This is a genomic window from Rhizobium sp. YTU87027 (assembly GCF_050644135.1).
Taxonomy (GTDB): domain Bacteria; phylum Pseudomonadota; class Alphaproteobacteria; order Rhizobiales; family Rhizobiaceae; genus Rhizobium.
This window is the reverse complement of the sequence record NZ_CP098441.1, coordinates 1,197,315-1,254,985: the sequence shown is the minus strand read 5'-3', so window position 1 is coordinate 1,254,985 and position 57,671 is coordinate 1,197,315. Positions and strand designations below refer to the sequence as shown.

Genomic DNA, 57,671 nt, shown 5'->3' with positions numbered 1-57,671 from the left:
TAAGGCGACAATTGCGCCAAATAGCTCGACGCATTGGCGAGATAACTAAATTCTGTCAATGCGATGACGGTGATTGCTTAGATACCGGTGCAACTGACCAGCAGGTCCATGGCGTCGATCCGACAGCTTGCCTTGACGAGGGCCTGTGTGATCGCACCATCTGTCTCGACATGGGTTACCGCTAAAGCGCGGTCGCGCAGGATCGTCAGGACGGTCAACAGATGTGCCGGCCGCCGTAACGCCGGTATAAACTCTTAGAATTCTCCAATATTATCTACCAACGGTAGGTGCGACTACCACCATTGACGTCCGTGCGATCGATGGTCGGTTGTGCTTTTATGTGCGCGGCCAGACATGAGGGTGGCCAACTTCCCTGCAGTGCTCCGAGGTCCGCGTACACCCCTGCCGGCCTCACCTTTGCAGACCCCCACCGAATGGCTAAGCCCTCCTCTTCTAACGAAGGCATCCTGTCCTTTGCCCAAGTAGGCTATTTTGGAAATGGCTCGCAGATCCTCTGTGAGCAGGGTTAGCTCAAGGCCCGTCCGGAACCCCATCGAGCCTTGTTGAGCCTCTGTCTACGGCCAGACCGCCGCAATGGCGGCGGTCTCGGCACATTTTCCTGCTCAACGCTGTTCCAAGCAATTGGAGTGACCACGCCAAAGCGCACCCGATAGATCACGACTGAGAACCGGCGCCAGCCTGAGGACTCTTCAACATGAAGGCTTCGCAAGGCCAGACGTTCTTGGGCAGTTCGTGAAGCCTGCGCGAAAACTGACGCCCGAAGACGGCTTGCGAGGCCTTCCGCCGTGCTCTCGTGCCAAGGCGAGCTCCGCCTCTGCCGCGCAAACACCGCTGGCGGGACATGCACGAAGGTGTATTTTAGCCATCGAGAATACACTTAATTAATCATACCTCTTTAGCTTGCCTTGCGCTGATCTTGGAGCCGGACCCCAGCCCCTCCTTGATCAACGGGCGTGCGGTTGGGGCTTAAGGCGAATTTGCTTCGACCGTACGCTCCTAGTGCTCTCTCTCCGAGACATCATCGAAGTCGATGATGACCCCACGGCGCAATGCCTCTTCCTTGGCCACCTGCAGGGCCCTTTGGATAAGAAGTAGAACGACGTCGAAGTCTGGACTTTCCCGCGACGCAATCTCTTGCGCGACACTCAAAGTGAAGATCAGTTGTTCTGCAGATGTTTCGGTCACCGCACTGTCCCCGGGAAGCCGGGGCATTCTAGACGCCGGAAGGGAGTGCAACTATGGCAACGGTCCGGTGGATCAGTACGAAAAACCACTACGGTCTTGGTGGAAGCGTACTATCGCTCCTCCATGACTCCCCCCAGAGTGCGCAACCTCATCATCGAGAAGACGTCTCCCCAACCCCGCCTCGGCCACCATGCTGTCGCGCCAGCCTGCAAGATGGGGTGTTCGGCTGGCGCCCTCATCTTTAGCGATGACGCAAAAGGCACAACGAACCGAGCTGATGTTTGAGCCTGGTCTGCGTGAAGCTGCCCCGAAAGGAAGGTGCGACATGACGCATTATGCAGGATTGGATATCTCGGCAAGAGAAACGGCGGTGTGTATCTTGGACGAAACGGGCAGGGTTTCTCGACGCGCGCAGCAAGCTGCGTCAGCACTGCGCCGCCCTTCACCGCAAGCTTCTGACGATCGTCCGAGATGATGAGATTTGCCGCCGGCTGATGACAATTCCGGGCGCGGGCCCGGTCGTAGCGCTGGCCTATACCGCGACCATCGACATTCCGGCCCGCTTAGCGCAACTCCAAAGCGGTGGGGCCGGCACTGGGCCTGACGCCGATGCTCCATCAATCGGGCGAGACTAACCGAGTCGGCCGGATCTCGCCAAACGGTGACGATATGATGCGAACGCTGCTTTATGAGGCCGCGCACGTCCTGCTGACGCGCGTGACGACGGTCGTGGCTGAAAGCCTGCCACGAGACTTTCTGCCGCTGAACACTAGGATCGCGGTGATCCTGCGGAGTGATTGCGCATGGTCCTTGTCGTTGATGAACTGAAGAAAAAGCAGGCAGAGATCGGTCTTCGCCAACATCGCTTCAATTGGTACGCAGCTATTGTGCCTTGCGTGTCTCCCGCGTCTAATTAGTGTGTTGCAAATGCAGTAAATTAGTGTGATGTTAATACACCTAATTAGTGTCGACACAAAGCATTGGATTAGTGCCGTCGTCGCACCTGTAGGATTTATGAAATGTCAGGACGCCCGCCAAATGAACTACTTGCCTCATCGCTTCGGGAGCTTCGGGGTGCAACCGAACAAGGGACTCGATCAGTTCTGAAGAGCGACCGATTGAGCAGGGTTCATCGCGAGCGTCTCGCCAATGCGGGATTTGTGGAAGAGATAATGCGCGGGTGGCTCGCGGTTAATTCCCGACCTTCCGATAGGCGTCGGATCGACTCCGAGTGGAGCACCGTCTACTGGGAATTCGTACGGAGCTATCTGGACGATCGCTTCGGAACCGACTGGTGCTTCTCGCCGGAAACGTCGGTGACTTTATGGGCCGAAAACTGGTCCGTTGCGCCGCAGATTGTCGTTCGCAGTCCTGCAGCCAATAATCAGGTTCTTCCAATGCCGGGCGGCACGTCCCTTTTCTTGTTGCGGGTTCGACAAGTCGACCAATCTGTCGTCCATAACGGCGTCCGAGTGCTCACCAAGGAAGAGGCAATCATCAACAGTGCAAGGAATAGCTGGACCGCCAGACCGACGGACATGATCGCCGTCATGGGTTCTACTCGCGGTTCTGCGTCGCTTCTTCGCGTTCTCCTTTCCGGCGCAAGAAGCACCATAGCCGGAAGGATAGCGGGTGCCTTACGCCATCTTGGAAGGAGCCGCGATGCCGATAGCATCCTGTCGACGATGAGCGCGGCCGGATATGTCGTGCATGAAGACGACCCATTTGACGACAGTGGCCACGCTCTGCTTGACGAACGAAGAGCAGCGACACCTGCGGCGACCCGCATCAAGAATCTGTGGGCGAAAATGAACCGGGATGCTCTGGACAGCATCGACATAGAAGGCACGCGTTTCAACGACATCGACGCCTACATGGAGGAGATCGAAGAGCGATATGTAGCGGATGCGCTGAACTCGCTTTCAATCGAAGGTTATCAGGTGTCGGAAGAACTCATTGAGAGGGCTCAGTCCGGTGACTGGAACCCCGAGGAGCATGCGGGAGATGCCGATGCCCGGAACGCCCTAGCTGCGAAGGGCTACCGCCTCGCGTTCGAAGAAGTAAGAAAGGATATCCGGTCGATCCTTGAGGGAGAACCGTCGGGGCCTCTTCTATCTCATCGTCATCAGGACTGGTTCAGAGCGATGTTCCAGCCGTCAGTGCAGGCTGGCATCATAGAACCCTACAAGCTCGCGGGTTACAGGACTCACAACGTATATCTGCGGGGTTCTTTTCATGTGCCCCTCCCACCGCATGCAATAGCCGATGCCATGGACGCTCTGTTCGAATGCATCGAGGATGAACCCGATCCACGGGCCAAGGCTATTGTTGCCCCTTTCCTCTTCACCTACATTCACCCTTTTCCCGATGGAAATGGACGCTCCGGTCGCTTCCTCATGAATGCGCTGCTGGCTGAAGCCGGACTACCTTGGACGGTAGTGCCTGTCGATCAACGCGACAGGTACATGTCATGTCTTGAGGAGGCCAGCCAGAACGAGAATATCCGGCCGCTTGCACTCTTTATCGAGGAACTGGCCAAGGCACCACCGCCGCCACGCCCCCAAACGACAGCATGGGCAGGCAAAAAATAGGCGCTCAGAACTCAGGGCGCGGATTTCTCGTTCTGGCGCGGTATCAGGTGGGAACGGCGACCAACGCTTCCAGCTCGAGCCGCCGATGGGCTTCCGCGATAGCCCACTTTCACTGAAACAGAGACTGGTGGCAGTTACCGAACTACTCAAGATTGTTCCACCTCGTTCTGCGGATTCCCATACTGGGAGGGCCGAGGCGCCGATCCCGAAGAGAAGCAAGACCCCACGAAGGATGTGAGAGGCCGGTGAAGTAGAAAGCTCGACGACGCTTGACCTCCACGTGCCGAATAGACAAGCAGCTTACATCGTGTTGGTCCCCGGGATTTCGGCAGGGCGCTACGCCTTCGCCGAGATGGCACTCAGTTCCTCCAGATCAAGGTCCCGTTCCAGTTCCCGCAAGGTTTCGTCGTCGATCTCGCCTGCTCGATGGAGGCGGATGAGCTCCCGGCGACCCGTCGCAACCGCGCTCAGCACGACGTCGAAGTGAGCATGGAGGGTCGGTATGTATTCCTCCGTCCGTGCTGCGTAATCGACGATCGCCGTGGCACGGCGCTCGTACCTCGCAAGGAGCTGCGGATGAATGAGGGTGCCGGCTCGATCGTACGCAAGTTCTTTGATCGTGACGAGTTGCGCCTGCGCCATCGCAGCCTCGGCCTGGCTCATCGTCAAAGGCGCTTTCTCGGATTCCTGCTCGGTCAGCTTCGCCCATTCGATGACGCGCCCCAGCGTCGTGCCCTGCAAGAGCACCGTTCCGAGGATCACCGCGAACGACGTCACGAGGATGAAGTCGCGGGCGGGAAAGCCCTCCGGCAAACTGAGTGCAAGAGCGAGTGTGACGACGCCGCGAATGCCTGCCCAGCTCAATACTGTCGAACCACCGACGCCAAGCGGCCGCGTTCGAGCAAGCCCTAGGGAGTTGAACAGCTTGACCACCGCTTCGGAGCCGAACACCCAGGCCAGGCGCGCGATCGCAAGCGTGGCGAGGACAATGGCGGCGGGCAGGCCCATCGTTGCGACGACCGTTCCAAAACCCCCGCCGCGTTCGACGACGTCACGGAGCGAAAGACCAATCAATATGAACACCGCTGCTTCCATCAGGAATATGACGACGGTCCAGAACGACGTCCCCCGCATGCGCGTGGCCGCCGACAGAACCGTGTGCTGATGCCAGGTCGCGATCAGTCCCGTGGTGACGGTGGCGATCACTCCGGACACGTGTAGGGCTTCTCCCAAGAGATAGGAAACCCAGGCGAGCAATGTCGTCGAGGCGATGATTAGGTACTCGTCACCCAGACGCCGCACGAATTTCACCCAAGCATAGCCGACAAAGGCCCCCACTGCAGCGCCCCCGATCGCAAGAACCAGAAAGCCGCCGACGGCTGCCGTAGCGCTGAAGGTCCCAGTTGTCGCTGCTGCGATCGCTAACCGGAACAGGACGAGACTGCTCGCGTCGTTCAAGAGGCTTTCTCCTTCGAGCAAGATCTGAAGCCTGCGTGGCAGCTTCACCCTGTCCAGGACGGCTCGCGCCGACACAGCGTCAGGTGGCGACACGATCGCTCCCAATGCTGCGCAAGCTGCCCAGGGTAGCGACGGAAACATCATGTGAGTGACCACGGCCACGACCGCGCATGTGAAGAAGACCGCGCCGAGCGCGAGCGACGCTATTCCGAACATGTGACGTCGAAGCCGGCCCACCGCGATGGACCATGCACCGTCGAGCAGGAGTGGCGGCAGGAAGATCACCAGCACGAGCTCCGGATCCATGGTGATCGCTGGAAGGCCAGGCACGAACGCCAGCATCGCTCCACCGGCGAGCAGCGCGACGGAGGGTGGAAGGCCCAGCCTATGGGCCAGGTAGTGAAGCGCAATGATGGCGAGGAACATTGCAATAACAAGTTCGAAAAGGTGGGTGCCGTCCATGTATCTCCCCGACATGGGCTGAGTTGACCGGTATGAAAGAACGGCTTGCAGCGAAAGGCAACCAGCCAAACGCGACCCTAGCCATTTTACAAAGCGAGGGCTGCGAGGCCCTTTAGGGGATGCAACTGGACTTCGCTCTTCCTTGGCACGTAATCTTGTGCCCCACCGCCCTTGAGGGCCACGTCGGCGCCTTATGAAGAGATTGCCGAACGGCTCCAATTCCAAGCTCGGCGGCTTATTGGGTCATGAACAGGGCCACCAAGAAAACCGTCCGAGTATTGGCCAGCGCAGCTTGAAAAGCGTCGCCCAAGAAGATCCGCACGTTGAAGTTGCTACAATTGTCTTTCGGTTAACTGTTTGTATTTCCACTGATGTAACTGGAGTTACGCTATGAATGGCGCTCTGTACTTGATGAGCAATGCAATGAAAAAGTTAAGCGCCAGACAGAAATTGCAGCATTTCATGTCCGTTCAGTCCGATAATCCGGACCTCCTGAAGGCGCAGTACCGCGCTTTTACACGTCAGATGCCGATGATGTACTTCATCCTGCTTTCAAGTACATGGGCGCTTGCGATCACGCACATGCAACTTGCGCCGCTCTGGCTTACCGTCGGAATTCCTGCTCTTTTCACAGCCGGCTGCATGCTTCGGGTCATGTTCTGGTGGAGGACGCGCGGTACCGATCCCAAGCCAGATGTGGCCCACGCAGCGCTGGTGCGCGCCAATCGCCTTGCCATCGGCATTGCCAGTGTATTCACGGTCTGGTCTTTTTTGTTGGTGCCTTACGGGAATGCTTATACTCAATCTCATGTCGCCTTCTATATGGCGATCACCGTCATCTCCTGCATCTTCTGTCTGATGTATGTTCGTTCGGCAGCATTTCTCGTCGCGTTGATCGTCAATGGAGCATTCGTGGTCTTCTTCGTGGCGTCGAAGCAACCAACCTTTATTGCCATCGCCATCAACGTGCTGCTCGTCTGTGCCGGCATGATGTCCATCCTCCTGACCAACTACCGCAATTTCGAGCGCATGGTTGTTTCACAACAGCGTACGGAAGCACTCAGCAATGAGAACCTGCAGCTTGCCAATATCGACAGTCTGACCGAACTGCCCAACCGGCGCGCGTTTTTCGCGCATTTGGAAGCCGAACTTGAAAAGGCCAAGGTCGACGGTACACGGCTGGCCCTGGGCGTCATTGATCTCGATGGCTTTAAGCCGGTCAACGACCTTTACGGCCATTCCGTGGGGGACAGATTGCTGATCAAGGTCAGCAGACGCCTGACGAGTGCTTTGAAGGCCAGCCGGGCGTTTCGATTGGGCGGTGACGAGTTTGCGATCGTCGCTCCGATTGTGCCGGAAGATGACCAGCTTGTCGCAAACGCGAATGCGATTTCCGAGCAGCTCAGGGCGCCTTACCAAATGCCGGAAGGGACGGTGCACGTCTCTGCGTCCATGGGCATTGCAGTCTTTCCAAACCTTGCGTCGACGCTCGAACAGCTATTCGACAGAGCGGACTATGCCCTATACCATGCCAAAAAAACCCGGCGTGGCGGCGCCGTATTGTTTGATGCGGAGCACGAGAAGCAGATCAACATTGAAGCCCACATCGAGCATCTGCTGAAGCAAGCCGATCTGGAAAACGAACTTTCGGTCGTTTTTCAACCGATTGTCGATGTCTGCAATCAAAAGACGGTTGGCTTCGAGGCGCTGGCCCGCTGGTCAAACCCGACCCTCGGATGCGTCTCACCTGCACAGTTCTTCTCCATTGCGGAACGGGCCGGTATCGTCAGTTCGCTGACACGACCTCTTCTCAAGAAGGCACTTGCCACCGCATCGACATGGGAAGAGCACCTACGTTTGTCGTTCAACCTCTCGGCGCACGACCTCAACTCCTGCGAAGGGGTACTGTCATTGATCGGTATCATCGAAAGCAGCGGCTTTGATGCACGACGTCTTGACCTTGAAATCACCGAAACCGCCTTTACGCTCGATTTCGAGCAGGTCAAGCAGTCGGTCGAAGTGCTGCGACGCCTCGGCTGCGGCATCTCATTGGACGATTTCGGCACCGGTTATTCCAGCCTGACGCGGCTGCACGCGCTTCCGCTCACCAAGATCAAGATCGACCGCAGCTTCGTCACGGACCTGCACGAAAAGCCTGCAAGCTACAAAATCGTGAAATCCCTTCTGACGCTCAGCCGCGACATGGGCCTGGAATGCGTGGTTGAAGGGGTTGAGACGCCAGAAGAGCTTGCAGCCCTTAGGGGGCTGGGAGGCACATTGGTGCAAGGCTACGTCTATTCGCCCCCTCTTCGCGAAGAAAATGTCAGTGAGTTTCTGTCAAGGAAATCGATCGATATCGCCGTAGCTGGGCAAAAATAATAGGATCTGCAATGACGCTTGGTTTTTGAACCGACCCGCACGCGACCGATGGCGGCCCTGATCCGGGATATGCGATTGTACATCGGAGGGCGAACCCGCGTTCGCCAGAGCGCCTTACCTTCGAGATGATGCGTCAGCCCCACCGATGAGAAGGGATACGCTCGAATGCGCCATTGATACCGTCTCCAGTCCTTGCTTGCGCGCCCAATCTTGTGCCAACGCTTCGTCTTTTGGCAATCCTAAATTGGCGTCGCCTTATAAGAGGTGCCTCCCTGTCGCAGCTGGGCGAGTGTTCGCGGAAATCGGGCATCTGCCTGGTGCTGATATTGCCGAAATCGAGGCGAGGACCGTCGCCAAGATTCCCCTGAGCATCGAGCCGCCAGCATGTAGTCCCGAAGTCATTCATCCGCACAAGAGCGGTACTTTGCCCTGAGGAGATCGAGCCCAGGGCTCCTCCCCAAACCTAGGATAACGTGTGGAACCGCCGCCGGAGGAAGCAATACATTATACGTATCTAAAACAACCTCGCGTTTCACCTCTTTTCCCGTTGTAATTGCGCTTGCGGTTGGTAGTATCATGGTTGCACACGCTGTGCGTCGCTTCACGTAAGACGGCGCAACATGGGAGAGGATACCGCCATGTCTCAAGCACTTGTGAAATCCAGAAAAGCCCCAGCGAAGTCGGCAAAAACCGCTACGAAAACAAAGACCACAAACAAAAATGCGCCTTTAACCATGCCCGCCGCAACGGTGGAATCGTGGGAGGACGATCCTGACTCGGGCGTGGCCGTGATCGGGCCAACTCCGGATCTCGCCAAGCCTCCCCTCGCCTTTGTCTTTCCAGCGTCGGGCCCTGCGCCTGCCATCTACCCGCACGGCACGCCCCAGTTCCGCTACTGGGCCACCGCGGCCGCATTGAGACGCGGCGCCGATTATTGGGCGACGCGCGTTCCTTTGACACAGTGGCACGGCGGACCAAGCCTCAAGGTCGTACTCGACAAGGGCTTTGACCTCGACGCAAACTACGACCGGACTGCGTTGAACTTCTTCCATGGTCCTGGTGTGACGGGAACGGTGTTTACCTGCGAGAGCCCTGACGTGAGCTGTCATGAACTGGGACACGCGGTGCTTGACGCATTCAAGCCGGGGCTGTGGGGCGCCGCCAGCCAGGAGATCGCCGCCTTTCACGAGTCTTTCGGAGACATCAGCGCCTTGATGTCGGCAATCCAGATCCCATCGCTGCGGACCGCGATCCTGAATGCCACGGGGGGCAACCTCTACACCAAGTCGCGGCTCTCGACACTCGCTGAGCAGCTCGGTAGTGCCCTTCGCGCCCAGGATCCGGCTCTGGCGGAGGCGGACTGCTTGCGCAGCGCCCTCAACTCGTTCAACTACCAGGATCCGGCCCTGCTCCCGAGTACGGCCCCCATGGCGTCCCTGTCATCGGAGCCGCACTCCTTCTCGCGCGTTTTCACGGGCGCCTTTTTCGAGATCCTCGGGGCCTCGCTCGCTGCGAAGGCGGCACAACCGGGGGCCCCGACCGAGGCGGAGTTGCTTGCCGTGGCCGATGACCTCGCTGGATTTCTGGTTCAAGGCATCACATGGTCGTCCCCGATCGTCGCCAACTGGTACGCCAGCGTCGCTGCAAACATGGTGATCGCAGCGCAGGCGGACGCGGTCTATTTGTCCATCGTCAAGGGCGTGTTCGTCGGGAGAAGCATCCTTTCCCTGCAATCGGCGTCCTCGCTCCCGATGATAGCTCAACTAAAATCGCTCGCTGCGGAGGCGAAATCGGCCGGGGCCGCCGAGGAACCGCTGCCGACAATCGCGCTGCCAGCGTCGCATTACGGCATTGATGGTGTGCTCTTGGTGCAGGCACCGACCCAACCCAGCGAGCTTCTCGTGACGAGCGCCGGCTGCAACGGTGAGCCGCTCGCCCCGCAGAGCGGAATTGCGGCCGCCAAGGCCTTTGTGGACGACCTCTTCATGCGTGGTTGTGTCGACTATGGCACGGTCGTCGATCCGAAACGCCGGCTGGTGCGTGGCCGCAAGGTGAAGACCCACGCGCTGATCAAGGCCGCAGGAGGCGCGCGTCTTGAACGCCGACTTTTCAACTGCGGCCTGTGTGCACGCGGCGTCAGCCACCAGATAAGATAGGAAACAACGAGCGTGATGCAAAAGGAAATTCCGCCGGTCCCCGACATCGTCGTGCCCAACGATGAACCATCCGGGGCCTTCGTCAGGGACTCGGCGCGCGTTGAGAAGCAGTGGCGCCGACGACCGACGGCAAGCTTCCGTCTGGGCTTTTCGTCACCAGCCTCAGACAGCATCAAAGCGAGCGTTCGCCGGCGGCACCATGACCACGTAGCAAGGTCGCATATCCTTCACTTCTGGGACTGATCGGCCAAAAGCAAGTCAAGCGACTGCTTGGCTCTTGCCTCCCAGGTTGTTGCCTTTTGATCGCGTGCGAAAGAGATCGCCTCCTCGAACGACGCTTTGGCGTCAGCGAGCCGGTTTGTCTGCCTGAAAAGTTCACCCCTCAGACGAAGCAGCTCAGGCATGTAGTAGTGCTCACCGGTCCGCAGTGCAAGCTTGATCCCCTGGTCGAGGACCACCTCTGCCTCGTCGGTCCGTCCCATTCGAAGGTAACCATCGGTGAGTATGCCCAGGTAGCAGCTCTTGTCGACCTCCTGCTCGCCCATGTTGTCGCAAATATGCTTCATCTGCGCGAGGCCGGTGGCGTCCTGGCTGCTTGCAGCCTTGGCCCACCCGGAGAAGAACGACGCGAGGTTGAGCCAAAGCTGGAATCCGTTGCGTGTCGCAAGCGGAACGAGTTCGTCCAATAGGCTCTGGAGCATCGTTACATCCTGACGAAGCGCCATCAGTATGCAGCCATTACCCAGACACGCGGCGAGGCGGTAGTCCGTCAGTCCGCGGCTCTCCATTCCAGCCGCGTGGAACAACTCCATGGCCGCGCCCGCCTCCCCAATTATTTGCAGCGTCCACGAGAGATAAAGCATCGACATGCTGGGAAAGTCGCTTCCGATCTCATCGGCATGCTCGCGATACTCGAGCGCCTCCAGCAGCACGTCTCGCGCCTCAGCAAACCTGCCGCGGGCGAAGGCGCACATGCCTCCAAACTGCAATCCGAGCACCAGGGCTTTCATATTGCCATCTCTGCGGCCAATCGCCTTGAGCTGGTTGCTCGCCCATTCCGCGTCGGAGAATCTGGCCGAGTTGAAGGAAGTTCCAAACAGACCATCCAAGGCCCGGATTGCTGCCTGCGGATCTCCGATTGCCCCACTGAGGCGCATGACGTTTTGGTATGCGTCGCTACCGTCGCCGGTCATATAACCGTATGCTGCGTAGAGGACGTCGCCCCTTTCAAGTTCGAGGGTCAGCTCTCTCTTGTCGCGCATCGTCGATGGCGGCATTCGGCGGACGCATTCGATCCCTTTTGCGAACATGTTCGCAGCCTCCACCTTCGCCCACGTCGCCCCAAGTTTTCTGCCTGCCTTGAGCCAATAGTCGGCGGCGCGCTCAAACAGCGTCGCCTCGTCGTAGTGCTGGGCGAGGACCTCGGGATGCTCTACGGCCGTCCCGGGCTGCACCACCTCGATCGCCTTGGCAACGAGCGCATGAAGCTCCCGCCGCCGGTCGCGAAGCAACGCGCCCCTGGCGGCCTCCTGCAGCAGACTGTGAGCGAAGGAGTAGCGGGGCCAGTTGGAAAAAGGCTGCGGCGCGACGAGCCCGACGGCGACAAGGCGATCTATCTGCGGCCGCAGCGCCTCGCTCGAGAGACCGACGACATGGGCGAGCGTCTTCAGGTCGAACTCCCGACCGATCACAGCGGCGGTCTGCGCGACCGTCTTTACGGCGCCGAGCTTGTCGAGACGGGACATGAGCGCGGACTGAAGGGAGACCGGGACGTCGACGTCGCTCCTTGCCTGCACCCCGGACTGACCAGTCGCATCGGGAGCAAGCATGAGGGCCGATCGGGCGAGTTCCTCAAGATAGAGGGGAACGCCCTCGGCCTTGCTCAGAAGCGTCGAGACGAGGCCTGGAGACAGATGCCCCCCTTCGACGACGTTCTGGAGGAACTCGCCAGCCTCCTCGCTTGAGAAGCGTTCGAGGGCGATATGCACCGCGAGGGCATCGTCGAACGCAGCCTTCGTCTGCTTTTCGCGGGAGGTCACCAGCAGGAGCACAGGAAACTGCGACACCTCGTGCGCGAGCGTCTGGAGGAGCTTGCCGGAAGACGGGTCGATCCATTGCTCGTCCTCCACGAACAGCATCAGGGGGCCGACGCTTGCCAATTGCCGGAGCCAGTCCGAAAACACGTGTGTGATTGCGGCCTCCTGCTGGGACGACGCGAGACTGGACGGCTCGCAGTCCGGTTCGAAAGACAGGAGCCGCGAGAAGATCGGGTATGAGACTGACAAGGGGACAGCACTGGCCGACAGAGCAGCCCGCAGCCGTTCGGACGGCAATAGCGTGTCCTCGGTGATGCCAGCCTGCTGCTTGAACAGTCTCAGGAACGGGTAGAGTGCGCTGTTGGTGTAGGCGGGGGCGCATTGCGCCACCAACGTCTTCGCCTCCGGAAAACTCCTTCCGATCTCGAAGAGCAGCCGTGACTTCCCAATCCCGGGTTCCCCACTTATCAATGCGATGCGTCCATGGCGATTGGCTCGCACGGTGTCCCAGAGAGTTTCGATGGCCTGCAACTCGTTCCTTCTGCCCACGAGCCGCGTCGATCTGGTTTCGCCGGCAAAGCGGTATTGTCTTGCAATCGGCTTGAGGGCACGCCGGATGTGTATCGGATTGCTGAAACCCTTTAACGCCTTCGCGCCGATATCGGCATACTCGAAGGCGCTCAATGTCGCCTGGTAGGTGTTCTCGTCGACGTAGATACTGTTCGGGTCCGCGATTGCCTGAAGTCGGTGGGCGAGATTTGGGACATGGCCGAACGCCACCGTCGAAATCCCGGCAGGCGCCCCCTCGATGTCCCCGACGACGACCAGCCCGCTCGCCACGCCCATTCTCACTCCCAGGCGCGAACCGTCCGGCGTCACTATCTGTGGGACCGCTGCCAGAATGTCGACCGCCAAGTGCACCGCGCGTTCGGCATCGTTTTCCTCCGCCGCCGGAAAGCCGAACAGGACCTGCAGTGCGTCGCCCACATAGTTGGCGACGAAGCCCCCGTGCGACCTTGCAAGTGCGCTGCATCGCGACAGGAATGTCTGCGTCAGCTGGCTGAAGTCCTCGGGGTCGAGCCTAGAAGCATACTCGGTCGAACCGACCATGTCGCCGACCAGAATCGTTAGCTGCCGGCGTTCGACCGGTGTGCGATCACCTGTGTGGGGCGGCGCCGGCCTGCCAAGCGCAGCAATCGCGGCCAGCAGCTTGCGGCGGGGCCCCAAAGGCACGCCGAGCTCGCGCAGATCATGATCGGATAGCAGCGCGAGCGTATCGAAATCGATCTGCGCGTCGGCGAATTTGTTCGCCAAGTGCTGTAGGCCGATCTCGGCAAGCCATGTCGTCACGTCGCTCATCGCCGGATCCGCCCACTTGATATCGAGCCGCACCTCAACTTGCGCATTTCTTCAGTTCAGGCTACTCTACTACTAGAGGTCATTCAATAACTTCAGTCTATTCTTGGCGCGGCGGCATGGTGTGGCCGCGTATATTTGCAGTGCTGCGAGAGCGTCTGGTGCGGTCCGTTGGTAATGCATGACGTGAATGGCGTAGAAGGCGGACCGCATCCTCGGTGGGCAGCACGGAGGGGTCGACATGAAAGCATTCAGGACGTTCGGGGCAGTAGCCCTTTTTTCGTGGCTTGCCGCCTCGCCCGCATTCGCCGCCGGCGAATGCCCCGGGGCAAACGACATGGGCTGGAGGGACTTCCGCGGCGGGCCATTGGTGGCGCCCACGCCGGAGGAACGGGGCGCCGTGATTGACTTGCTCGCCCAATATGCATGGAGGATGGACAACCGGGACTTCAACGGGCTGCCCGCTCTATTCGTGGACGACGGTCACTACTACCACTGCGATCCGGGCAACGCGAATGCCGTGCTAGCCATTTCGGCAGGATCGTTGGCCCAACAGTTCCAGACGATGTTTGCGAACCTCGCTGCAACGAACTCCAGCGCCACGCGGCTGCTGAGCAACATCCTGATCGGCAAGACGAAAGACGGCAACTTCGAGGTTGCTTTCTCGGTCCAGGTGAACATTCAGACGATCGGCGTCAGCGCGGCCCATCTCGACTATACGGCCAAGATATATGCCACGATCACGAAGGACGGCGACTTGCTGAAGTTCATTGTCCTTAAGGTCGCCCCTGCCCAATCCGGGATCCAAGCGAGTGCGCGCTGATTGCACGCGGGCCGGAACTGGGGGACGGAAACGTGGGACGGCTTGTCAATCTCGCCGCAGCGATCGGGGCTGCTTTTTCGCTGTTCGTTGGATCGGAGGCGCCGCCCATTCCACGGGAACCGGCAGGCGGGCTCGAGGGAGCGGGCTCCATCCCAATCGCTCGATCAAGCGCCGCAACGGCGGGTACCCGAACCGAGCCACCATACGACCTTCTTCTTGAGTTGAACGGTGACGTGTTGTGGGCTCCGGCCACGGCAAGTACCGATCCTGTGACGAAATTCGGCGACGAGGCCAGGTCCGTGTTCGGCCCTATGCCGGACGGTGTCTGCACGGGGGTGAACTCGCAGCAGGTCGGCCTCGAGGTCGACGGAAACGTCGTAACGCTGGAACCAAACCGCTCCAAGACCGACGCTCCACTCGAATTTGCCCACCGTGACATTGAGGGTCGGCTGGTGAAGTGGACGAACGCCGTCGATCGCTGCGACAAGCCTTCGCTCGCGGGGGGCGTAACCTTTTGCGGGATGAACTCGCGAATCGGTCGGGTCACACGCAACCATGTCGAGTGGCTGTTTCTCTGCCGGAAGTCGTCCGAGAGCCTGGAACTGGAGACCGAACCCTATTGGACGGCGGCGGATCCACGGTTCTCCCGCTACAGCGCGATCGGATTCAACGACGTGACGGGCGAAATCGCCTTCCTCGACGGCCGGAAGGACCGCTTTGTCTTCGACTGGACGGAACCCTTCCCGCCCCCTGGCGGAGCGTCTTACGGCGATGCCGCCGGGCGGCGCGCTGCCGCAGAGCTTTACGACGGCGGCTCCAAGGTCGATTGCGTATTGTGTCACGACAACAAGAAGCCCACCGTCATTGATCCCCACATGCAGCAGGCAAGGGTCGGCTATTTCGCGGGGCGGCATGATCCGCGCGCCGCGCTCGGGATGGGCAACTTCCTTCCGGGCCGCATAGCAAGGCCGGACGCGCCGTTTCGCGTCATCGGTTCGGGATATGCGGCCGCCCATGCCAGCACGCTGCTCGAGGCCAGGTCCATCTTGATCGAAGGTCACCCATGCTCGGGCTGCCATAGCCTGACGACGCTGGAATCGGGACGCCGCTTTTCCGCCGATGCCACCGGCAAGACGCCGGTCCTTCCGAACGCGACGGTAATGCAGAACGCCGCCCTCTTCGCGCAAAAGGGAGCCCTCGCGCTCGTCCAGAACCATAGGACCGAATGGGCCTCCGCATCAGGAGCAGGCAAGATCAGTCCGTGGATGACACCCGAGCACGGCGGTAGTTTATGGAAGGGCGTGCGAAACCTTAACAACGACGAATGGCTGCGCCTTAGTCGATGCGCATGGGGCCTCGGCGCAAGCGAGTGTGGATACAGACCGTTGTTTACGCAGTGCCCACCCCCTGGTGGCGGCGGTGACACCTTCATTCCGACGGATTTTTCGGCTGATGTGCACGTCTACCCGGGCATTGCGGCCGGCACGCAAAGGATCCTGCGCCTGTCCTGGAAGTACCTGAACGGCTACGGCGACGTGCCGACCCGAGACGACGTGCGCTTTAACGTGGCCTTTAAGACGGTGGATGTGCCGCTGGCGGTAGGAGCGCCAACGCGGCCGGAATATCCAACGGCTGACGAGGCAAAGGGAACCTCCTTTGTAGCAGTGGCCGGCGGCGTCGGCCGCGCGGGATCGGCGACGCTCCTGAAGGACGTTTCCTTCGCCGGGCACGAAAAATGGACAGATCCCGTGCCGTCCAACATGCCTCGGTTGTATCAGGTAGACGTTCCGGCGGCATGCGGAAAGCGTTACCTTTTCAGGATCGTCCCAGCGCGCTTCTGCTTCGATAATTCTGGGATCCGGTTCGCCGAAGCCGAATACCTGCTCTACAGGGATGTCGATTGCGGCAGATAGGCCAGGCGTGGATAAGCTGCGTCGGTCCATATTAGGGAACCGACGCCCCGCCAGCGGCGAACACCCCAAGCCTTTGCGGTCCTGGGTCCGACTTCACTGCTGTTTTGTTGGCCCTTGGCATCAACCAACATCCTTGGGCGTTCGAACAAGGCGACCAACCGAAGCAAGGTGAACTCCACTGAAAACGTAGGGAATGTCACGTTGACGGCGACTATTCGGGCATGGGCGGAATTTGAGACGACAGCACAGCAGGGACCGGAATGGCAGGCATTCGCAGGTGAGAACCGCTCCGGTCTCGTGGCCTCTCCAAGCGGCCCTCACACGGCGACTATTGCCATTTTGCAACGCATCGTCTTTTAGCGCTTTATATCAGCGCTTTATCATATTAACGGTGTTGCCTACCCGACGTCGCTCCCCATAAGCTCCGGCTCCGAAGGGAGATGGGCCGATGCAATGGATTTCGTGGCAACGACCGGTGCTAGCATCCAAGATCACGGAGTTGATCGATCGCATTCTTAGGAATTGGTGCGATGAGAGCGGGCATCAAAAGGGAAGCGCGGAGGCAATCCAAAAGGCCAAGAGCCTACTTCAATGGATTGAACTTGGCGTCACGGATGAACGCGAGCTTACGGATCTGATCCGCAACGACATCGTGATCAACGCAAACTAAGTTCACGACATGACGGCAGCATTCTTTCCGCTTTGACAAGCCCGCTGGGCGGAAGGAGAAGAGGTCCTCTAGCCAGCGGCCTTTCATGCCTCCTTCTCAGGCGAAGGCAGGATCCAAGGAGCGCGACTGGCGTGATCTCCAGCTAAAGCGTTATCCGAACTCTCATGCAAAGCCTACTGATCTCTTTGGCCACGTTCTGGATACTCATTCACGTTTCGTGTTAGCCAAAGTCTCTCACAAGAGCGCCTTGCGCTCGAAGCGGGACTGGAGCGCGTCTCAGTTTCTCAACTCGAGCGAAAACAAGTGAACCGAATCGACTCCTTAGGAAAGATCGCCTCGGTCCTGCTTTGAACCGTTGGTCGAACCACCCGATGGCGAGCCTGAGAATTTATGTCGTCGCCGCCCTGCAAGCTAACCGCCGCCATCCGCGAAGGCCGCCGTCCTGCTAATTCATTTGGGTGACTTTTCGCGGCTCGTCCACACGTTCTACTATCTCGGCGCGAAATGCGGAGAGGGGCATGCACTATCGCCAAAGGTCGGCGCTGTTCGCTTTATCTGGACTAGTCATCGGAGCCATCCCAGTGGGTGCTGCCGGCGGTATCACCGTTACCGACTTGGAGAAGCCAGAACTGCTGATCGCGGCCTTGTTTGTCGGCCTCGTCATCGGCATGGCCGTTGAGCAGCTCCTATCCACGATAAGAAAACAGGCGTGGCAGGCGAGAAATAGGTCACGCTTTGAGGAACGGCGCAGCAATAAGCGCATCGTACTGGGACCCTTGCTTCAGATGCCAGCTGTGAAGCCATTGAGGCGAGTCGACGCCACCGATCAACTGCGCATCGTCATGCACTCGCATTTCACTATTCAACCGTTGCTGAACAAGAGCGAAGCCCGGCTGTTTCGGGAACTCGACCGAGTCGTGTTCGGTCGCAATCCTTCTTGGCAGGTAATGGCACAGGTTTCGTTAGGCGAGATCCTCCGAAGTCCCGATGCAGACGCCTACGGTTGCATTAACTCCAAGCGTGTCGACTTGCTGCTCGTGGACAGCAATTGCCAACCGCGACACGCCATCGAATACCAAGGCCGCGCGCATCACCGCGGCGCCGCGGCCGCGCGCGATGCGGTAAAGAAAGAGGCGTTACGCCGCGCCGGGATCGGCTACTACGAGGTGGTGGCTGGCCAAACCACCCCTTCGGAACTCAGGCGATTGGTCGAAAAGCTGGTGGATAAGCCGAGTGTCACCTAACGCGCCGTCGCCGCGAATCCGTGCACGAGCCGGCCGCGTCCGTTGGAAGAATGTGTTTCGTCGGGCTTGCTGGACTTGGAGCATCCCCGATGCCGATCTCCGATCTCGAGGCAGTTCGACAGAAGCTGTTTCCAGCCAGCCACTACATGATCGAAGATAGGTGCGCATTCCCTGGCATCGTGACCGAACCGGTGAAATTTCTGGCTCACAAACCTCACAAGGCGCATTCGTCACAAGCAATCGACATGTCTGCCGTTCGCGGCAACCAACCATCGGCCCCTGAAGATCGGACTTTCAAGAGGTGTGAAATGGATAATGACATCTGGCAGCGAGCCTTCTATGACGATGGCGAATGGGTTTCCTGGTCCGACGTGGAAGAACAGCTCCGATACCAGGAGTGGCGAGCAAAGTATCCGAATGCGATAAGATCTTTGATTCCGTATTTTCAGGATCTCTTATCGCTGGCAGAAAGCTATCACATTGAAACGGGCCGCCATCTCAATGTGTACGGAGACATTGGCGAACTCTTCGGCGCCATCACCTACGGAATAAAGCTGAACAAGAACTACGCGCAGGGTTCTGATGGTAGGCTTGGCAAGGACCACGTCGAGATCAAAACCATCGCCCCGTTCAAGTCCAAGGACGAGGTTTTCGTGAAGGTATCAGGCAACTTCAGCAAGCTGCTCGTCGTGAAGATCAACGCGGATTTTGAAGTCTCATCGCGGATGGTCGATCGCTCGAAGCTTCCCAAAACAAGAAAACCTTTTCTCAGGATAAGGTGGGATGATCTGCTCCTGTCCGAATGACGGCTACGTCCGCGATCAAGCCCTTCCTCTGTCGTGCTTGTGCGGCGTGATCCTATACCGTCTCAATCTTCGAACAGATAATCCAGACGCTCGAAGAGACAACCGGCCTCCATCAAGCCGGCCCATAGCGGAAGGCTTAACATCGAACGCGCTAAAGAGCGCAGGAACATCACCACCCTCCCCTCATCCGTTTGCGCCTGCGCGGACATCAAGGATAGAGCGTAAGACGTATCTCGAGCCATCGAGCAGTGCGAAGATGTCTTTCCCTAACGGCCACACAGGCCGCTGTTGAACTTCTTCAGACACACTGCTGCGGAACCACTGTTAAATTTCAGCGATGCCAGGTTACGCCAGTTGAGGCTGCTATTTGAACACGGCCAGGGTGATAAGAGCGGCGAAGACCATGACGACCCCATAAGGCACCTTGCGGCTTGCCCGGATTTCCTCGATGCGCATGAAAAAGGCGAGATGTGCGACGGGCAGCGGCACCGGTAGTCGCAGTATCAGCAGTGTCACAATGCCGAGGACGAGGAGCAAGAACGAAAACGGCAGCATTCCGTGCCATCCGACAAAAAGCCCGATTGGCAGGAAAAGTTTGGCGTCTCCTGCTCCGAACAGCCGGAAGGCCCAGAGAACGACGCCAAGCATAAACATCAGCAGACCGGCGCCAACGTCGCCGCCAATTCCGGTAGAGGCAAAAAGTGCCGCGCCGACATCGTCGGAGCCAAGCATCACGGCCACCGCGCGCAGCGCGTAAAGTGTTACGAGCGCGAGCACGAGCGTGTTGGGGATTTTCCACGTGCGGAAATCGGTCCATGCAGCATAAAGGAAGAGCAATATTGAGATCCAACTAGTGAACGCAACTATCTGCATCATGAGACTCAACCTTTTGGTGGATATAACCTACCGGAATTTCTGTTTCGAAACACAATACGTCCCGCCGCAGAACGGTTTTAACAAAAATGGATCGAAACGCACTTTAACCATAAAGTATACTTCCCGATTGGAGTACGTATCAGTAATTGACTATATTAGAATTAACATATTATTAATATTCGCAGTCGGAGAGGCGGTCTCGACGACAAGGCGAGGCCGGGGGAAAAGACGGCGCGCGAGATAATCTGGAGGTAGTTCTCGATGAAAGCACTAGTAAACTGCGTACGCGCTTTCGCGCGGGAAGAAGATGGCGTAGCGCTCACTGAATATCTTATTCTGCTTGCCTTGCTGGTCGGCGGTGTCATCACCGCGGTGACCCTGGCCGGAACCAATCTGGCTACCGTTTGGAACGGATGGGCCGGGTGGTTTACGGCCAAGTTGACCGTCCCTGCATGACTCTGCAATCCGAAGAAGAGAGTGGGGTTTATTAACCCCTCTCTCCTAAATTAGAAATCAAAGATGGATATTTCCGTCCGGTGTAACGAGTAGCGGCGATGCGTTCCTCAACGATTTTCAGTCTGTTTTTTGCTTTCGTGCTGGCAGCCGCGGCGGTTTTCGGAACGCGAGAATACCTCGCCGGACAGCAGGCTCGCCTACTGGCATTGGGTGGCACCAGGACACCGGAAAAGACGCTTGTCGTCGCCGCAAAGCCAATGCGTTTCGGCGACCGGGTCCGCCCGGAAAATCTCAAGTCCATCCCATGGCCATCGGACGAAACACCCACCGGTTCCTTCGTGAGCATCGAGGCAGTGGTCGGCGATGACGCCCAGCCGCGCTATGCCATGGAGGCGATCGACCCCGGTGAGCCGGTGTTGTCCTCCAAGATTACTGGCGCTGGCGAGCGCGCCACGCTATCGGCGGCGCTCGACCAGGGCATGAAGGCAGTTTCGATCCGTGTTAACGATGTGCTTGGCGTTGCCGGCTTCGTGCGGCCTTCGGACCGCGTCGACGTGCTTCTGACGCGGGTCGTTCGAGGACCAGCTGGTAACGACCAGACGTTTGTCGATGTGCTTTTGCAGGGGGTCAAGGTGCTCGCTGTGGACCAGACGGCCGACGAGCGCAAGGACGAGCCTTCAGTGGTAAAGACCGTGACCTTCGAGGTGACGACCGGCGAGGCCCAGCGCCTGACGCTCGGCTCCAGCATCGGCACGCTGTCGCTGGCGCTTCGCAATATCGCCTCCTCCTCTGTCGAAGAAACCCGGGCAATCACCGTCGCCGATCTCGGCGGCGGACCGACGGCGACGGAACTCGGCAAGGATCTGGCGAAGACGCCTGAGCCCGAAAAACAAGTGCAGATCGTCGAACGCAAGGTGGAACCGGTATTGCCACCTCAGCCAAAATGGGCAACGGTCGGCGTCTGGAACAAGACAAAGCGCGAAGATTTCAGGGTAGGACTGATAGAATGAGGTGAAATGCAGCCTTTTCAGCCCGCGGTGGGGCGAAAGGTCTGAATGCCATAAGGGGGTAAAGGCAGGCATGTCGAGGAGCAAGAGAATCGCAAGGTCGAGGCTTGCGGCGTTGGTTGCAATGTTTTCGGCCTGCGCGTACTGGGGCCCAGGCTTTAGTTGGCGCGCAGAGGCACAGGAAAAGTTCGTGACGCTCGGGGGATCGGTCCAGCACATCACGCTGCCTCCGAACGAAACGCTGACGATTAACACCGGCCACGCGTTCGGCGATCTCGTCATCGGTAGCGCCGATATGATCGACGTGGTGCCATTGTCCGACCGGTCGCTGTTCATCCGTGCCAAGCAGATCGGCGCCACCAATATCTCGGTCTATGACGACAACAAGAAGCTGCTCGGCGTCATCGACGTGCGCATCTCCAGCGACTTCAGCGAGGCGGCCTCCGCCATCCGCTCTGCCGCGCCCTCGGCTCGGGTCAGGGTGTACAACTCCAACGATCGGATCCGCCTGACCGGTATTGTGCGTGATGCCGCAGAACTGCAGCGCGTCGTCGAAGTCGCGCAGTCCTATTCCAACCAGCCGGTGCTGAACCAGCTCAGGGTCAGCGACAGCCAGCAGGTTATGCTCGAGGTTCGCATCATCGAGGCCTCGCGCCAGACGGGCCGCGACCTCGGAATCGGTTGGTCCGGTCACGGCAACAACGGCATTGGCAAGGCAACGACCACCCAGGGCATCACGGTTGACGACAACGGCAACCTGGCACGCAGCCTTCTCGACCCGAAAGGTGCTGCAACAGGGATGCTGCCCTTTGGCCAGCTGATCGCCAAGGTTCTGGAAATCTCCGGCGGCCGCATCGATGTGGTCATCAACGCGCTCGAGCAGAAGGGACTGGTGCGTCGCCTGGCGCAACCGAATCTGATCGCGATGAGTGGCTCCACCGCCAGCTTCCATGCCGGCGGCGAAGTACCGATCCTGAAGACCACGAACAACGGTACGACCGTCGCCACCGAGACGGACTATCGTCCCTTCGGCGTGCGGTTGACCTTCAAGCCGGTCGTCCTCGACGACGGCCTCATCAACCTGCAGATCGACCCCGAGGTCTCCGAGCTCGACACGTCAATCAACGTCAACGGCAATCCGGGCTTCATCTCGCGCGCGGCCAGTACCACGGTGGAGCTGCGTGACGGGCAGAGCTTTGCCCTGGCGGGGCTTTTGCAGTCGATCAACTCCAAGGACATCCAGCAACTGCCGGGCCTCGGGAAGCTGCCGGTTCTTGGCGCGCTGTTCCGCTCAACGAGTTTCCAGAAGAAGGAATCCGACCTCGTCATCGTCGTAACGCCGCATATCGTGCGCCCGTCCCGGCCAGGCGAGGATCTCTACAGCCCCCTCGACCAGACGCGCTCGTCAAACGACGTCGAGCTTTTCGCACTCGGCATCATGGAAGTGGACAAGGACATGCTGCGACGCTTTCGCTATGGCGAAGGTGTGACTGGGCCCTACGGCCATCGTCTAGACCTGGACCAGGGAGGCCAACTTGCCGTCACAAAGCGTTAAGCGGACGCTCCTCGTCCTCGCCGCCAGTCTCCTTGCCGGTTGCGCCGACTACATGAACCATCGCGATTCGATCACCTTCGGTCTCGGCAATGCCGTCGAGGCCAACAAGGCGATCCATATCGAGGATCCGTTCCCGCCGGAAGCCCAGCGAACCCGCATCGCAAGCGACGGCAAGGTGATCCGCAGGGTGGTCACCGAGTACCAGACCGGCGCAGCCGTTATCCAGCCGACACCAGGTATGGCGGTCAATGGAACAACCGGTGGGGCGACCACCGGTCAGTAACGATCGAAATAGCATGAGCGGCCGCAGTGCCGGAAGGGAAAGTCGCACGAAGCAAGGAGGTCACGGCGAAAGCGCCGCGAGGGGGGGAAGGATCGCAAATGCTGAATAGCGCTATCAGGCGATTTTGGGACGATCATCGCGGATACGTCATTGCCTTGACGCTCATCGCCATGCCGATGCTTCTCGGTTTTTCGCTGCTGGTGATCGATGTGGGCCGCAGCAGCAACCTGCATACGGACCTCCAGAACGCCGTCGATGCGATGGCGCTTGCCGGAGCCCGCGAACTCGACGGTCGCGACGATGCCATTGCTCGCGCGCAGGCGGCGATCGAGAAGATCGCAAATATGGCAGCCTACAAGGATGGTGGTACCGGCATGTCGCTCGGCTCGCATATCACCGTGACCTATGATGCCGGAAACGATGGCGGAAGCACGGTCAAGGTGGTGTTTTTGAAGAACATCCCGGCCAACGACGATACGCCCATCCCCTCGTCCATGGAAACAACGCAATCCAACGAGGCATCCTACGCCTGGGTGACAAGCAAGCCTCAGGCGATGCAGACCATCTTCCCGATCCCGGTCGGCTTTAACCGCGACACCGTGAACATCTCGGCTGATGCCGTGGCGGTGTATCACGCCAGCGCCTGCGACGTGACGCCGATCTATATCTGCAATCCGTTCGAGCCCGCTGGGAATACGAGCGAAACGGCAAGCGAGACTGCCGCTGAGGCCCTGCACACCAATTTTGCGGCCGGTAATCTCTATGGGCGGCAGATCGAGCTTCACAGCACCTCGGTTTCCAATCCGGGCCCTGGCAATTTCGGATTCTTGCGGACCCCGTTGGGAAATGGGGCATCAGTGCTGGCTGAGGCTCTTGCCACCGGCAATCCCGGTACCTGCTACACGCAAGACAGCCTCGATACCGAGACTGGCGCGAAGGCGGGGCCTGTCGAAGACGGCGTCAATACGCGCTTCGGCTACTACTCGTCTTCCTTCAATAAAGTGAGGAATGATTATCATTATCGCCCGGCGCAAGACGTCCGTTCCGCCCAAAAGACGACAGGCAGCAAAAGCTGCGATACATACGATCCGGTGATGGTCGGAAACATTGTCGGCGATGAAACCAAGGCCCTCCCGCTGGGCTACGGGGCAGCCATGACATCCCTTGCCGGCGGCAAGATCAGCAGCGGGAACAACTGGCAATATGCGACATACTGGAATGTTGCTCAGGGAACCACTGCTCCCTCGACAGGTACGATCCTCAGCAACTACTCCAGCTATCCGCCGCAAGCGGCCGGGACGCCGTCGCAACCCTCCGCCTATGACGTCTACCGCTATGAACTCTCCAATCCCGCGCTCATCAGCCATGCTTCGGCGAACGGCGAGACCGGCACGCCCGCGACAGGCGGCCAGTGCTATGGCGGTCCGGACCTTTCGAACTATACGGCAGCAGAATATGGGGACCGCCGTGAGATATTCTCGGCGATCGTAAATTGTGGCTACGAGGCCTCGGTTGGTCATTTGAACGGCCACAAGGCCACTCGGGCCGTTGCCTTCGCACGCATGTTCCTGACCAAGCCGGCGATAAAGGACTCGGCCGAGCGATACCTTTCCCTGGAAATGATCGACATCACCGGCAAGGGCGGGCGCGGTACGCTGGACGAGTTCCTGCGCGAAGAAGCGGAGCTGGTCAGATGATGTCGCTGCGCAATTTCATCCGGCATCGGCTTTGCCTCGGCTTCTGGCAGCAGGAGGAAGGCGCGGTGCTTGCCGAAGCGCTGCTTGCCATCCCCTTCGTGACGCTCTTTGCCGCAGGGATCCTCGAGTTCGGCAACATTTTCTGGGAGCGCATGCAGATCGACGCCGGCCTGCGCGATGCTGGACGTTACATGTCACGCTGTCGGCCAGCGTCGGGAACCTATGCGCCGACATGCAATCAGGCAACGGCAAGGACAATCGCCTTTTACGGAACGCAAAGCCCCGCGGCCGATGCCAAACCGCGGGTGCCCGGCTGGAATAACGCCGCCGAAATCACCTTCGCCGGGCCGGATGCCGATGGAAACATCACTGTTTCCACCGCTCACCTCTACCAGACTTCGCCGCTGTTCCAGGGGCTTGGCATCGATGCCATCACCATCAACTCCTTCCACGAAGAGAGGTATGTCGGATGGTGACTTCCCGGACGTTCGCCGGTTTCTGTCGGGATGAAAGTGGCGTCAGTCTCGTCGAGGCGCTGCTGACCTTTCCCATCGTGATGCTGGTGTTTGCCGCCTTCATCGAGTTCGGCTATGCCATGTCCCAATGGAACCAGACGGTGAAGGCGTTGCAATATGGCGCGCGGCTGGCTGCAGTTTCCGATCCGCTGGTGACCGCTACAGCCTTCAGCACCGCCTTCCCGGCCGACGCGAGCGATCCACTCAACAATGGCAAGGCCACTCCGAACGATGCGAGCATCTCCGCGACCTGCACGGGTTCGGGATGCAGCGCCGAACTGAAGCGCATCGTCTATGGGTCAAAGGACGCGCAAGACTGTCCGAGTTTGGCATCTGTTGCCCAGATCGGCATGTGCCACATCAACCCAAGGATCGGCGCAAGCAACGTTGTCGTCACCTACCAACGCTCGGGGCTTGGCTATTGGGGGCGACCGGATGGGCCGGTGCTGACGATGCGGCTGGAGGTACGCGACATCACCTTCGACCTGCCGATCCTCGGTGGGTTGCTTGGGCTCAATGACGTGACCATTCCGGCGCATCCGGTAACGATAACGACAGAAGATCTCAAGACGTGTTCGACCTGCTGATTCCTTGAATATTGCGTGGGGAAGCGAAATGACAGCTCACATGAACATTGCAGCATCCGCCAAGATACTGATCCTTTCCGACGATGCCGCGGCCGCAAGCTTCATGCTCGACGCGTTCGGTGCGCTATCGCGCTATGATGTGAGCCATCTGGCATTGAAAGCGCTCGGCGAGAAGGGCCGGTTCGACCCAACGCAAGTCGACCTTATCGTTCTTGACGTTGACGACGGCGAAGCACTGCACCGCCCGGAACTGTTCGCGTTCCGCACCAGCCATCGCGACATTCCGCTGGTTGTCGTTTCTGAAAACCTGCCGGACGACATGTTACGGCTGCTCTTCCGCCTGAACGGAAACGATTGGCTGAAGAAGCCACTCGAGCGCCGCGCGCTGATCGACATGATCTCGACGCATGCACCTGGTACCGGGGCCAGCGACAGCCGGGTGCACGCGGTGGTCTCGGCAGTCGGCGGCGCGGGCGCCAGCATGATCGCTTCGTCGCTGGCGCATGTGCTTGCCCAGCCGACCAAGAATTTCACGCCGCGCGTCGACCTGTTCGACATGGATTTTTCCTCCGGGTCCCTCGGCTATTATCTCAATCTTGTCAACGATTACGACTTGAAGCCGGTCATCGCCAATCCTTCCCGGGTTGATCTGGAATTCATCGATCTGGTCCGCAAGCGCCATTCAGGCGGCTTTTCGCTGCTCTCCTTCAAGCAGCCGTCTGTCCTTCTGACGCCGAAGGGCGCCGAACTCGTGCTGCGCATGCTCGATGTGGCAGCCTTCGAGAGCGACCACACGGTCGTCGATATTCCCTATTACGATACGCCGTGGAAATACGATGTACTCGGTACGGTCAACAGCATCTGCATCGTCACCGAAATGACGATCCCCGCCCTTTCCCAGGCCAAGGATCTGTTTTCCAGCCTGGTCCGGTTGCGCGGCAGTTCGGATCAGATATTCGTCGTCATCAACAAATACCGCACCAAGCTCTTCGGCCCGGGCGTGCGCCGGCAGCAAACGGAAAAGATATTCAAGGATATCCCTACTCACGTCATCGGGGATGATTGGGATACGCTGAGCGAGGCAGTCAACCGCGGGGTGCTACCGGTTGACGTGAATTCCCGAGGCCGCTTCTGCGGCGCGGTCGGCAAACTGGGAGCATTGGTGCGATGAAGGCGCTCGATCGTCGTCGCATGCGGACCTTTGCCGCCATTCTCGCCTTTTCGATTGGTACGATCGTGGCCGCGGTTACACGTGCACAGGCAAGCGGGCTCGTGCCACGCGACCTCGGACCAACATCAAGGGCGATGGTAACTGCCGAGCAGAGCTATCCGGCGGGAACGATCATCATCGTCACCAATCAACGGACACTCGACCTCATCGTCTCCGGAAATCGCGCGATCCGTTACAAAATCGGTGTTGGTCGCGACGGATTTCGCTGGACCGGGACTGTGCGGGTCGGACGCAAGGAAGAATGGCCCGGCTGGCGGCCACCAGCAGAGATGAAGGCCCGCTCGCCGGGGCTTCCGGAACTGGTGCCGCCTGGGCCGTTCAATCCCCTGGGCGCGCGCGGGATCTATCTCTACAGGGGCGCAACCGACACCTTGTACCGGATTCACGGAACCAATGAGCAGTCGACGGTTGGCGGTTTCGCGTCGTCGGGTTGCTTCCGCATGAGCAACGCCGATGTCATCGATCTCTATGAGCGCGTGAAGATCGGTTCCACGGTCATTGTAAAATAGTCGGGAGTGGAAGGCATGGCGAACGGAATCATGGGGCGTTTCTACAAGCAGCGGGATCCGGAGAGCCAGGAGGGTCCGGAGGCAACCGAACCGTCTCCGGCCGGCGCCGTCCAGAACGGACCCGCTCCAGTAGCAGAGATCGGCGAAGCGCCAGCGATTGAGGAAGCGGCTTCGCTTGGTCCGGACATGGTGTCGGAGCGGGTAAATCTCCATCGCCATCTGCTCGATCGCATCAACCTCGGCATTCTCGACACGCTCGACAACGAGGAAATTGCGACTGAGATCAGGCCGCTGGTCAAAGATTATATCCGGCGTAACAACTTTCCGCTGAATGCCAAGGAAATCAATGATCTGATCCGTGACATCACAGACGAGATGCTGGGGCTCGGACCGATCGAGCCACTGCTTACAGACGACACGATCGCCGATATTCTCATCAACGGCTACAATAGCGTCTACGTGGAACGTTCAGGCAGGCTCGAGACGACGGCAGTCCGTTTCAAGGACGAGGACCACCTACTGCGGGTGATCAACAAGATCGTCTCGGCGGTTGGCCGCCGCGTCGACGAATCGACGCCGATGGTTGACGCACGTCTCAAGGATGGCTCACGTGTCAACGTCGCCATCAGACCGATCTCGGTCGACGGGCCACTCGTTTCCATCCGCAAGTTCACCCGCAAGCCGCTGACGATGGAGCGTCTCGTGGAATATGGCGCCATGGCCGATGCGATGCGCATCCTTCTTAGCGCTGCGGTCAGAGGCAGGGTCTCCATGGTCATTTCGGGCGGCACGGGTTCGGGCAAGACCACCTTGCTCAACGCGCTCTCGTCTCAGATTTCTCCGAAGGAGCGTCTGATCACGATCGAGGACGCGGCTGAACTCCAACTGCAGCAGCCGCATGTCGGCCGCCTGGAAACCCGGCCGCCGACGCTCGACGGGCGCAACGAGATCCGTCAGCGCGAACTTTTGAAAAACGCGTTGCGCATGCGCCCTGATCGCATCATCGTCGGCGAAGTGCGCGGCGATGAAGCCTTCGACATGCTGCAGGCGATGAATACCGGTCACGAGGGGTCGATGACGACCATTCACGCCAATACCCCCCGCGACGCCGTTGGCCGGCTTGAACAAATGGTCGGCATGGCGGGGATGCCAATGTCGCAGCTCAGCATTCGCTCGCAGATCTCTTCCGCCATCACGATCATCGTGCAGGTCCAGCGCCTGAGCGATGGCAGCCGCAAGGTCGTCTCGATTTCAGAAATCACCGGCATGGAGGGTGAGGTCGTGCAAATGCAGGAGATCATGAAATTCAAGAAGACCGGCACCGATGAGAGCGGGCGGATTCGCGGAGAATTTCGCGCCACCGGCATCCGGCCGCGTTTCATCGAGGAATTTGCCGAACTCGGCATCGTGATCCCGGCGACAATATTCGAGCCCGGCAAACCGCTGCAAACGGGACCTGTCCAATCATGACCCTTGCCCTGCTTTACGCAACTGTATTCATTGCGACCCTTGTGGCCGTCGAAGCAATCATGCGCGGCTACTTCAGGACGTCCGAGCGTCACCGCGCAGTAAACCATCGGCTGAGCCTGCTTGCTGTCAGCAACGATCATCGCAAGACCTACCGCGACATGCTGAAGGAGCGCGGTGCGGACGGAAGCTGGCGCCAAATCCCATTGATGCAGCGCCTGCGGCAGTTCTACACCCAGTCCGGTATCAAGCTCAATTTCGGGCGATTTGCGCTATTTGCGATCGCCGGCGCAGTTTTGATATGGCTGGTCGTTCAGTTTCTCGTGCCGAACAACCTGGTTCGGATTCCCGCCTTTCTGGTGATCTGCCTGCTGATCCCTGCATTCGTCGTCTGGCGCGCCCGAGCGAGCCGCATGCGAAAATTCGCCCTGAAGCTTCCAGAGGCTCTCGATGTCGCCAACCGCAGCTTGGCGGCCGGCCATCCGCTGCCGGCAGCGATTGTCCTGGTGGCGCGCGAGATGCCCGATCCGATAGGTACCGAGTTCGGCCTTCTGTCGGACGAACTCACCTATGGCGTGGCGCTCGACGACGCCCTCGTAAACATGTCGAACCGGGTCGGCGTCGAGGATCTCAACCTGCTTGCAATATCGCTGAGCGTACAGGCTGGAACCGGCGGCAATCTTGTCGAAATCCTGCAGAACCTGTCGAAGACGTTGCGCGACCGGACCATGCTGAAGGCAAAGGTGAAGGCGATCTCGTCAGAAGGGCGCATCACGGCGATCTTCATGTCGATCTATCCGTTTCTGCTTTACGCGATGATCAAGGCGTTGTCGCCGACATACTTCGATCCCGTCTGGAATAGCGGCTACGGAACCACCGTGGTGAGCGCGTTGCTGGCCGTTATGGCCGTCGGGAATGTCATTCTCTACAAGATGGTCAATTTTGAGTACTGAGGTCGTCATGTCGAGTGAGTATGGTATCTACCTCATCGTCTTCTTTGCGGTACTGATTTTTTCTGCGGCGGCATCGGAACTGTTCTTTCGCCGGCGCGAGGTTGGGGTGCGGCTGTCAGAAGCAACGGCTGCAAGAGGTGAGGAATTCAACGTTGGCGATACGGCGATCGCCGACCTCGGCGAGGCGGAGAACCGCCTTATCCGGCGTTATTTCGAAATTACCCGACGTGATACGAACGCGAACTCCACCCAGAACCGGCTGATCCGCGCGGGCTATTTCCATGCCGGCGCGGTAACCACCTTCCAAATGATCCGGGCGGTGCTCTGTATCGGCGTCGCCGTTGCAGCGGTCTGGGCCCTCAATCGCTTCGCGCCCGACATGTCGCGGTTGGCTACCCTAATCCTTGCCATGTTTGCAGCCGGGGTCGCCTTTATTCTTATCAACATTTATATCGACCGTCGCGGCGGCGCCAAGGAGCGGGAGTATCGCCGGCTCTTTCCGGACTTCATGGACATGCTGATCGTCTGCCTCGATGCCGGGATGAGTATCGAGGCGGCGGCCAACCGTGTTGCCCGGGAATTCGTCGACAAGCAGCAGGACTTCGGCCTGCATCTGTCGATCATGATGCTGGAAGTGCGAGGCGGCCGGCGGTTGCGGGAGGCGCTGGCCAATCTTGCCACCCGCCTGAGGATCGACGAGGCGCGGGCGCTTTCGGTTCTGTTCCGCCAATCGGAGGAACTTGGCACGAGCGTAACGCAGACACTGCGGGTCTACAGCAAGGAAATGCGCGATCTGCGTATTGTTCGCGCCGAGGAAAAGGCAAACGCCCTGCCGGTCAAGATGCTGCTGCCGCTCGGTGCTTTCCTGTTTCCGGTAAGCCTCTTCATCGTTCTCGTTCCTATCGTTATCCGTGTCGTCAGTCTTCTTGTCGGCATGACACCCGGCGGTTGAGCCAAGCGAGGTTTTATGCAGTATTTGCTCGAACAGAACCGTAGTAATGCGATGATTTCCCTCGATCCGCGGATGCCGATGGCACCGACAAGCATAGAGGAAGCCGGACTGGACCCGTCGTTCCTGCTTCGGCTGGCGTCAAAATGCGCAGCCGAGCAGGATACAATCACGGCATCGCATCTGGCTGACCGCATGAAGTTGCCGAAAGTGATCGTCAATATTCTGATCAAGGAACTCGTCAAACTCGCATACCTCGAAGCCCGTGGCCTGGCTGGTGAGGATGTGAGATCCGATATTCGGTACGCGCTTTCGATGAAGGGGTTCGAATATGCAACCGCGGCGTCGCGTCAATCCCAATATGTCGGGCCGGCGCCGGTGTCGCTGGACGCCTTCTGCCGACAAGTAGGTTTGCAGTCCATCCATGACGAGCGCGTGACCCCAGAGCGGCTGACCGACAGCCTTGACGGGCTGGTGCTCTCAGACTCATTGGTTGAAAAGCTCGGCCCGGCCATGAACTCCGGTCGCTCCATCCTGCTTTACGGACCACCGGGAAACGGAAAGACCAGTATCGCGGAACGGACGTCGCAACTGTTTCGGCAAACAATCTGGGTGCCCTACGCCATCGAGGTCGGCGGTCATGTCATCAGTTTCTACGACGAGGCTGTGCATCAGTCCGTAGCCGAGGCTGACGCGAGATCCTATCCGAAGGCTGATCAGCGATGGATCGAATGTCATCGTCCTGTGATCAAGACGGGCGGGGAATTGACCCTCGATCTCCTCGATCTCACCTTCAACGAAGGGCCGAATGTCTATGAGGCGCCCATACACCTGAAGGCGTCTGGCGGCGTTTTCATCATCGACGATTTTGGGCGCCAACAAGTGGCGCCGCAGGCGCTCATCAATCGCTGGATCGTACCACTCGAGCGCGGTTACGACTTCCTGACGCTGCACACCGGCAAGAAGTTCAAGGTTCCGTTTGACGAGCTGGTCGTCTTTTCGACGAACATCGCGCCGAAGGATCTTTCTGACGAGGCAGGCTTGCGACGCCTGAAGTACAAGATCTTCGTGAACACCCCGTCGCGTGACGAGTATTTCAGAATTTTCAAGTCGTATGCCAGCGGCACCGGATTGGGCGTCGCTGATTTTGACCTGAACCTCTTCTACGATCGCAAGTACAAGGGCGACGTGCTAGCATCCTGCTACCATCCGAAATACCTTCTGGATTTCGTCAGTTCTTATTGCGAATTCAATGGTCTACCTCGAATCGCGTCACTTGATATGCTCGAACGGGCGTGGGAAGGGGTATTTACGTTGGAATGATTGCCGAATGGGATCAAGGCGTATCCTTAGGACATTTATGCAACGCTGATCTAATGACTTGCGGCGGAGAAAAGCCAATGACCAGCATCCCGGATCTCGATGTCGACATGGACGGTTCAAAACCACACCCTGTGCGTACAATAGAGCAGAAACGGCCGAAAAATGCGCTGCTCATCGGTCTGCTCCTGATGCTCTTGCCCGTGAATGCGGGGGTTCTCATCTATACTGCCAAAAACTCGGCCGATGTTCGCGAGAGCCGCGAGACCATTACCGCGCTTAAACGGTCCATCGATGGGCTGAGGGCACAAATGGAAAAACAGTCGCGCAACATAGCAGGCAATGCCAAGGCCGACGACGTTGCAAATATCCGCCAGGAGATGGATAACCTGCAAAAGACGATTTTGGCGATGAACGAGCGGATGCGCTCCGCGGCGAGTGGCACACGCATGGGTTCGGCATTGGTCCTGAGTGCGCCTGGCAAGGAACCATCGCAGTTTTTTGCGCCGTCTGCGAGCGCGCTGCCAGCGGGAACACAAGCTCCAGATAGCAGCCTTGCGTCGATCGCTGCCAGTGGCGTTGCAGTCAATGACCTGCCGCGTTACGAACGAACGCTTTCGCCGGAAGGCCAGCTTATACTCCGCAAGGCGCGGTAAACGGCGCCTTCACAAACGTTTCCAAACAATTCGCTGGATAGTCGGCACAGTGCCCACGTCAATGCGGCAAGGGCGCCAGGCTGTCGGCATCTTAACGCGGACTGCCGACCCAAAGAGCCTATCCCCGCTGAGCGAAATTCACGCTGTTTCGCATCAATTCAAGATTGCGGGCGGTGACTTCGTTTGCGGGGTCAAGTTCATAGGCTTTCAGGAAATACCGTCTGGCCCCCGGCAAGTCACCGCGTAAGAGGTGGGAGTATCCGATGTTGTTGTAGTAGACCGGGGTGTTGCCGATCATTCGCGAGAGTCGCTGGTAAGCGCGGTCGGAGGTGTCGAAGCGGGCAACCATGTCGGCGGAGGCTGCAAAACCTAGCCAAGCGGCCGGATCTTCCGGAAAAACGTCAACTGCGCGCTTGTAAATGGCGTAGGATTTTCCGTAGTTCTTTTCCTGAAACTGCAGCTTGCCATTGGTGATCAACTCGTCGTTCTTATAGAACGCCACGGCTGAGTCATCCTCAAGGGTCTTCGCACTATCACCGAAAGCAGCCAGACCATCAAAACTCGATGACTGGCACCCGGCCAAGATTGCCCCACTCGCCATCAAAAATGCAATGCATCTAGTCCGAGCTCTGATCTCAACCATTGGCAACTTGATCCCCCATCAGACCTTCTTAACAAGGATTCGACTGCGTTCACGAGAAATCATCGCGAAAAAAAGCTAACAACTCAAGAATTTGACTGGATAGTCGCAAAAAAGCGACAGATGCGGCTTTGGCCGGCACGCCGAGAATGCGCCTGTTATCTAGGCCGACGATCCAAGACAGGCTTAAGGTGCCCGTGATTCGAATAGTAAAAAAATCAAGCTATGTTTTCGGCACTATTCCTGTCCTGCCCCATAGGTTCAAGAGATGGTGGAACGCTGTTGCGGACCGCTATCGTCTCGCTGATGTGACGGTGACCCATCGCTGGCTTACGCGACAGCGGCGGCCTTCCTCATCAGCATGCTGCTGCTTTTGGCGGCAGCTGCAGCCTGGGCCTGGCGGCAGTTACGCAAGCCGGCCCTTCCGCCGTTTCGCTGCCAGACGTTCAGCGTCGCGGCCGCTATCAAACTCGCCGCCTTGGACCTTTCTTTCCATCTTGATCTGTCGGCATGCATTTGCTGCGACTTGCGTATCATCAAGCGCACAATAGCGGCCTGAATGGGCTGGACCTGGCGTCCCACCGAATGGGCCGGACCATGGGGCCGCCGGCGGTTCGCTACTGTGAGGCCGGCGTGAAACGCGCCACCAGCGCATGCCGATCACCGGGATAGGTGAAGCGTACGTGGGTGACTGGGCCGACAGTGCTCCACGTGCGGCGCTCGACGACAAGGCAGGCGCTGTTGCGCGGGATATCAAGTGCGGCCGCCTCGTCTGACCCGGCCGAGACGGCGTGAATGCGGTGCTCGGCGCTGCTCCAGGGTATCTGGTTGATCAGCCAGGCGCCTGGCGCCATTTCGGTAAAATCGGCCTCGGCCGCTTCCGGCACGGTCGACAGGCTGATCAGTCGTTCTTCCAGGCAGAACGGTCGGCCACCGGCCTGATGGATGCAGGCCACATCGACAACGGACGAGCCTGGTGCGACGTCGAGCCGTTTAACATCGTCGGCCTTCGCCCTGCGTTGCTCTCGCTTCGAGACCGCGAACGAATACGAAAGGTTCAGCGACTGGACCTCAGCCCGGATGTCGTGGATCTCGAGGACCGCCGATTGCGCCTGCGGTTGCGTGACGAAACTGCCCGATTTCTTGCGACGCTCGATGAGGCCGGCCTTTGCAAGCTGGGTGAGCGCCTTGTTCACGGTCATGCGCGAACAGTCATATTCCTTGGTGAGATCCACTTCAAACGGGATGCGGTGACCCGGCGGCCACTCGCCAGAAACGATGCGGCCTTCGATGTCGCTCACGATCCGCTGGTGCAAGGTTGTCTCCTTGCTTTGGTTCATCGTCACGCTCCGTTTGATGCCTCCCGCTCTAATCTGTCTGTTGCGACCTGGAAAGCCCTATGCTGCCAGAAGCTCGCCCATTGCCTTCAGGAATCGCCGGTTGATTTGATCGCGCGACACATGACGGCCGCCCACGACCTGCTTGCGGCCAAGCGACCAGACGCTGTCAACGGCCACACCACCGGCAAAGACCCAATGATCGAGCAGCTGGTCGCCGGAAAGGTAGGGCACGGCTGCCTTGTCGAGTGAAATGAGATCGGCGTTGTGACCGACCGCGATCCCTCCCGGGGCCTTCAGTGCGGCGCCGCCACCGGCAATCGCATGATCAAACAGGCTGCGAGCGGTCGAACCGCCGGGTGCAGCGATGACATTGCGCGCCCTCAGCGCCAGACGCTCGGAATATTCAAGCTGGCGCAGTTCGCCGGGAAGCGAGATCTGGACGTTGGAATCGGAGCCGACACCGAGGCGGCCGCCTTCTTCGATAAAGAGCGGCGCCTGGAAGGTGCCGTCGCCGAGATTGGCTTCGGTAATCGGGCAAAGGCCGGCAATCGCGCCGCTTCGCGCCATGCCGCGCGTTTCATCATCGGTCATGTGGGTTGCGTGGATCAGGCACCAGCGGCCATCGACGCGAGCGTTGGCGAGCAGCCATTCAACGGGCCGTGCCCCCGACCAGGCGATGCAATCGTCCACTTCCTTCACTTGCTCGGCGATGTGGATATGGATTGGACCATCACCTGCCAGCGGCACGAGCTTGATGAGTTCCTCAGGTGTTGCCGCGCGCAGGCTGTGCGGGGCAAGCCCGAGCTCGGCCCCTTGAAGCGCGCCTGTCACCTTGCGGCAGCCGTCCATCAATGCGGCAAAGCTGTCCAGCGAATTGATGAAGCGTCGCTGGCCGTCGATCGGTGCTGCACCACCAAAGCCTGAATGGGCATAAAATACCGGAAGCAGCGTCAAGCCGATCCCGCTGATGCTTGCCGCGGCCCCGATGCGCTCGGCAAGCTCGGCAATATTGGTATAGGACGTGCCGTCCTTGTCGTGGTGCAGATAATGGAATTCACCGACGCGGGAAAAACCAGCCTCCAGCATTTCCATATAGAGTTGGGCGGCCACCGCCTCGACATGCTCGGGCGTCATGGAGAGGGCGAATTTGTACATGACCGTGCGCCAGCTCCAGAAGCTGTCATTTGTCGGTCCGCGCACCTCCGCAAGGCCCGCCATCGCGCGCTGAAAGGCGTGGCTGTGGAGGTTGCTCATCGCCGGGACAAGCGTGTCGTGATGCTCATCGCCGGGCTCGGCTGCAACGCCCGTTTCGATGCCGGCAATACGACCATCGGCGATTGTCAGGCGCACGTCCGTTTGCCATCCGTGCGGCAAAAGTGCTGCGCTTGAATGAAGTCTGGTCGCTACCGTTTGAGCCATAACGCTTTTTCTCCTCTTTGGCGCTTCGCATCTTTCTTTTCCATGCAGACGCACAAAATTTCACTTGTCACCCGTTTATTATGTATATACATGTTTCCATATAAAGGAAGGCGCAAAGCTGATGAATGGGAACAAATTTTCAAGCGATGAGGCATCCGGCGATGTTCGCCCACATCTGTGGCGGAATGCGCGACTGGCAACGCTCGACCGGCAAAAGCCGGGCCTTAACATCATCGAAAAAGGCGCCATCTTTACCGAGGGCGGCCGCATGAGTTTCGTCGGGCCGGAGGCCGACCTGCCTGTCTCCGCGATCGAACGAGCCCAGATCACCGATCTCGAGGGTCGCTGGGTGACGCCTGGCCTCATCGACTGCCATACCCACATTGTCTATGGCGGCAATCGCGCCCGCGAATTCGAAATGCGCCTGGAGGGCGCGACCTATGAAGAGATTGCGCGCGCCGGCGGCGGCATCGTCTCTTCCGTCAAGGCAACAAATGCACTTTCGGTGGAAGGCCTCGTCGAGGCGGCTCTTCCCCGTCTGGATACGCTTATTTCCGAAGGTCTGACGACGATCGAGGTCAAGTCTGGCTACGGCTTGAATGTCGACGGCGAATTGAAGATCCTGCGCGCGGCCCGAAAACTCGAGCGCCTCCGTCCGGTCCGGGTCATGACCTCCTATCTCGGCGCTCATGCGACGCCGGTCGAGTACAAGGGCCGCAATCAAGACTATATAACCGAGGTCGTCATCCCGGCCCTTGAATATGCCCATGCCGAGGGTCTGGTCGACGCTGTCGATGGTTTCTGCGAGAAAATAGCCTTTTCGACGGCCGAGATCGCACGCGTCTTCGACAAGGCCGGGACGCTCGGCCTGCCTGTCAAGCTGCATGCGGAGCAATTGTCGAACCTCGGCGGCGCGAAACTCGCAGCGTCCTATGGTGCGCTGTCTGCCGATCACCTCGAATATCTGGATGCGCAAGGCGCCGCCGCGATGGCTGCGGCCGGTACGGTCGCTGTCCTATTGCCTGGCGCCTTTTATGCCATCAACGAGAAGCAGAAGCCGCCGGTTCAGGCGTTGCGCGATGCCGGCACACCGATCGCCATTGCCACCGACTGCAATCCCGGGACCTCGCCGCTGACCTCGCTGCTCCTGACGATGAACATGTCGGCGACCCTTTTCGGCCTCACTGTCGAGGAATGCATCGCCGGCGCGACCCGCGAAGGCGCACGCGCCCTCGGGTTGCTGGATGAGACCGGAACGCTCGAGAGCGGCAAGTCAGCCGACTTTGCGATCTGGGATATCGAGAGCCTTGCCGAGCTCGTCTACCGCATCGGTTTCAACCCGCTTCACGCACATGTCTTCAAGGGCGAAAGGATCGACCGTTGACCATTACCCTTCACCCCGGCTCCGTTTCGCTCAAGGATCTGGAGACGATTTACTGGACCGGTGAGCCGGCAAGGCTCGACGCATCCTTTGACGCCGGCATCGTCAAGGCCGCCGCGCGCATCGCCGAGATTGCTGCCGGCAATGCGCCCGTCTATGGCATCAATACCGGTTTCGGGAAGCTCGCCTCGATCAAGATCGACAGCGCCGATGTGGCGACGCTTCAGCGTAACCTGATCCTCTCGCATTGCTGCGGCGTCGGCGCCCCGCTGCCCGAAAACGTCGTTCGCCTCATCATGGCCCTGAAGCTGGTCTCGCTCGGTCGTGGCGCGTCTGGCGTACGACTTGAGCTGGTGCGGCTGATCGAAGGCATGCTGGAAAACGGCGTTATCCCGGTCATCCCGCAGAAGGGTTCGGTTGGCGCCTCTGGCGACCTTGCCCCCCTTGCCCACATGGCCGCCGTGATGATGGGCGAAGCCGAAGCTTTCTTTGCCGGCGAGCGTCTTGCCGGCGGTGAGGCCCTTAAAAGAGCCGGGCTGAAACCCGTTGTGCTCGCTGCCAAGGAAGGCCTTGCACTGATCAACGGTACGCAGACTTCAACGGCACTGGCGCTTGCCGGTCTCTTTAGGGCACATCGGGCAGCCCAGGCGGCCTTGATCACCGGAGCCATGTCGACGGATGCGGCCATGGGCTCGTCGGCGCCCTTCCATCCGGATATTCACACGCTGCGCGGCCATAAAGGCCAGATCGATACGGCTTCAGCACTTCGGGCGCTCCTCGAAGGCTCGGTCATCCGCCAGAGCCATATTGAAGGCGACGAGCGCGTTCAGGATCCCTATTGCATCCGCTGCCAGCCCCAGGTCGACGGCGCCTGCCTGGATCTGCTGCGCTCGGTGGCGCGGACATTGGAAATCGAAGCGAATGCCGTCACCGACAACCCGCTGGTTCTTTCGGACAATTCTGTCGTCTCTGGCGGCAACTTCCATGCCGAGCCGGTTGCCTTCGCAGCGGACCAGATCGCGCTTGCCGTCTGCGAGATCGGCGCGATCGCACAGCGGCGCATCGCCCTTCTGGTCGACCCTGCCCTGTCCTACGGATTGCCGGCTTTCCTCGCAAAGAAGCCAGGTCTCAACTCCGGCCTGATGATCGCGGAAGTAACGTCGGCGGCGCTGATGTCGGAAAACAAGCAGATGTCGCACCCGGCCTCGGTAGACTCGACGCCGACGTCGGCCAATCAGGAAGACCACGTCTCCATGGCCTGCCACGGCGCCCGTCGCCTCCTGGCGATGACCGACAACCTCTTCAATATTATCGGCATAGAAGCACTGACAGCGGCCCAGGGCGTGGAGTTCCGCGCCCCCCTGACAACCAGCCGTGAACTGCAGAAGGCGATTTCGACAATCCGCCGCGCCGTGCCGACGCTGGAGCTCGATCGCTACATGGCAAACGACCTCGAGGCTGCAGGCGATCTTATCGCAACGGGCGCACTGAACGCATCCGTCTTACCCGGTATCCTGCCCGTCCTGGAGAGCTGAGATGGCCGTATTCGAAGTCAAACAGGGTTCATCTCCCGTTATCCTCGGATTTCCCCACACAGGCACCGAGGTTGCGACCGACATCTGGGAACGCCTGAACGAAAACGGCAGGATTCTTGCCGATACCGACTGGCACATTCATCACCTCTATGATGGCTTGCTACCAGACGCGACCACAGTGCGCGCAACGTTCCACCGCTACGTGATCGACGCAAACCGCGATCCGGCAGGTGTCAGCCTCTATCCCGGCCAGAACACGACGGGCCTGGTTCCTGTCACGGATTTCGACGGCATTGCGATCTGGAAGGATGGGCAGGCACCTGACGAGACCGACGTCGCAGTGCGGCTGCGGGACTTTCATGCTCCTTACCATGCGGCATTGGCCGCCGAGATCGAGCGCGTCAGAGCAATCCACGGCGTGGCGATCCTCTACGATTGCCACTCCATCCGCTCGCATATTCCCTTCCTCTTCGAGGGCAAGCTGCCGGATTTCAACATCGGCACGGATATGGGCAAGACCTGCGACGGTGCAATCGAGCAGGCGACGCACACCGTGGTCGAGGCGGCGAAGGGTTACGACAGTGTGCTCAACGGCCGCTTCAAGGGCGGCTGGACGACACGCCATTACGGGCGCCCCGAGACAGGTGTGCACGCGATCCAGATGGAGCTTGCGCAATCGACGCATCTCCAAACCGAAGCGCCGCCATTTGCCTACGACACCGCCAAGGCGGAGAACCTTCGCATTCATCTCAAAGACATTCTGGTGCGCATCGAGCAGATCGCACGGGGCCTGAAACGATAACGATCACAGGGGGAAGCCCGCATGACCTCAAATCCACGTCACAACATTCGCGAGATCCGCGCGCCGCGCGGCAACGAGCTCAATGCCAAGAGCTGGATGACCGAAGCGCCGCTGCGCATGCTGATGAACAACCTCGACCCAGACGTGGCCGAAAACCCGAACGAGCTGGTGGTCTATGGTGGCATCGGCCGCGCGGCCCGCACCTGGGACGACTTCGATCGCATCGCCGCGACCCTGAAGACGCTGAACGAGGATGAAACACTCCTCGTACAATCCGGCAAGCCCGTCGCCGTCTTCCGCACCCATAAGGATGCGCCACGTGTCCTGATTGCAAATTCCAACCTCGTGCCGCACTGGGCGACCTGGGACCATTTCAACGAGCTCGATAAGAAGGGCCTTGCCATGTATGGCCAGATGACGGCCGGCTCGTGGATCTATATCGGCACGCAGGGGATCGTTCAGGGCACTTACGAGACCTTCGTCGAGGCCGGCCGCCAGCACTACAACGGCAACCTCAAGGGCAAGTGGATCCTGACTGGCGGTCTTGGCGGCATGGGCGGAGCACAGCCACTTGCAGCTGTGATGGCAGGCGCTTGCTGCCTGGCCGTCGAGAGCGACGAAACGCGTATCGATTTCCGTCTGCGCACCCGCTACGTCGATGAAAAGGCAAAGACACTCGATGAAGCCCTGGCGCTGATCGAGAAATGGACGAAGGCCGGTGAGGCGAAGTCCGTCGGCTTGCTTGGCAACGCCGCCGAGATCTTCCCGGAGCTCGTTCGCCGCATGAAGGCCGGTGGCCCGCGTCCCGATATCGTCACCGACCAGACCTCGGCGCACGATCCACGCAACGGCTACCTGCCGGCGGGCTGGACGGTCGAGGAAGCCAAGGCCAAGCGCGAGAGCGATCCGAGGGCCGTGGAAGCTGCAGCGCGCGCCTCCATGAAGCAGCACGTCGAAGCCATGGTTGCCTTCTGGGATGCCGGCGTGCCGACACTCGACTATGGCAACAACATCCGCCAGGTCGCCAAGGATGAAGGTCTTGAGAACGCCTTCGCATTCCCTGGCTTCGTGCCGGCCTATATTCGTCCGCTGTTTTGCCGCGGTATCGGTCCGTTCCGCTGGGCGGCGCTGTCAGGCGATCCGGAAGACATCTACAAGACCGACGCCAAGGTGAAGGAACTTTTGCCCGACAACAAGCACCTGCACAACTGGCTGGATATGGCCAGGGAGCGGATTTCGTTCCAGGGACTGCCGGCACGCATCTGCTGGGTTGGTCTCGGCGACCGTCATCGTCTCGGTCTTGCCTTCAACGAGATGGTCAGGAATGGCGAACTGAAGGCGCCGATCGTGATTGGCCGCGACCACCTGGATTCCGGCTCTGTCGCCTCGCCGAACCGCGAGACGGAAGCGATGAAGGACGGTTCGGATGCCGTCTCTGATTGGCCTCTGCTCAACGCGCTGCTCAACACCGCGTCGGGCGCGACCTGGGTGTCGCTCCATCATGGTGGCGGCGTCGGCATGGGCTTCTCGCAGCATTCCGGCATGGTCATCTGCGCCGACGGGACGCAGGATGCGGCGCGGCGCCTGGAGCGCGTGCTCTGGAACGACCCGGCGACTGGTGTCATGCGTCATGCCGATGCGGGCTACGAGATCGCCCTTGATTGCGCCAGGGAGCAGGGCCTGCGCCTGCCGGCAATTCTCGGAAATTGATCTGTTGCGCCGGGCCTCAAAATTCCATGAGGCCCGGATACTCCAGCACGGCCCGATCAACCGTGACCAACGGAATGCCTTCGATCTTTGACTGGGCAATCAGACTCCGGTCGAGGGGATCTTTTTTGGATCGGCGGTAGACAAATCGGAGAGCCGCCCGCCAGTTTAGTATGTGAGTATCCAGGAGCTCATTCGGGGAAGGCTATTCGCCGCTTCCTGGTGGCATCGGCCTTCTCCAGGGGACGACTTTCACCAGGGGGTTTCCGGCCCTGGCTATGATGAATGCCTCACCTTTCAAGGGCTTCTCGACAAGCCGCGACAGATGCCTCCTCGCTTCAGGTATGTTCACCGTCTGCATGGCCGCCTCGATATGCTTAGTCCACCAAACTTGAGTTCACTCTGCCCTCCTTTGAAATGATGGAGCCAAAATGATCCGTGTCACGGTCCTCAGATCCAGTACCTACCGCCGCATGCCGTGGAAGAACGGTGGCGGGGAGACCGTTGAAATTGCCGTCTCGCCCGAGGGCGCGACACTGTCGGATTTCGGCTGGCGCCTCAGCATGGCAACGGTTGCGGCGGACGGGCCGTTCTCGATCTTTGCCGGCATCGACCGCACGCTCTCGATCCTTCACGGGAATGGCATGTCGCTGACGATAGGCGGCAAGCCTGCGGTGCTGCTGACACAGGACAGTGCTCCCCTCGCCTTTCCCGCCGATGTCTCGGTTTCGGCCACGCTTGCCGATGGACCGATCATGGACCTGAACGTCATGACCCGGCGCAACGGCCTGCGCCATCGGGTCGAGAGGGTTGATGTCCATTCTACGGTGACGGTGCATCCGGCCGCTGCGACATGGTTTGTCCTGTGTCATCAGGGAACCCTCACCGTCGATTGCGGCGGCGAACACGCCGATCTTGGTCCCATGGATGCGCTTCTTCTTGAGGAAGCCCAAGGCACGGATGTCGTGGTCAGCGGTAAAGCGCGCTGCTTTCTGATCTCCATCGATCCGATCTGACGGCATCCCGATCAAGCTGCGGCCCTACGGACCGCAGGTTGGGACGGACCGCAGGTTGGCCAAGGCTCGAATGTTTGCCCCTCAAATCAATCAAAAAACAATATTATCCGTATACTCTATAAAATAGATGGTTTTATCTATTTACGCCGAAGCATCCGCCCTACGGTTTCAGCGTCGAAACAAGTTCAAGCGCTGAAGCTGACGCTCAGCCGCAAGGGGGCGAAACATGAATATCAGGACACTATTGGCGGCAATTACTCTCGGTTCCGCCAGCTTGCTGGCAGCGTTTGTCGCCCAGGCAACCGACAAGAAAGTGGTCGTTGCCTATCAGACCGACGCACTGCCGTCCTCGGTCGCAATCGCCAATGGCGACCTCGCCAAGGCAACCGGCTATGACATCGATTTCCGCAAGTTCAACTCAGGGGCGGAAATCTTTGCGGCCATCGCATCGGGCGACGTGCAGGTCGGCTATGTCGGCTCGAGCCCGTTCGCCGCTGCCACATCCCGCGGATTGGAGGTCAAGGCCTTCTACCTCGCCTCGATCTCCGGCATCGACGAGGCGCTCGTCGTTCGCAACGGTTCGGGCATATCTTCCCTGTCTGACCTGAAAGGCAAGAAGCTCGCTGCCGCCCCGGTCTCCACCGATCATTATCAACTCCTGGCGTTGATCAGGTCGCTGGGGCTGACGGAAAAGGACGTGCAGGTCTTTGCAATTCCGCAGCCGGAAATTGTCGCCAGCTACAACAGGGGTGACATCGATGGCGGCTTCGTCTGGGATCCGGCTCTGACTGAGCTGAAAAAGAGCGGTAAGGTGCTGGTCACCTCCAAGGACGTCGCCGACAAGGGCGCTCCGACCTTCTCCGCCTGGGTTGCCGCGTCGAAGTTTGCAGATGAGAACCCCGCGTTCCTGAAGAGCTTCGCCAGCGTCATCAACACGTATTACGCCTCCTTCGCAGCCGACAAGAAGGCTTGGAATGCCGACAGCGACCATGCCAAGCTGCTCGCCAAGACACTTGGCGGAACACCAGAACAACAGGCTTCAGCACTCAAGAACCTGTCCCTTCTGACACCTGAGGCGCAAGCATCCGAAGCCTGGCTCGGCGGTGGTGAAAAGTCGGGCGCTGCCAGGATCCTCAAGGATACGGCCGCATTTCTGAAGGATCAGGGCAAGGTGAGCGAAGTGCTGCCGAGCTACGCGGCTTTTGTCACGCCGGATGCACTCGTCAACGCAAGCAACTGAAATAGCAGATAATCATTCCTTGCTTCCTGCTGGCGCGATATCGCGCCAGCGTCCCAATATGAAGAGACGGTACATGCTCAAAGTCGATCACGCGAGCGTCTATTTCAGGACGCGGGATGGCAACACGGTCCATGCCCTCGATCGCGTTTCCCTTGATATTTCGGACAACAGCTTCGTCGTGGCACTCGGTGCCTCGGGTTGCGGCAAGTCCACATTGCTCAACGCGATTGCGGGCTTTCTGCCGCTTTCGTCAGGTACGATCACTCTTGACGGACGACCGGTCACGCGTCCCGGCGCGGAGCGCGGCGTCGTCTTTCAGAAGGACACGCTGCTGCCTTGGAAGTCGGTCCTCGATAATGTCGCGCTTGGCCTGCAGTTTGCGGGAGTTCAAGGGGCTGCGCGGCGGGCCCGCGCAAAAGAGCTTCTGTCTCTGGTCGGTCTGAAAGACTTTGCAATGGCCTTTCCCTATGAATTGTCCGGTGGCATGCGCCAGCGCGTCGGTATTGCCCGCGCCCTTGCCACCGACCCCGAAGTCCTCCTGATGGACGAACCGTTCGGCGCGCTCGACAGTCTCACTCGAGAACAGATGCAAGAATTGCTTGTATCGGTTTGGAAAGCCACGAAAAAACGCATCTTCTTCATTACCCACTCGATCGAGGAAGCTCTCTTCCTCGGTACGCAGGTCGTGGTGATGTCGCCGCGTCCAGGCCGTATCGTCGCGCGCTTTGATCTCGACTTCGTGCAGCAGTTCGCCCGAACGGGAGACGCCCGCTTAATCAAGACCGCGCCAGAGTTTGCCAGTTTGCGAGAGGAAATCCGGAGCATTCTTCATGGCTCCGACGAGATCAGGAGTGCGGCGGAATGAGCAATGTCATCGAAACGACAGGCGTTGTCGTGCTGGCCGAGCCCGATCAGCCGAAACCGGTTCAGATGAAAGGGTTCGGCGCCGGCGAAAGCAGCACACTTGTGATCAGCCTTGCGACGGCAGTCGTTTTGATCGGCACCTGGTGGGTCGTCGCAAAGCTCGGATTGGTGGCGCGGCTTTTCCTGCCAACACCGCAGGAGGTTGTCACGCAGATCGGCGCCGTCTATCGCGACGGCTATGCCGGAGCCTCGCTTGGTGAACATGTTTCGGCAAGCCTTTTCAGAATAGCGACGGCAGCAGCCATCGCCATCGCGGCGGGCATCCCGATCGGCTTGCTGATGGGGCTCAATCGCTGGGCAAAGGGTATCTTCGATACACCGATCGAATTCTACTGGCCACTGCCGCCGCTTGCCTATCTGCCGCTGATGATCATCTGGCTTGGGATCGGCGAGACTTCGAAGGTGACGCTTCTCGTGCTCGCGATGTTCGCACCGATCTGCCTTTCGGCACAGGCCGGCGTTCGCTCATTGCCGATCGAGCGCGTCAACGCGGCCCGCTCTCTTGGTGCCCGGCCCTGGCAGCTTCTTGTCAGCATCGTTTTGCCATCGGCGCTGCCAGAGATCCTGACGGGCATCCGCATTGCGCTTGGCGTCGGCTGGGGCACGCTGGTCGCCGCTGAACTGATCGCCTCCAATCGTGGCATCGGCTACATGATCATGTCGGCTTCCCAGTTTCTGGCAACCGACGTCGTCTTCGTCGGCATCGGTATTATCGCCGCCTGTGCATTTGCCTTCAGTGCCGCCGTTCGGCTCTTGGAAGCCACCCTGGTTCCGTGGAAAGGTAAGAGCTGACAAGAGCACACGAACGCCTCTTGTCGCTCACGACCTGCCGGGTCTTGCCGGCACAGGGAACGACTGGATGAAGCAGATGCAGATCTACGCGTTCGACATGAACTGCGTCGGCCATATCAACCACGGCATGTGGACGCATCCACGCGATACGTCGGGCCAATATACCGATCTCGATTACTGGGTGGATTTTGCCCGCACCGCCGAGCGAGGCAAGCTGGACGGGATATTCCTGGCAGATATCCTCGGCGTCTACGATGTCTACAAGGGCAGTCCGGCGCCAGTCATCGAGACCGGCGCGCAGATTCCGGTCAACGACCCATTGATGCCGATCTCGGCCATGGCCTACGTCACCGAGCATCTAGGCTTCGCGGTAACGGTCAACACGACCTACGAGCCGCCCTATCTTTTGGCGCGGCGGATGTCGACGCTCGATCACCTGACGAAAGGTCGCATCGGGTGGAACATCGTAACCGGCTATCTCGACAGCGCTGCGCGCGCCATGGGTTACGAGAAATTGCCGCAACACGACGCACGCTACGATGCGGCCGAGGAATATCTCGAAGTCCTCTACAAGCTCTGGGAGGCAAGCTGGGACGACGATGCAGTGCTTCGTGACAAAACGCGAGCTGTCTTCGCCGACCCTTCAAAGGTGCGCGCCGTCAGGCATGACGGTCAATACTACAAGATGGAGGGCATTCATCTTTCTCAGCCCTCGCCGCAGCGCACGCCGCTGCTTTTCCAGGCAGGCGCCTCGGCGCGCGGACAGGATTTCGCGGCTCGCCACGCTGAATGCGTCTTCGTTGCCGCACCGACCCCGCAGGCCGCCCGCCCGACCGTGGAGGCGCTGCGGCGAAAGGCCGAGGCATTCGGGCGCGGAGCGGACGCCTTGCGCATTCTAGCTCTCGTCACGGTGGTCGTCGGCCGCACCGAAAGGGAAGCATTTGCCAAGCTCGAAGACTACCGCCGGCATGCGAGCGTGGAAGCGTCTCTCGCACATTACTCGGCTTCGACAGGCGTCGATTTATCGAAGTATGGCCTCGACGATCCGATCGAACAGAGGTCGACCAATGCCAATCAGTCCGCGCTCGCTGCGATTACCAAAGAGGCATCGACGCCGGTGACGCTGCGCCAGATCATCGACCAAATGGTACTTGGCAGTCGCATGAGACCGATCGTCGGTTCGCCCGAGCAGGTGGCGGATCGCCTGGCGGCGTGGATTTTTGATGGCAACGTGGATGGTTTCAACCTGGCGCGCACGGTGGCACCCGAAAGCCTGCGCGATTTTGTCGATCTCGTCGTACCGGTGCTGCAGGAGCGCGGGCTGTTCAAGGCGGACTACGCCGAGGGATCCCTCAGGCAGAAACTGTTCGGCGGCAGCGGCAGGTTGCCATCCTCGCACCCTGCCGCTGCTTTTCGCCGCTGATTACTTATGGTCGAGCCTCGCGACCAGTCGATCGCCGAGCCACTGTATGCCTGAGACAAGGACGATCAGCACGGCCACAACTGCCACCATGACGGCGGTCTCGAAGCGTTGGTAGCCATAGCGGATGGCGAGATCGCCGAGGCCGCCCGCACCGATCGCGCCGGCCATCGCGGATGCGCCGATCAGCGTTACCAGCGTAACCGTGAAGCCTGCGACGATGCCGGGTAGCGCTTCGGGAACGAGCACTTCGCGAACGATCGTCCAGCGATTACCACCCATGGCGCGCACGGCGTCGATCAGGCCGCGGTCCACCTCGCGCAGCGACACTTCGGCGATGCGGGCGTAATACGGCGTTGCGGCGATGGCGAGCGGCACGATGGCCGCCCAGGTGCCAAGTGCGGTGCCGACGATCAGGCGCGTCAGCGGGATCAGCGCGACCAGCAGAATGATGAAGGGTACAGAGCGGAAGCCATTGATGATGGCGCCAAGAATGCCGTTTATCCAGGCGTTCTCGGCTATGCCGCCTTTGTTGGTGAGAACCAGCGCGAGACCAAGCGGCAGGCCGAAGACCAGCGAGATCAGCCCGGATGCACCCGTCATCAGGATCGTTTCCCAAAGGGAACGAAGCAGGAGATTAAACATGATCGGTGTCATAGCCGAGAACCTCCACCCGCGCGGAGCGGGCCTTCAAGAACTGCAGAACCTTGTCCGTCAAGGCTGGGTCGCGCGTCGGGACAGCAATGAAGAACCGCGCCACCGGCTGGTTCTGGATGTGATCGATCCCGCCGTGGATGAGCCGGAACGATTGCGGTAGTGCCGCGGAGAGATCGGCAAAGACCGCGCCCTGCGCGGCGGGGCCCGCCATGTCGATGCTGAGGATCGCTTCGTCTCCTGAAGTCGGCGACAAGCGCGCGGCAATGTGGTCTGGTAGCTGCGGACGGCTGCCGGACAGCAGGCTCTGGGTGATCGGCGCCCTCGGATCGGCGAAAACAGACCAGACCTGCCCCTCTTCCACGATGCGACCGACATCGATCACGGCGACGCGATCGGCAATACTGCGCACGACTTCCATCTCATGCGTGATGAGGATGATGGTGAGGCCAAGCTTGCGGTTGATGTCTTTCAAAAGGGTCAGGATCGAGCGCGTCGTTTCCGGATCGAGTGCCGACGTCGCCTCGTCGGACAGAAGCAACGCTGGCCGTGCTGCAAGTGCGCGCGCGATACCGACGCGCTGCTTCTGTCCGCCCGAAAGAGACGATGGATAAGCCTTCGCCTTGTCGGCAAGACCAACAAGCTCCAGCAATTCATGCGCGCGCATCAGGCGTTCGGCCTTCGCTGCGCCGGCGATTTTCAGCGGCAGCGCGACATTCTCCTCGACCGTCTTCGAAGCCAGCAGATTGAAGTGCTGAAAGATCATGCCAACGCGGCGGCGAAGCGGTTGCAGGTCCTTTTCGTCAAGGCCGACAATGCTGCGCCCCTCGATCTCGATCTCGCCGCTATCGGGACGCTCCAGGCCGTTGAGGCAGCGGATCAGTGTGGATTTGCCCGCACCGCTGCGTCCGATGATGCCAAGGATTTCGCCACTGCGGACGGTGAGCGATATGCCGTCCAGGGCGGGAGTGGCACCGAAATGCCGATGCACGTCGACAAGGCGGACCACTTCTTTTGCCGCCGCCTCCGATTTTGCCCCGACGACAGCGGGCGATGCAATTGAGTTCATGTTCTTTCCTTCGGAAACGCCCAAGGCGGCCCGGGCAAGGAACGCCCGGACCGCCTTGTTCAACGCGCCCAACCCCTCGGCGCGAATGTCGATCAGTAAGCGCTGACGCCGGTTCCCTTATACACCTTGTCGAACTCCGCCTTGACGGTGTCGTTCTGGTAGGACGACACCAGTGTCTTCACCCAGGCCTCGTTCTCACTGCCCTGCTTGACGGCGATGAAGTTGCGATAGGGATTGTCGGCGATCGGCTCCTGCGCAATGCGGTCAGCCGCGGACAGCCCGGCCTTCAATGCCCAGTCGGTGTTGACGACCGCGGCATCCAGATCGTCGATGGCGCGACCGACGACGCCTGCATCAAGTTCCTTGATCTCGACGTTTTTCGGGTTCTCGGTGATGTCGGTGACGGTTGCAAGAATGCCCGTTCCGTCCTTGAGCTTGATGATGCCTTCGTTCTGCAGCACGCGCAGCGCGCGACCCTCGTTCGACGGGTCGTTCGGCACGCCGATTGTCGCACCTTCGGCGATCTCGGCGACTGCCTTGTGCTTCTTGGAGTAAAGACCGATCGGCCAGACGGCCGTGTATCCGACCGGCACGATATGGTAGCCGTGCTGCGCGACCTGATTGTCGAGATAGGGCTTATGCTGAAAGGCATTGGCGTCGACTTCGCCGCGTTCCAGGGCCTCGTTCGGCTGTGTGTAATCGTTGAAGACGACCGTTTCGATCGTCAGGCCCTTCTTGGCGGCTTGCGCAGTCACGACGCGCCAGACGTCTTCATCCTCGCCGCTCATGATGCCGACCTTGATCGACTTTTCTTGCGCGAAGGAAGCAACAGGCGATGCAAAGGCAATCAGGGCAACCGTCGAGGCGGCTATTGCGGCAAGGCTTGCACGACGCGTCAGGCCTGATTTGGACGTCTTCTTCTTCATTGTGGTGTTTCCCGTCTTGAATTGATGAGGCGAGCCTCGAACGGCCAGATAATTTCAAAACTGCTTACGGTAAACCAAGCAAGCCGATCTCTATTGCACTGCAGCGCGGAAAAACTCTTCGGTGCCTGGACGGAATGGAGGGATAAAAATTCTACTTATTTAGTAGAATATTACCGTTGCCGGGCTCCCTGACTGACTCTAAATTAAACCATCCGAGCGCGAAGGACAAACCTGCGCTCCTCAAACCAAACCGATCTGGGCCGCGGGCATTGAAACAAGACAGCACGAAATCACGACAGGCCTTTCGCGACAGAATGCGCCGCCCCGTGGTGGCGATTATCGGCGGAGGGGTTTCGGGAGCAGGCGTCGCATACCACCTGGCGCACTCCATGATTGACCAGGCGCCGGCAATCGTCATCTTTGAGCCGCGGCACGAGCTTGGCAGAGGGCTTGCGTACGATACGACCGATCCGGCCCATCGCATCAATGTTCCGGCCGCGCGCATGAGCCTGCTACCGGACCATCCGGAGGATTTCCTCGAATGGATCGCACGCAACGATGCTGTCGCGGACGACCCCGAAGCCTACCGGCCAGATGGCAACCTCTTTCCCAGGCGCCGTGTCTTCGGCGCCTACATTGCGTCGGCACTTGCTCCCTTCATAGAGAGCGGCGCAGTGCGCCATCGCCGCGCGCTTGTTACCGAGGTGGGGCGGGACGGTGCTCTTTGGCGTATAGCTGATAGCCAGGGCGGACAGCTCTTTGCCGATTTCCTGGTGATCGCGACCAGCCATCCGTCGCCATCGACACCAGGTGTTCTGCGCGCGCTTGAAGGACACCACCGGTTTGTGCCGGATTCCACCTGCGCCAGAGCACTTGAGACCATCCGTTTGGACGACCGGTTGCTGATCGTCGGCAATGGTCTTACCGCTGCCGACATCGTCGCTTCGCTCGCGCGGACCGGCCATCGCGGCCAGATCACATCGATTTCGCGCCGGGGGCTGAGATCAAGGGGCCATGCACCTTGTCCGCAGGACCCGTTCGGCGAGTTCGAGGCAGTGCCGGCTCACAGTGCGACCGCCCTGTTACGCAGCGTCCGGCAGGCCATCAACGAGGCAAGGGCCGTCGGGCTGACATGGCACGCCGTGATTGATCAAATACGTGACCACGGCCACACAATCTGGCAGAACCTGCCGATTTCAGAGCGTCGCAGGATCGTTCGCCATGTGAGGCCCTATTGGGACGTGCATCGGTTCCGGATTGCGCCGCAGGTGGAAGACGTGCTGGAGCATGCGATCGCCGAAGGCCGAATGGAGGTGCTCGCCGCTTCCGTCGGTCGCGTGCATCGCGAGGGCGAGGTCATCCATGTAGAGCTTAGGCAGCGTCATGGCCCGCAGTTGCAGAGGAGCTATGATGCGGTGGTCGTCACAACCGGTCCTGCTCATGGCGGCATTCTCGAAAGCCAGACCTGGCTTTCATGCCTTCGCGATCAATCACACCTGCAACTCGACCCGACAGGTCTGGGCATCGCGTGTTCCGAACGTTCAGAGGCGATTGGTGCAGATGGAGCCCCCGATCCGAGCTTGCTTATTTCCGGGCCTCTGGCTCGTGGCACGTTCGGAGAGTTGATGGGCTTGCCGCAGATAGCCGAACATGCGGTCTTCGTGGCCATGGAGTTGGCCGCAAAGCTGCAGGCAATGAGGGATCCCGCTCAGCCTAAATTGGGCTAAACGGCCAGTTGCGGGCCGATTATTGCTCCAGGAACCACGCTCGGCAGCTGACCCACGGCAGACAGGCGTGGCCCGCCTGAAGGGCCGGCAGCAAACACTTGCTCGACATATGCCAGGAAAACGTTGCCGTTCATCGCTCCATCGAAGACAACGGGGCAGTCATTCCTGTAAGGCGTAAGCGCGCCGATGAAGGTCGTTGTTTTCCAGTGGCCGTGCAGCAGCGCAGACGCGCCAGGCTGAGGACCTGCCGTCACCGGCATAAGTTTCTTGTTTGTTGCGTATGTGCAAATTGGCCCATGCTTGACATCGGTCACGGACTCACCATCTCTGTTCCCGTCCGATAAGTATTGCGCAAGTATCGGCTTATCTATTTCCAAAACCTGTGGAGGCCGCGAGGGGGCAAGGTTATGCGCAACTTGGTTCTGAAGTGTGTTCGTCTCGGCCCCACTTTGGTTTACGCGGTGGGCGCGACATTCGCCGTCAGCATGCTCCTGTTAGCCCTGTATCCTTCAAGCCCATTTGTCTGGGCGCTCTACATGACGATACTACCTTTGATGCGGTTGCCGGTGTTCATGTTGCTGAGCATTCCGAACGTCCCGATCTCGGGCGTTGTCGCCGTTCTGGCATCAGCGTCCGCCATCGGCGTATATCTTTCCTTCCACCCGCAACAGTTTCTTCGAACGCGGTTCATCCATTCGCATACCGCGTTGATAGCCCTGGTGTTTGCCAATATCGGGACAAGTAGCGCTCAAGCCAGTCTCATTGTCTACGCTCTCCCTCGCATGCGCAATGGCGACTGGTCCGTGCTGATGCCAGCAACGCTGCTCGGGACCACGTTATTCTGCCTGGTTTCCCTGGCCTGCCTATCCTCTCATGCCGAGATCATCACGGCCATCCGCGAGCGGCGCAGTTAACCCTTGGCAAACAGATTCGATGGGTGCGATTGCTATTGACTGCAACCATGCGAAGATTGTCTCCATAACAAACTGTGGGGAACCAATGAGTAGTCGATATTTGGTTGTTGCCGACATCGTTGGCAGGATCTCAATCAGTCTCTATTTCATCCCGGTGATGATCAGCAGGGTGATTGCCATTCACGACATTTTCGCGAGGGGCGATCTTTCGTCTCTCGACATGGTGACAGTGGCGGCTGATTTTTCCTCTATGGCGTTTGCTGGGATGATGAGCGTCGTTGCCATCACGCGGCTGCCGCCGATCCGCTCGGCCGAAAACATCGAGGGCTACGTTACGGCGATGTCGGGGACATTCCTTTTGGTCTTGGTTGTCGGCTATCTTCCGCCCGCCATCGAGACACCGATGGCGCTTCGCCTGATCGGGCTAGGCTTGACGATTATCGGATGTCTAGCCTCGGCATACGTGCTGGTATATTTAGGGCGGGCCTTTAGTATCATGCCGGAGGCACGCGCTCTTATTACCTCCGGTCCCTATTCTGTCGTGCGAAATCCTCTGTATCTCACCGAAGAAATCGCGGTGATTGGTTTCATCATCCTCAATTTATCTGTTTGGACGGTCTTGCTTGGCGCTGCGCACTGGATGCTGCAGCTCAGGCGGATGGTCAATGAGGAGCGCGTCCTTCAAAATGCGTTCCCCGAATACGAGGGGTACGCAGCAACCGTGCCACGCGTCGTGCCGTTTACAAGCGGGGGTAAGTTGCTGTCGTTACGGTGACGCTTTTCGGCCAGGCCGGAGGAACTTTTCGCATTTCGCCTGCAATATGCCGCTCGGTGTTTCAGTTAAAGGGACGACGAGACAACGATCGAAATACTGCTCGTCACGGCCCGCGACAGTGGACGATCGAGACGGACCGAGGGGTCGCAATCGGCCGTGCGATCTGCTCGCCAGCCTTCCCGATGTGAAGAGAGATCTTACCCCCACCCAATCCCCAAGCATCTTCATTCGGCCATAGGTTGTTTGTTGGACGCCCCCAAAGAATTATTGATCCAAAAATCTACAACGTTTGCGTGAGGAAACCGACAGATTTGCCGAATGGTAGATGCTGTCGCGGTCTGACAAGCTTGGGTTATCTCTAAGAAAGGGGGGGAGCTATGGCTGGGGAATATCGCCTCTGTTCGGAAGGGGAATCCTGGTCCATCGTTGATCAAGCCACGCAAGAGCCGGCGCGACTTGACGGCGTTCCACTTTCATCCATGGAAGCAGAGGAAGCCAAGCACATGCTGGTTATTCTCAAGGGCATTGATCGTGTCAGAAGTGCGTCCCGCAAGTCGGCATCGATAGCGAAAAAGATACGGCCCCAAAGAGTGAAGGTCTCGTCTCCTCCAATCGTCCACGACATGTTCGAGATGCTGCGACCGCCCACGCTCGATTGCTCGCCCTGCCCTGATGAACCAGGACAAAGGGCATGAGATGAATTTGGCATCGAAGATGGCTGAATATTGACTGCGACCGTATGAGGGCGCTTCCTATTCAGAGCTTCCCCTCAGAGACCCTTGTGCGCTCCAGCAGCGGTCCGCCGGTACGCTCACTCGCAGGATCTCCGTCTCTCCATCAATGCTGACGACGAGGCCGGCGCCGCAGCGCCAGAGGCTTCGCACCGGAGCACGTTCAGCTGACGATGCCGTTCTGCCGACACACGGAATCAAGGTCTGTTCGCACATTGCCTTGAGTGGTCAGCGCGAACGACAACGTGGCTTTCCCCCCAACATTCGTCGTTCTCAAAACACCTGCGAAAGGCTCACCGCCAGTGAAATTTCCCGACTGGTTTTTGGAGTTCACGACGCCGCAAACGTAGATCCCGGACGTCTTCTGTGAGGCCCTGATGCTTGCAAACGTCCCGCTGGCAGGATCTCTCAGGAACTTGCGAGTTCCGTCCTGGACCACAGCAAGTTCGGCCTTCGAAAGGGTGTAGGGGATCGCCTGTTCTCGCTGGGAGACGCTTGTGCAAGAAGCGAGCATCAACGTGCCAACAACCACGATTTTCTTCATGAAACTCCCCCATAAATCTACGTTACCGACCGCATGTCGTCCTCGAAGGCTCTCCTCAAGCGATTGCCAAAGCAACGCCTAATTTCGAGGTATCCTCGCCCAGGCAATCATCCAACACCGTCTGGCCTGTGGCAAAAGCACCACAAGCGCCAGGGTGACGCGATCGCTTGCGTTGCTGGACAACTCCAGATCATTGAAAGGAAAAACGGGGCTGGCCGAAGCGAGCTGGTTGGTGTTGCAGTTGCGCACTCGACTCGCGGTCGACGAGGTGCTTCAGTAGCGAAGCCTAAAATTGGGAGTTGGCGATGTACTACGAGTGGAACGAAGCCAAAGCGAGACGGCAATACCTCATCAAGTTCGCCTCGGTCTGGTTGGCAGCTATCGGGCTGGCATTTCTTCCGGTGTGGTGGCTGGTCCAGGAAACCACTTTCTAGTGGGGAACCCCAGGGCGAGGCGGGCACCGATTGCGTTGACGAGGCAGTCGCGTTCTACCGAAACAACCTCAACTTCAAGCTCAGCACAGTCCGGGCAAATTCGCCCCGCTCCTGCGCGACGAACTGATGCTTTATCTCAGCGCCCCAGGTGTGCCTATTTTGCAGTCTCCGCGAAGGCTTCGAGCTCTGGATCAAAATCGACCTCGACCACATTGTTGAAGAGTGCAGTCGCCAGCATGATGCCAGCAAAGGCCACCAGATCGACGAGCGTCTTGGCATCGTAGCGATCCTTCAGCTTCGTCCAGATCTCTGCGGGGATCGCGTTGGAATCGGCGACGATTGCTTTGCCGAAAGCGATGAGAAGTACTTCTTCTTCTGAGAGTATCAGGCCGTCCGGATCGAAACCCGCGTTGATCAGTGCGCGGCGAAAGAAGGTGATGGCAATCTTTGAGTTCGCGGCTTTCGAAATGGCGTGCGAGAAGACCCAAATAGGTCTATCGGCGATTGAAGAGAGCTCGGCGCGAAGCGTGAACCATTCGGCGTAAACGCGGTGGGCGACCGGCGAATGCAATAATGTGCGCTTCATGTTGGTCATCCGGCCGCGCGCCCTCACCTCCTCGTCGTGTGCCGCCCTGATCTCTTCGGACACCGTTGCGTAATCGATCTGTGGGATATGGCTCATGGCGATGCTCGTTCCATTTGGGGCAAGTGTCTGGCGTCTGCGAATCAGGAAACCATGCTGACGCGGCTTTTCATGCATCTTTGCAAAATCGGCTGTCTGGCGCGAATCCGAGACCGCATGGCCGATGGCATGCATCAGGAAATCTCCCCTGCATTCTTGACAATATCCGATCGGCGAGACACGATGAAACCGGTTTCACTCGTACTGTCGGAGAAATCGTGCGGCTCGACCTGTCGATTCTCGTCCCTCACCTCGGCTTTCTCGCGCAAGGCGCCTTTCTGACGGCACAAGCATGCGCGCTCGCGCTTCTCGGCAGCATCGTCATGGGCGCATTCGTGGCGATTGCGCGAACATCCTCGTCGGCACCTCTGCAGCGGGCCTCGTGCGTCTACGTCGATGTCTTCCGCAACGTGCCCTTCATCGTGCAATTGTTCTTCTTCTATTACGGCCTGCCGGAGATCGGCATCTATATCGATGCCTTCACGACCGGAGTTATCGCGTTGTCGATCGCCGGTGGCGCCTATGCCTCGGATGTGATTCGCGCGGGTATCCTGGCAATCGACCAGGGCATCATTGAAGCAGCCGAGGTCAGTGGCCTGTCGCGGCGGGTGATGTTCACGCGTATCGTCCTGCCAATCGCGCTCAGAACTTCGGTGCGGCCACTCGGCTCGGTTCTCATCAACATGATCCTCACCTCGTCGATCCTCTCCACCATTACGCTCAATGAATTAACCGGTTCGGCGCAGATCGTGGTTTCGCAGACATACCGGCCCTTCGAGGTCTATGTTGTGCTGCTCGTTGTCTATGCGATTTTGACCTACCTAGTCTCGCTCGCCATCGCGCTCCTCCACCGTCGCCTCAACCGTGACATGATGCAGGCTGTTGGCTGATGCGCTTTGCCGATTTCACACCCTTCGACCTCGTTCTTCTCGCGCAGGGTCTCGGCGTCAATGTCGCACTCTTCCTCGTGACCTCGCTGCTCGGTCTGGTGATCGGCATCGGTTGGTCAATCATGCGCTACTATCATGTGCCCGTGTTGGGTGAATTGATCACCTTCATTTCCGAGCTGCTGAAGAATTCGCCGGTTCTCGTGCAATTGTTTCTGGTGTTCTTCGGCCTGCCTGGCCTCCTCCACGTCCGTGTCACTCCGGTCACGGCAGCTGTGATCACGCTTTCAGCCAACACAGCCGCTTTCATCTATGTGATTGCGGTCTCAGCAATTGAGTCTATCGGCCGAGATCAGATCGAAGCGGCGCGCGTCTTTGGCTTGAGCCGCTGGCAGGTGCTTCGTCATGTCGTTGCACCGCAAGCGGCAGCATTTGCGCTCGGCCCGCTGGTCGCATTGCTTGTCAACCAGTTACAGGTGACATCACTGATTTCGGTCATTGGCGTCGTCGACCTGACCAAGATCGGCAACATTCTCAATATGCGGACCTTGAAGCCGTTTATCGTCTGGACGGCTGTCGGCCTGCTTTATTACGCCGCCGCCAAGCTCGTTGCATGGCTCGGGTCGCGCTTTGAAAAACGCCTTCGCGTCCACAGTGCTTGGAGAGGGCTCTGAAATGATAAGAGTTGAAAACGTCAAGAAGACTTTCGGCCACACGACGGTACTGGACGGCGTCGATCTGACGATCGCGCCGGGCGAGGTTGTCTCGATCCTCGGCTCCTCCGGCTCCGGCAAGTCGACGTTGATTCGCTGCATCAACGGTCTGGAGAAGCTCACCGGCGGCCGGATCAGGGTCGACGAGTTCGATGTGAGCAAGGCAAAGGAGCTCGCAGAAGCGCGCAAGCGCTCCGGCACCGTCTTCCAACTCTTCAACCTCTATCCTCACATGACT

At 59.3% G+C, this 57,671-nt stretch carries 51 protein-coding genes and 3 pseudogenes (1 of these 54 only partly in view); 39 read left to right on the top strand and 15 right to left on the bottom strand.

The genetic code is table 11. From position 1 onward, the window contains the following. Positions 1-77 precede the first annotated feature (77 nt). Both NBG89_RS24795 and NBG89_RS24790 read right to left on the bottom strand, forming a co-directional pair. On the bottom strand, positions 78-218 hold the full coding sequence (locus tag NBG89_RS24795; RefSeq protein ID WP_431322981.1) for a hypothetical protein: 141 nt from the start codon (positions 216-218) through the stop codon (positions 78-80). A 799-nt stretch (positions 219-1,017) separates the two neighbouring features. Then, positions 1,018-1,206, bottom strand: a complete 189-nt coding sequence (locus NBG89_RS24790; protein ID WP_431322980.1) for a hypothetical protein — start codon at positions 1,204-1,206, stop codon at positions 1,018-1,020. A 434-nt stretch (positions 1,207-1,640) separates the two neighbouring features. On the opposite strand from NBG89_RS24790, the pseudogene NBG89_RS24785 reads away from it, so the two are divergent. Both NBG89_RS24785 and NBG89_RS24780 read left to right on the top strand, forming a co-directional pair. Further along, a pseudogene (locus NBG89_RS24785) lies at positions 1,641-1,923 on the top strand (transposase); the annotation flags it as partial. A 989-nt stretch (positions 1,924-2,912) separates the two neighbouring features. Next, positions 2,913-3,797, top strand: coding sequence for a Fic family protein (locus tag NBG89_RS24780; protein WP_431322979.1), 885 nt, complete (start codon positions 2,913-2,915; stop codon positions 3,795-3,797). A gap of 336 nt (positions 3,798-4,133) precedes the next feature. Here NBG89_RS24780 and NBG89_RS24775 read toward each other — a convergent pair whose 3' ends face one another. Continuing rightward, complete coding sequence (locus NBG89_RS24775; RefSeq protein ID WP_431322978.1) at positions 4,134-5,717, bottom strand: Na+/H+ antiporter; 1,584 nt, start codon at positions 5,715-5,717, stop codon at positions 4,134-4,136. 423 nt (positions 5,718-6,140) lie between these two features. Between NBG89_RS24775 and NBG89_RS24770 the strand changes: the two genes are divergently transcribed. Together NBG89_RS24770 and NBG89_RS24765 are read left to right on the top strand one after the other, a co-directional pair. Beyond that, on the top strand, positions 6,141-8,096 hold the full coding sequence (locus NBG89_RS24770) for a putative bifunctional diguanylate cyclase/phosphodiesterase (protein WP_431322977.1): 1,956 nt from the start codon (positions 6,141-6,143) through the stop codon (positions 8,094-8,096). A 734-nt stretch (positions 8,097-8,830) separates the two neighbouring features. Next, positions 8,831-10,252: a hypothetical protein gene (locus tag NBG89_RS24765; RefSeq protein ID WP_431322976.1), complete on the top strand. Its 1,422-nt coding sequence runs from the start codon at positions 8,831-8,833 to the stop codon at positions 10,250-10,252. A 227-nt stretch (positions 10,253-10,479) separates the two neighbouring features. On the opposite strand, the gene NBG89_RS24760 is transcribed toward NBG89_RS24765, so the two are convergent. Then, positions 10,480-13,647 (bottom strand): AAA family ATPase, encoded by a 3,168-nt coding sequence (locus tag NBG89_RS24760; protein WP_431322975.1) that lies wholly within the window; start codon positions 13,645-13,647, stop codon positions 10,480-10,482. A 238-nt stretch (positions 13,648-13,885) separates the two neighbouring features. Between NBG89_RS24760 and NBG89_RS24755 the strand changes: the two genes are divergently transcribed. The 5 genes from NBG89_RS24755 to NBG89_RS24735 all read left to right on the top strand — a co-directional run bounded on the left by NBG89_RS24755 (position 13,886) and on the right by NBG89_RS24735 (position 19,100). Further along, the gene (locus NBG89_RS24755) at positions 13,886-14,467 is read left to right on the top strand and encodes a hypothetical protein (RefSeq protein WP_431322974.1); all 582 of its coding nucleotides are present in this window, start codon (positions 13,886-13,888) and stop codon (positions 14,465-14,467) included. 32 nt (positions 14,468-14,499) lie between these two features. After that, entirely contained in the window at positions 14,500-16,380 is a 1,881-nt protein-coding gene (locus NBG89_RS24750; RefSeq protein WP_431322973.1) for a hypothetical protein, read from the top strand. A 448-nt stretch (positions 16,381-16,828) separates the two neighbouring features. Then, positions 16,829-17,050 (top strand): hypothetical protein, encoded by a 222-nt coding sequence (locus tag NBG89_RS24745; RefSeq protein ID WP_431322972.1) that lies wholly within the window; start codon positions 16,829-16,831, stop codon positions 17,048-17,050. A gap of 518 nt (positions 17,051-17,568) precedes the next feature. After that, a complete protein-coding gene (locus tag NBG89_RS24740) occupies positions 17,569-18,294 on the top strand; it encodes a DUF2726 domain-containing protein (RefSeq protein ID WP_431322971.1) in 726 nt (241 codons plus the stop codon). 308 nt (positions 18,295-18,602) lie between these two features. Next, a complete protein-coding gene (locus NBG89_RS24735; protein ID WP_431324544.1) occupies positions 18,603-19,100 on the top strand; it encodes a hypothetical protein in 498 nt (165 codons plus the stop codon). Between the two features lie 363 nt (positions 19,101-19,463). On the opposite strand, the gene NBG89_RS24730 is transcribed toward NBG89_RS24735, so the two are convergent. Continuing rightward, complete coding sequence (locus tag NBG89_RS24730) at positions 19,464-19,976, bottom strand: A24 family peptidase (RefSeq protein ID WP_431322970.1); 513 nt, start codon at positions 19,974-19,976, stop codon at positions 19,464-19,466. Between the two features lie 261 nt (positions 19,977-20,237). On the opposite strand from NBG89_RS24730, the gene NBG89_RS24725 reads away from it, so the two are divergent. From NBG89_RS24725 to NBG89_RS24660, 14 genes are all read left to right on the top strand, one after another. Then, entirely contained in the window at positions 20,238-20,432 is a 195-nt protein-coding gene (locus tag NBG89_RS24725; protein WP_431322969.1) for a Flp family type IVb pilin, read from the top strand. Positions 20,433-20,530: 98 nt separating this feature from the next. Beyond that, on the top strand, positions 20,531-21,442 hold the full coding sequence (cpaB, locus tag NBG89_RS24720) for a Flp pilus assembly protein CpaB (RefSeq protein ID WP_431322968.1): 912 nt from the start codon (positions 20,531-20,533) through the stop codon (positions 21,440-21,442). Between the two features lie 70 nt (positions 21,443-21,512). After that, on the top strand, positions 21,513-22,994 hold the full coding sequence (locus NBG89_RS24715) for a type II and III secretion system protein family protein (RefSeq protein ID WP_431322967.1): 1,482 nt from the start codon (positions 21,513-21,515) through the stop codon (positions 22,992-22,994). Further along, positions 22,975-23,277, top strand: coding sequence for a hypothetical protein (locus NBG89_RS24710; RefSeq protein WP_431322966.1), 303 nt, complete (start codon positions 22,975-22,977; stop codon positions 23,275-23,277). Before NBG89_RS24715 ends, NBG89_RS24710 begins: the two co-directional genes overlap by 20 nt. A gap of 98 nt (positions 23,278-23,375) precedes the next feature. Then, entirely contained in the window at positions 23,376-24,974 is a 1,599-nt protein-coding gene (locus NBG89_RS24705) for a TadE/TadG family type IV pilus assembly protein (RefSeq protein ID WP_431322965.1), read from the top strand. Next, positions 24,971-25,450 (top strand): TadE/TadG family type IV pilus assembly protein, encoded by a 480-nt coding sequence (locus tag NBG89_RS24700; protein ID WP_431322964.1) that lies wholly within the window; start codon positions 24,971-24,973, stop codon positions 25,448-25,450. Before NBG89_RS24705 ends, NBG89_RS24700 begins: the two co-directional genes overlap by 4 nt. Next, positions 25,444-26,076 (top strand): TadE/TadG family type IV pilus assembly protein, encoded by a 633-nt coding sequence (locus NBG89_RS24695; protein WP_431322963.1) that lies wholly within the window; start codon positions 25,444-25,446, stop codon positions 26,074-26,076. Before NBG89_RS24700 ends, NBG89_RS24695 begins: the two co-directional genes overlap by 7 nt. A gap of 28 nt (positions 26,077-26,104) precedes the next feature. Continuing rightward, positions 26,105-27,247, top strand: coding sequence for a pilus assembly protein (locus NBG89_RS24690; RefSeq protein WP_431322962.1), 1,143 nt, complete (start codon positions 26,105-26,107; stop codon positions 27,245-27,247). After that, positions 27,244-27,816: a L,D-transpeptidase gene (locus NBG89_RS24685; RefSeq protein WP_431322961.1), complete on the top strand. Its 573-nt coding sequence runs from the start codon at positions 27,244-27,246 to the stop codon at positions 27,814-27,816. Before NBG89_RS24690 ends, NBG89_RS24685 begins: the two co-directional genes overlap by 4 nt. Positions 27,817-27,831: 15 nt before the next feature. Next, complete coding sequence (locus NBG89_RS24680; protein WP_431322960.1) at positions 27,832-29,286, top strand: CpaF family protein; 1,455 nt, start codon at positions 27,832-27,834, stop codon at positions 29,284-29,286. Continuing rightward, entirely contained in the window at positions 29,283-30,236 is a 954-nt protein-coding gene (locus NBG89_RS24675) for a type II secretion system F family protein (protein WP_431322959.1), read from the top strand. The genes NBG89_RS24680 and NBG89_RS24675 overlap by 4 nt, the downstream gene beginning before the upstream one ends. A gap of 7 nt (positions 30,237-30,243) precedes the next feature. Then, the gene (locus NBG89_RS24670; RefSeq protein ID WP_431322958.1) at positions 30,244-31,188 is read left to right on the top strand and encodes a type II secretion system F family protein; all 945 of its coding nucleotides are present in this window, start codon (positions 30,244-30,246) and stop codon (positions 31,186-31,188) included. A gap of 15 nt (positions 31,189-31,203) precedes the next feature. Beyond that, the gene (locus NBG89_RS24665) at positions 31,204-32,508 is read left to right on the top strand and encodes an AAA family ATPase (protein ID WP_431322957.1); all 1,305 of its coding nucleotides are present in this window, start codon (positions 31,204-31,206) and stop codon (positions 32,506-32,508) included. Positions 32,509-32,585: 77 nt separating this feature from the next. Beyond that, the gene (locus NBG89_RS24660) at positions 32,586-33,161 is read left to right on the top strand and encodes a hypothetical protein (protein WP_431324543.1); all 576 of its coding nucleotides are present in this window, start codon (positions 32,586-32,588) and stop codon (positions 33,159-33,161) included. Between the two features lie 118 nt (positions 33,162-33,279). On the opposite strand, the gene NBG89_RS24655 is transcribed toward NBG89_RS24660, so the two are convergent. From NBG89_RS24655 to NBG89_RS24645, 3 genes are all read right to left on the bottom strand, one after another. After that, positions 33,280-33,804, bottom strand: a complete 525-nt coding sequence (locus NBG89_RS24655; protein WP_431322956.1) for a tetratricopeptide repeat protein — start codon at positions 33,802-33,804, stop codon at positions 33,280-33,282. A gap of 614 nt (positions 33,805-34,418) precedes the next feature. Further along, entirely contained in the window at positions 34,419-35,141 is a 723-nt protein-coding gene (hutC, locus tag NBG89_RS24650; RefSeq protein ID WP_431322955.1) for a histidine utilization repressor, read from the bottom strand. Positions 35,142-35,198: 57 nt separating this feature from the next. After that, positions 35,199-36,560 (bottom strand): formimidoylglutamate deiminase, encoded by a 1,362-nt coding sequence (locus tag NBG89_RS24645; protein WP_431322954.1) that lies wholly within the window; start codon positions 36,558-36,560, stop codon positions 35,199-35,201. Positions 36,561-36,681: 121 nt separating this feature from the next. On the opposite strand from NBG89_RS24645, the gene hutI reads away from it, so the two are divergent. From hutI to hutU, 4 genes are read left to right on the top strand one after another with little or no spacing between them, the layout of a single operon-like run. Then, positions 36,682-37,944, top strand: a complete 1,263-nt coding sequence (hutI, locus tag NBG89_RS24640) for an imidazolonepropionase (RefSeq protein WP_431322953.1) — start codon at positions 36,682-36,684, stop codon at positions 37,942-37,944. Next, positions 37,941-39,476 carry a histidine ammonia-lyase gene (gene hutH / locus NBG89_RS24635; RefSeq protein WP_431322952.1) on the top strand — a complete coding sequence of 512 codons (1,536 nt, stop codon included), beginning with the start codon at positions 37,941-37,943 and terminating at the stop codon, positions 39,474-39,476. Before hutI ends, hutH begins: the two co-directional genes overlap by 4 nt. A gap of 1 nt (position 39,477) precedes the next feature. After that, positions 39,478-40,278: an N-formylglutamate deformylase gene (gene hutG / locus NBG89_RS24630; protein ID WP_431322951.1), complete on the top strand. Its 801-nt coding sequence runs from the start codon at positions 39,478-39,480 to the stop codon at positions 40,276-40,278. Positions 40,279-40,299: 21 nt separating this feature from the next. Next, positions 40,300-41,988, top strand: a complete 1,689-nt coding sequence (gene hutU / locus NBG89_RS24625; protein ID WP_431322950.1) for a urocanate hydratase — start codon at positions 40,300-40,302, stop codon at positions 41,986-41,988. A 226-nt stretch (positions 41,989-42,214) separates the two neighbouring features. On the opposite strand, the pseudogene NBG89_RS24620 reads toward hutU, so the two are convergent. Further along, positions 42,215-42,346 (bottom strand): annotated as a pseudogene (locus tag NBG89_RS24620) (type II toxin-antitoxin system Phd/YefM family antitoxin); the annotation flags it as partial. Positions 42,347-42,416: 70 nt separating this feature from the next. Between NBG89_RS24620 and NBG89_RS24615 the strand changes: the two are divergent. The 5 genes from NBG89_RS24615 to NBG89_RS24595 all read left to right on the top strand — a co-directional run bounded on the left by NBG89_RS24615 (position 42,417) and on the right by NBG89_RS24595 (position 47,380). Beyond that, positions 42,417-43,001, top strand: coding sequence for a HutD/Ves family protein (locus NBG89_RS24615; RefSeq protein ID WP_431322949.1), 585 nt, complete (start codon positions 42,417-42,419; stop codon positions 42,999-43,001). Positions 43,002-43,227: 226 nt separating this feature from the next. Beyond that, the gene (gene tauA, locus NBG89_RS24610; protein ID WP_431322948.1) at positions 43,228-44,241 is read left to right on the top strand and encodes a taurine ABC transporter substrate-binding protein; all 1,014 of its coding nucleotides are present in this window, start codon (positions 43,228-43,230) and stop codon (positions 44,239-44,241) included. A 73-nt stretch (positions 44,242-44,314) separates the two neighbouring features. Further along, positions 44,315-45,106 carry a taurine ABC transporter ATP-binding protein gene (locus tag NBG89_RS24605; RefSeq protein ID WP_431322947.1) on the top strand — a complete coding sequence of 264 codons (792 nt, stop codon included), beginning with the start codon at positions 44,315-44,317 and terminating at the stop codon, positions 45,104-45,106. Then, entirely contained in the window at positions 45,103-45,957 is an 855-nt protein-coding gene (locus tag NBG89_RS24600; RefSeq protein WP_431322946.1) for an ABC transporter permease subunit, read from the top strand. Before NBG89_RS24605 ends, NBG89_RS24600 begins: the two co-directional genes overlap by 4 nt. Positions 45,958-46,024: 67 nt before the next feature. After that, entirely contained in the window at positions 46,025-47,380 is a 1,356-nt protein-coding gene (locus NBG89_RS24595; protein WP_431322945.1) for an LLM class flavin-dependent oxidoreductase, read from the top strand. On the opposite strand, the gene NBG89_RS24590 is transcribed toward NBG89_RS24595, so the two are convergent. The 3 genes from NBG89_RS24590 to NBG89_RS24580 all read right to left on the bottom strand — a co-directional run bounded on the left by NBG89_RS24590 (position 47,381) and on the right by NBG89_RS24580 (position 50,026). Next, positions 47,381-48,034 (bottom strand): methionine ABC transporter permease, encoded by a 654-nt coding sequence (locus tag NBG89_RS24590; RefSeq protein ID WP_431322944.1) that lies wholly within the window; start codon positions 48,032-48,034, stop codon positions 47,381-47,383. It abuts the gene before it with no gap. Continuing rightward, the gene (locus tag NBG89_RS24585; protein WP_431322943.1) at positions 48,015-49,100 is read right to left on the bottom strand and encodes a methionine ABC transporter ATP-binding protein; all 1,086 of its coding nucleotides are present in this window, start codon (positions 49,098-49,100) and stop codon (positions 48,015-48,017) included. Before NBG89_RS24585 ends, NBG89_RS24590 begins: the two co-directional genes overlap by 20 nt. Before the next feature lie 92 nt (positions 49,101-49,192). Beyond that, the gene (locus tag NBG89_RS24580; protein ID WP_431322942.1) at positions 49,193-50,026 is read right to left on the bottom strand and encodes a MetQ/NlpA family ABC transporter substrate-binding protein; all 834 of its coding nucleotides are present in this window, start codon (positions 50,024-50,026) and stop codon (positions 49,193-49,195) included. 389 nt (positions 50,027-50,415) lie between these two features. Here NBG89_RS24580 and NBG89_RS24575 point away from each other — a divergent pair, with 389 nt between their 5' ends. Further along, a complete protein-coding gene (locus tag NBG89_RS24575) occupies positions 50,416-51,753 on the top strand; it encodes an FAD/NAD(P)-binding protein (RefSeq protein WP_431322941.1) in 1,338 nt (445 codons plus the stop codon). Between the two features lie 70 nt (positions 51,754-51,823). On the opposite strand, the pseudogene NBG89_RS24570 reads toward NBG89_RS24575, so the two are convergent. After that, a pseudogene (locus NBG89_RS24570) lies at positions 51,824-51,968 on the bottom strand (IS630 family transposase); the annotation flags it as partial. Between the two features lie 192 nt (positions 51,969-52,160). On the opposite strand from NBG89_RS24570, the gene NBG89_RS24565 reads away from it, so the two are divergent. Further along, on the top strand, positions 52,161-52,667 hold the full coding sequence (locus NBG89_RS24565) for a hypothetical protein (RefSeq protein ID WP_431322940.1): 507 nt from the start codon (positions 52,161-52,163) through the stop codon (positions 52,665-52,667). A 19-nt stretch (positions 52,668-52,686) separates the two neighbouring features. Further along, positions 52,687-53,442, top strand: a complete 756-nt coding sequence (locus tag NBG89_RS24560) for a methyltransferase family protein (RefSeq protein WP_431322939.1) — start codon at positions 52,687-52,689, stop codon at positions 53,440-53,442. 894 nt (positions 53,443-54,336) lie between these two features. On the opposite strand, the gene NBG89_RS24555 is transcribed toward NBG89_RS24560, so the two are convergent. Beyond that, entirely contained in the window at positions 54,337-54,717 is a 381-nt protein-coding gene (locus NBG89_RS24555; RefSeq protein ID WP_431322938.1) for a hypothetical protein, read from the bottom strand. Positions 54,718-55,022: 305 nt separating this feature from the next. Between NBG89_RS24555 and NBG89_RS24550 the strand changes: the two genes are divergently transcribed. Then, positions 55,023-55,151 (top strand): hypothetical protein, encoded by a 129-nt coding sequence (locus NBG89_RS24550; RefSeq protein WP_431322937.1) that lies wholly within the window; start codon positions 55,023-55,025, stop codon positions 55,149-55,151. Between the two features lie 154 nt (positions 55,152-55,305). Here NBG89_RS24550 and NBG89_RS24545 read toward each other — a convergent pair whose 3' ends face one another. Continuing rightward, a complete protein-coding gene (locus NBG89_RS24545) occupies positions 55,306-55,833 on the bottom strand; it encodes a hypothetical protein (protein WP_431324542.1) in 528 nt (175 codons plus the stop codon). Positions 55,834-56,051: 218 nt separating this feature from the next. On the opposite strand from NBG89_RS24545, the gene NBG89_RS24540 reads away from it, so the two are divergent. The 3 genes in view from NBG89_RS24540 to NBG89_RS24530 are tightly spaced (at most 1 nt apart) and all read left to right on the top strand, a layout consistent with a single transcriptional unit that may run on beyond the window. Further along, entirely contained in the window at positions 56,052-56,723 is a 672-nt protein-coding gene (locus NBG89_RS24540; protein ID WP_431322936.1) for an amino acid ABC transporter permease, read from the top strand. Next, positions 56,723-57,394: an amino acid ABC transporter permease gene (locus NBG89_RS24535; RefSeq protein WP_431322935.1), complete on the top strand. Its 672-nt coding sequence runs from the start codon at positions 56,723-56,725 to the stop codon at positions 57,392-57,394. The genes NBG89_RS24540 and NBG89_RS24535 overlap by 1 nt, the downstream gene beginning before the upstream one ends. A gap of 1 nt (position 57,395) precedes the next feature. After that, a protein-coding gene (locus tag NBG89_RS24530) for an amino acid ABC transporter ATP-binding protein (RefSeq protein WP_431322934.1) crosses the window boundary here: on the top strand, positions 57,396-57,671 show its beginning. Its footprint extends 459 nt past the window's final position; 276 of the gene's 735 nt are visible here — the first part of the coding sequence; it begins with the start codon at positions 57,396-57,398; its stop codon lies beyond the right edge, outside the window.

Excerpts from the sequence above, each read along its gene's own strand:
- NBG89_RS24775 (WP_431322978.1), bottom strand. The coding sequence starts at position 5,717 with ATGGACGGCACCCACCTTTTCGAACTTGTTATTGCAATGTTCCTCGCC.
- NBG89_RS24770 (WP_431322977.1), top strand. The coding sequence starts at position 6,141 with ATGAAAAAGTTAAGCGCCAGACAGAAATTGCAGCATTTCATGTCCGTT.
- NBG89_RS24765 (WP_431322976.1), top strand. The coding sequence starts at position 8,831 with ATGCCCGCCGCAACGGTGGAATCGTGGGAGGACGATCCTGACTCGGGC.
- NBG89_RS24760 (WP_431322975.1), bottom strand. The coding sequence starts at position 13,647 with ATGAGCGACGTGACGACATGGCTTGCCGAGATCGGCCTACAGCACTTG.
- NBG89_RS24755 (WP_431322974.1), top strand. The coding sequence starts at position 13,886 with ATGAAAGCATTCAGGACGTTCGGGGCAGTAGCCCTTTTTTCGTGGCTT.
- NBG89_RS24745 (WP_431322972.1), top strand. The coding sequence starts at position 16,829 with ATGCAATGGATTTCGTGGCAACGACCGGTGCTAGCATCCAAGATCACG.
- NBG89_RS24740 (WP_431322971.1), top strand. The coding sequence starts at position 17,569 with ATGCACTATCGCCAAAGGTCGGCGCTGTTCGCTTTATCTGGACTAGTC.
- NBG89_RS24735 (WP_431324544.1), top strand. The coding sequence starts at position 18,603 with ATGGATAATGACATCTGGCAGCGAGCCTTCTATGACGATGGCGAATGG.
- NBG89_RS24730 (WP_431322970.1), bottom strand. The coding sequence starts at position 19,976 with ATGATGCAGATAGTTGCGTTCACTAGTTGGATCTCAATATTGCTCTTC.
- NBG89_RS24725 (WP_431322969.1), top strand. The coding sequence starts at position 20,238 with ATGAAAGCACTAGTAAACTGCGTACGCGCTTTCGCGCGGGAAGAAGAT.
- cpaB (WP_431322968.1), top strand. The coding sequence starts at position 20,531 with ATGCGTTCCTCAACGATTTTCAGTCTGTTTTTTGCTTTCGTGCTGGCA.
- NBG89_RS24715 (WP_431322967.1), top strand. The coding sequence starts at position 21,513 with ATGTCGAGGAGCAAGAGAATCGCAAGGTCGAGGCTTGCGGCGTTGGTT.
- NBG89_RS24705 (WP_431322965.1), top strand. The coding sequence starts at position 23,376 with ATGCTGAATAGCGCTATCAGGCGATTTTGGGACGATCATCGCGGATAC.
- NBG89_RS24700 (WP_431322964.1), top strand. The coding sequence starts at position 24,971 with ATGATGTCGCTGCGCAATTTCATCCGGCATCGGCTTTGCCTCGGCTTC.
- NBG89_RS24695 (WP_431322963.1), top strand. The coding sequence starts at position 25,444 with ATGGTGACTTCCCGGACGTTCGCCGGTTTCTGTCGGGATGAAAGTGGC.
- NBG89_RS24690 (WP_431322962.1), top strand. The coding sequence starts at position 26,105 with ATGACAGCTCACATGAACATTGCAGCATCCGCCAAGATACTGATCCTT.
- NBG89_RS24685 (WP_431322961.1), top strand. The coding sequence starts at position 27,244 with ATGAAGGCGCTCGATCGTCGTCGCATGCGGACCTTTGCCGCCATTCTC.
- NBG89_RS24680 (WP_431322960.1), top strand. The coding sequence starts at position 27,832 with ATGGCGAACGGAATCATGGGGCGTTTCTACAAGCAGCGGGATCCGGAG.
- NBG89_RS24675 (WP_431322959.1), top strand. The coding sequence starts at position 29,283 with ATGACCCTTGCCCTGCTTTACGCAACTGTATTCATTGCGACCCTTGTG.
- NBG89_RS24670 (WP_431322958.1), top strand. The coding sequence starts at position 30,244 with ATGTCGAGTGAGTATGGTATCTACCTCATCGTCTTCTTTGCGGTACTG.
- NBG89_RS24665 (WP_431322957.1), top strand. The coding sequence starts at position 31,204 with ATGCAGTATTTGCTCGAACAGAACCGTAGTAATGCGATGATTTCCCTC.
- NBG89_RS24660 (WP_431324543.1), top strand. The coding sequence starts at position 32,586 with ATGACCAGCATCCCGGATCTCGATGTCGACATGGACGGTTCAAAACCA.
- NBG89_RS24655 (WP_431322956.1), bottom strand. The coding sequence starts at position 33,804 with ATGGTTGAGATCAGAGCTCGGACTAGATGCATTGCATTTTTGATGGCG.
- hutC (WP_431322955.1), bottom strand. The coding sequence starts at position 35,141 with ATGAACCAAAGCAAGGAGACAACCTTGCACCAGCGGATCGTGAGCGAC.
- NBG89_RS24645 (WP_431322954.1), bottom strand. The coding sequence starts at position 36,560 with ATGGCTCAAACGGTAGCGACCAGACTTCATTCAAGCGCAGCACTTTTG.
- hutI (WP_431322953.1), top strand. The coding sequence starts at position 36,682 with ATGAATGGGAACAAATTTTCAAGCGATGAGGCATCCGGCGATGTTCGC.
- hutG (WP_431322951.1), top strand. The coding sequence starts at position 39,478 with ATGGCCGTATTCGAAGTCAAACAGGGTTCATCTCCCGTTATCCTCGGA.
- hutU (WP_431322950.1), top strand. The coding sequence starts at position 40,300 with ATGACCTCAAATCCACGTCACAACATTCGCGAGATCCGCGCGCCGCGC.
- NBG89_RS24615 (WP_431322949.1), top strand. The coding sequence starts at position 42,417 with ATGATCCGTGTCACGGTCCTCAGATCCAGTACCTACCGCCGCATGCCG.
- tauA (WP_431322948.1), top strand. The coding sequence starts at position 43,228 with ATGAATATCAGGACACTATTGGCGGCAATTACTCTCGGTTCCGCCAGC.
- NBG89_RS24605 (WP_431322947.1), top strand. The coding sequence starts at position 44,315 with ATGCTCAAAGTCGATCACGCGAGCGTCTATTTCAGGACGCGGGATGGC.
- NBG89_RS24600 (WP_431322946.1), top strand. The coding sequence starts at position 45,103 with ATGAGCAATGTCATCGAAACGACAGGCGTTGTCGTGCTGGCCGAGCCC.
- NBG89_RS24595 (WP_431322945.1), top strand. The coding sequence starts at position 46,025 with ATGAAGCAGATGCAGATCTACGCGTTCGACATGAACTGCGTCGGCCAT.
- NBG89_RS24590 (WP_431322944.1), bottom strand. The coding sequence starts at position 48,034 with ATGACACCGATCATGTTTAATCTCCTGCTTCGTTCCCTTTGGGAAACG.
- NBG89_RS24585 (WP_431322943.1), bottom strand. The coding sequence starts at position 49,100 with ATGAACTCAATTGCATCGCCCGCTGTCGTCGGGGCAAAATCGGAGGCG.
- NBG89_RS24580 (WP_431322942.1), bottom strand. The coding sequence starts at position 50,026 with ATGAAGAAGAAGACGTCCAAATCAGGCCTGACGCGTCGTGCAAGCCTT.
- NBG89_RS24575 (WP_431322941.1), top strand. The coding sequence starts at position 50,416 with ATGATTGACCAGGCGCCGGCAATCGTCATCTTTGAGCCGCGGCACGAG.
- NBG89_RS24565 (WP_431322940.1), top strand. The coding sequence starts at position 52,161 with ATGCGCAACTTGGTTCTGAAGTGTGTTCGTCTCGGCCCCACTTTGGTT.
- NBG89_RS24560 (WP_431322939.1), top strand. The coding sequence starts at position 52,687 with ATGGGTGCGATTGCTATTGACTGCAACCATGCGAAGATTGTCTCCATA.
- NBG89_RS24555 (WP_431322938.1), bottom strand. The coding sequence starts at position 54,717 with ATGAAGAAAATCGTGGTTGTTGGCACGTTGATGCTCGCTTCTTGCACA.
- NBG89_RS24550 (WP_431322937.1), top strand. The coding sequence starts at position 55,023 with ATGTACTACGAGTGGAACGAAGCCAAAGCGAGACGGCAATACCTCATC.
- NBG89_RS24545 (WP_431324542.1), bottom strand. The coding sequence starts at position 55,833 with ATGAGCCATATCCCACAGATCGATTACGCAACGGTGTCCGAAGAGATC.
- NBG89_RS24535 (WP_431322935.1), top strand. The coding sequence starts at position 56,723 with ATGCGCTTTGCCGATTTCACACCCTTCGACCTCGTTCTTCTCGCGCAG.